The organism is Paraburkholderia sp. J11-2 (assembly GCF_905220185.1).
Lineage (GTDB): Bacteria > Pseudomonadota > Gammaproteobacteria > Burkholderiales > Burkholderiaceae > Paraburkholderia.
Genome location: NZ_CAJMYY010000014.1, coordinates 165,633 through 220,890, shown reverse-complemented (window position 1 = coordinate 220,890; position 55,258 = coordinate 165,633). Strand labels below are relative to the sequence as shown.

62 protein-coding genes and 1 pseudogene (2 of these 63 only partly in view) are annotated in these 55,258 nt (G+C 61.9%); 30 read left to right on the top strand and 33 right to left on the bottom strand.

The features are described 5' to 3' along the window. The 4 genes in view from U5A57_RS21270 to U5A57_RS21255 are tightly spaced (at most 46 nt apart) and all read left to right on the top strand, a layout consistent with a single transcriptional unit that may run on beyond the window. On the top strand, positions 1-634 hold the 3' portion of the coding sequence (locus U5A57_RS21270) for an ATP-binding cassette domain-containing protein (protein WP_321913642.1). The gene continues 197 nt to the left of window position 1, outside the view; 634 of the gene's 831 nt are visible here — the last part of the coding sequence; its start codon lies beyond the left edge, outside the window; the stop codon is at positions 632-634. An 11-nt stretch (positions 635-645) separates the two neighbouring features. Beyond that, entirely contained in the window at positions 646-1,929 is a 1,284-nt protein-coding gene (locus tag U5A57_RS21265) for an ABC transporter permease subunit (protein WP_321913641.1), read from the top strand. A gap of 46 nt (positions 1,930-1,975) precedes the next feature. After that, complete coding sequence (locus tag U5A57_RS21260; RefSeq protein WP_321913640.1) at positions 1,976-2,704, top strand: SDR family oxidoreductase; 729 nt, start codon at positions 1,976-1,978, stop codon at positions 2,702-2,704. A gap of 18 nt (positions 2,705-2,722) precedes the next feature. Next, entirely contained in the window at positions 2,723-4,351 is a 1,629-nt protein-coding gene (locus U5A57_RS21255) for an FGGY-family carbohydrate kinase (RefSeq protein ID WP_321913639.1), read from the top strand. A 16-nt stretch (positions 4,352-4,367) separates the two neighbouring features. Here the strand turns inward: U5A57_RS21255 and U5A57_RS21250 are convergent, their stop codons facing one another. Beyond that, positions 4,368-5,636 (bottom strand): multidrug effflux MFS transporter, encoded by a 1,269-nt coding sequence (locus U5A57_RS21250; RefSeq protein WP_321913638.1) that lies wholly within the window; start codon positions 5,634-5,636, stop codon positions 4,368-4,370. 253 nt (positions 5,637-5,889) lie between these two features. On the opposite strand from U5A57_RS21250, the gene U5A57_RS21245 reads away from it, so the two are divergent. The 3 genes and pseudogenes from U5A57_RS21245 (at position 5,890) to U5A57_RS21235 (ending at position 8,358) form a co-directional block, all read left to right on the top strand. Further along, positions 5,890-6,153: a DUF6723 family protein gene (locus U5A57_RS21245; protein WP_321913637.1), complete on the top strand. Its 264-nt coding sequence runs from the start codon at positions 5,890-5,892 to the stop codon at positions 6,151-6,153. Positions 6,154-6,329: 176 nt separating this feature from the next. Further along, positions 6,330-7,499 (top strand): annotated as a pseudogene (locus U5A57_RS21240) (cysteine desulfurase family protein); the annotation flags it as partial. A 52-nt stretch (positions 7,500-7,551) separates the two neighbouring features. After that, the gene (locus U5A57_RS21235) at positions 7,552-8,358 is read left to right on the top strand and encodes a sulfite exporter TauE/SafE family protein (RefSeq protein ID WP_321913636.1); all 807 of its coding nucleotides are present in this window, start codon (positions 7,552-7,554) and stop codon (positions 8,356-8,358) included. An 18-nt stretch (positions 8,359-8,376) separates the two neighbouring features. Here the strand turns inward: U5A57_RS21235 and gcvA are convergent, their stop codons facing one another. After that, complete coding sequence (gene gcvA / locus U5A57_RS21230; protein ID WP_321913635.1) at positions 8,377-9,285, bottom strand: transcriptional regulator GcvA; 909 nt, start codon at positions 9,283-9,285, stop codon at positions 8,377-8,379. 178 nt (positions 9,286-9,463) lie between these two features. Between gcvA and U5A57_RS21225 the strand changes: the two genes are divergently transcribed. The 3 genes from U5A57_RS21225 to U5A57_RS21215 all read left to right on the top strand — a co-directional run bounded on the left by U5A57_RS21225 (position 9,464) and on the right by U5A57_RS21215 (position 11,830). Then, positions 9,464-10,267 (top strand): hypothetical protein, encoded by an 804-nt coding sequence (locus tag U5A57_RS21225; RefSeq protein WP_321913634.1) that lies wholly within the window; start codon positions 9,464-9,466, stop codon positions 10,265-10,267. A 158-nt stretch (positions 10,268-10,425) separates the two neighbouring features. Next, the gene (locus U5A57_RS21220; RefSeq protein ID WP_321913633.1) at positions 10,426-10,695 is read left to right on the top strand and encodes a MoaD/ThiS family protein; all 270 of its coding nucleotides are present in this window, start codon (positions 10,426-10,428) and stop codon (positions 10,693-10,695) included. 16 nt (positions 10,696-10,711) lie between these two features. Then, on the top strand, positions 10,712-11,830 hold the full coding sequence (locus U5A57_RS21215) for an exo-alpha-sialidase (RefSeq protein WP_321913632.1): 1,119 nt from the start codon (positions 10,712-10,714) through the stop codon (positions 11,828-11,830). Between the two features lie 43 nt (positions 11,831-11,873). Here U5A57_RS21215 and U5A57_RS21210 read toward each other — a convergent pair whose 3' ends face one another. Beyond that, the gene (locus U5A57_RS21210) at positions 11,874-12,791 is read right to left on the bottom strand and encodes a LysR family transcriptional regulator (RefSeq protein WP_321913631.1); all 918 of its coding nucleotides are present in this window, start codon (positions 12,789-12,791) and stop codon (positions 11,874-11,876) included. Between the two features lie 139 nt (positions 12,792-12,930). Between U5A57_RS21210 and U5A57_RS21205 the strand changes: the two genes are divergently transcribed. The 6 genes from U5A57_RS21205 to U5A57_RS21180 all read left to right on the top strand — a co-directional run bounded on the left by U5A57_RS21205 (position 12,931) and on the right by U5A57_RS21180 (position 19,684). Then, positions 12,931-14,220, top strand: coding sequence for an MFS transporter (locus U5A57_RS21205; protein WP_321913630.1), 1,290 nt, complete (start codon positions 12,931-12,933; stop codon positions 14,218-14,220). A gap of 52 nt (positions 14,221-14,272) precedes the next feature. Beyond that, entirely contained in the window at positions 14,273-15,775 is a 1,503-nt protein-coding gene (locus tag U5A57_RS21200; protein WP_321913629.1) for a M81 family metallopeptidase, read from the top strand. Between the two features lie 220 nt (positions 15,776-15,995). Then, complete coding sequence (locus U5A57_RS21195) at positions 15,996-16,316, top strand: DUF4148 domain-containing protein (protein WP_321913628.1); 321 nt, start codon at positions 15,996-15,998, stop codon at positions 16,314-16,316. 134 nt (positions 16,317-16,450) lie between these two features. Further along, positions 16,451-16,852, top strand: coding sequence for a PPC domain-containing DNA-binding protein (locus U5A57_RS21190; RefSeq protein WP_321913627.1), 402 nt, complete (start codon positions 16,451-16,453; stop codon positions 16,850-16,852). A gap of 175 nt (positions 16,853-17,027) precedes the next feature. Further along, positions 17,028-17,471: a hypothetical protein gene (locus U5A57_RS21185; protein WP_321913626.1), complete on the top strand. Its 444-nt coding sequence runs from the start codon at positions 17,028-17,030 to the stop codon at positions 17,469-17,471. 89 nt (positions 17,472-17,560) lie between these two features. Further along, positions 17,561-19,684 carry a phosphocholine-specific phospholipase C gene (locus U5A57_RS21180; RefSeq protein WP_321913625.1) on the top strand — a complete coding sequence of 708 codons (2,124 nt, stop codon included), beginning with the start codon at positions 17,561-17,563 and terminating at the stop codon, positions 19,682-19,684. Positions 19,685-19,766: 82 nt separating this feature from the next. Here U5A57_RS21180 and U5A57_RS21175 read toward each other — a convergent pair whose 3' ends face one another. Next, positions 19,767-20,057 carry a hypothetical protein gene (locus tag U5A57_RS21175; protein WP_321913624.1) on the bottom strand — a complete coding sequence of 97 codons (291 nt, stop codon included), beginning with the start codon at positions 20,055-20,057 and terminating at the stop codon, positions 19,767-19,769. 46 nt (positions 20,058-20,103) lie between these two features. Further along, positions 20,104-20,520 (bottom strand): Spy/CpxP family protein refolding chaperone, encoded by a 417-nt coding sequence (locus U5A57_RS21170; RefSeq protein ID WP_321913623.1) that lies wholly within the window; start codon positions 20,518-20,520, stop codon positions 20,104-20,106. Between the two features lie 228 nt (positions 20,521-20,748). Here U5A57_RS21170 and U5A57_RS21165 point away from each other — a divergent pair, with 228 nt between their 5' ends. Next, entirely contained in the window at positions 20,749-22,125 is a 1,377-nt protein-coding gene (locus tag U5A57_RS21165) for a phospholipase A (protein ID WP_321913622.1), read from the top strand. A gap of 43 nt (positions 22,126-22,168) precedes the next feature. Here the strand turns inward: U5A57_RS21165 and U5A57_RS21160 are convergent, their stop codons facing one another. Next, a complete protein-coding gene (locus U5A57_RS21160) occupies positions 22,169-22,309 on the bottom strand; it encodes a hypothetical protein (protein ID WP_321913621.1) in 141 nt (46 codons plus the stop codon). A gap of 224 nt (positions 22,310-22,533) precedes the next feature. Here U5A57_RS21160 and U5A57_RS21155 point away from each other — a divergent pair, with 224 nt between their 5' ends. Then, the gene (locus U5A57_RS21155; protein WP_321913620.1) at positions 22,534-22,794 is read left to right on the top strand and encodes a DUF2934 domain-containing protein; all 261 of its coding nucleotides are present in this window, start codon (positions 22,534-22,536) and stop codon (positions 22,792-22,794) included. Positions 22,795-22,844: 50 nt separating this feature from the next. Here the strand turns inward: U5A57_RS21155 and U5A57_RS21150 are convergent, their stop codons facing one another. Then, positions 22,845-23,108 carry a hypothetical protein gene (locus U5A57_RS21150; protein WP_321913619.1) on the bottom strand — a complete coding sequence of 88 codons (264 nt, stop codon included), beginning with the start codon at positions 23,106-23,108 and terminating at the stop codon, positions 22,845-22,847. A 274-nt stretch (positions 23,109-23,382) separates the two neighbouring features. On the opposite strand from U5A57_RS21150, the gene U5A57_RS21145 reads away from it, so the two are divergent. Next, positions 23,383-24,171: a hypothetical protein gene (locus U5A57_RS21145; RefSeq protein WP_321913618.1), complete on the top strand. Its 789-nt coding sequence runs from the start codon at positions 23,383-23,385 to the stop codon at positions 24,169-24,171. Between the two features lie 33 nt (positions 24,172-24,204). Here the strand turns inward: U5A57_RS21145 and U5A57_RS21140 are convergent, their stop codons facing one another. From U5A57_RS21140 to U5A57_RS21125, 4 genes are all read right to left on the bottom strand, one after another. Beyond that, positions 24,205-25,875, bottom strand: coding sequence for a tannase/feruloyl esterase family alpha/beta hydrolase (locus tag U5A57_RS21140; protein WP_321913617.1), 1,671 nt, complete (start codon positions 25,873-25,875; stop codon positions 24,205-24,207). Further along, entirely contained in the window at positions 25,872-26,780 is a 909-nt protein-coding gene (gene opgC, locus U5A57_RS21135) for an OpgC domain-containing protein (RefSeq protein WP_415774650.1), read from the bottom strand. The genes U5A57_RS21140 and opgC overlap by 4 nt, the downstream gene beginning before the upstream one ends. Positions 26,781-26,798: 18 nt before the next feature. Further along, entirely contained in the window at positions 26,799-27,275 is a 477-nt protein-coding gene (locus tag U5A57_RS21130) for a VOC family protein (protein ID WP_321913616.1), read from the bottom strand. 77 nt (positions 27,276-27,352) lie between these two features. Beyond that, positions 27,353-28,270, bottom strand: a complete 918-nt coding sequence (locus U5A57_RS21125; RefSeq protein WP_321913662.1) for an AraC family transcriptional regulator — start codon at positions 28,268-28,270, stop codon at positions 27,353-27,355. A gap of 195 nt (positions 28,271-28,465) precedes the next feature. Between U5A57_RS21125 and U5A57_RS21120 the strand changes: the two genes are divergently transcribed. The 4 genes from U5A57_RS21120 to U5A57_RS21105 all read left to right on the top strand — a co-directional run bounded on the left by U5A57_RS21120 (position 28,466) and on the right by U5A57_RS21105 (position 32,703). Continuing rightward, a complete protein-coding gene (locus tag U5A57_RS21120) occupies positions 28,466-29,365 on the top strand; it encodes a DMT family transporter (protein WP_321913615.1) in 900 nt (299 codons plus the stop codon). Positions 29,366-30,242: 877 nt separating this feature from the next. Beyond that, positions 30,243-30,632 carry a hypothetical protein gene (locus tag U5A57_RS21115; protein ID WP_321913614.1) on the top strand — a complete coding sequence of 130 codons (390 nt, stop codon included), beginning with the start codon at positions 30,243-30,245 and terminating at the stop codon, positions 30,630-30,632. A gap of 199 nt (positions 30,633-30,831) precedes the next feature. After that, positions 30,832-31,338, top strand: coding sequence for a DUF2844 domain-containing protein (locus U5A57_RS21110; RefSeq protein ID WP_321913661.1), 507 nt, complete (start codon positions 30,832-30,834; stop codon positions 31,336-31,338). A gap of 21 nt (positions 31,339-31,359) precedes the next feature. Then, complete coding sequence (locus U5A57_RS21105; protein ID WP_321913613.1) at positions 31,360-32,703, top strand: DUF3443 family protein; 1,344 nt, start codon at positions 31,360-31,362, stop codon at positions 32,701-32,703. A 111-nt stretch (positions 32,704-32,814) separates the two neighbouring features. Here the strand turns inward: U5A57_RS21105 and U5A57_RS21100 are convergent, their stop codons facing one another. Next, complete coding sequence (locus tag U5A57_RS21100; protein ID WP_321913612.1) at positions 32,815-33,687, bottom strand: LysR family transcriptional regulator; 873 nt, start codon at positions 33,685-33,687, stop codon at positions 32,815-32,817. Between the two features lie 104 nt (positions 33,688-33,791). Here U5A57_RS21100 and U5A57_RS21095 point away from each other — a divergent pair, with 104 nt between their 5' ends. From U5A57_RS21095 to U5A57_RS21085, 3 genes are all read left to right on the top strand, one after another. After that, a complete protein-coding gene (locus tag U5A57_RS21095; RefSeq protein ID WP_321913611.1) occupies positions 33,792-34,733 on the top strand; it encodes an alkene reductase in 942 nt (313 codons plus the stop codon). Between the two features lie 193 nt (positions 34,734-34,926). Then, positions 34,927-35,196, top strand: a complete 270-nt coding sequence (locus U5A57_RS21090; protein WP_321913610.1) for a hypothetical protein — start codon at positions 34,927-34,929, stop codon at positions 35,194-35,196. Next, the gene (locus U5A57_RS21085) at positions 35,193-35,549 is read left to right on the top strand and encodes a hypothetical protein (protein ID WP_321913609.1); all 357 of its coding nucleotides are present in this window, start codon (positions 35,193-35,195) and stop codon (positions 35,547-35,549) included. The genes U5A57_RS21090 and U5A57_RS21085 overlap by 4 nt, the downstream gene beginning before the upstream one ends. Before the next feature lie 394 nt (positions 35,550-35,943). Here U5A57_RS21085 and U5A57_RS21080 read toward each other — a convergent pair whose 3' ends face one another. From U5A57_RS21080 to U5A57_RS21025, 12 genes are all read right to left on the bottom strand, one after another. Then, entirely contained in the window at positions 35,944-36,666 is a 723-nt protein-coding gene (locus tag U5A57_RS21080) for a hypothetical protein (protein ID WP_321913608.1), read from the bottom strand. Continuing rightward, a complete protein-coding gene (locus tag U5A57_RS21075; protein ID WP_321913607.1) occupies positions 36,663-37,121 on the bottom strand; it encodes a hypothetical protein in 459 nt (152 codons plus the stop codon). The genes U5A57_RS21080 and U5A57_RS21075 overlap by 4 nt, the downstream gene beginning before the upstream one ends. A 13-nt stretch (positions 37,122-37,134) precedes the next feature. Then, entirely contained in the window at positions 37,135-37,440 is a 306-nt protein-coding gene (locus U5A57_RS21070; protein ID WP_321913606.1) for a hypothetical protein, read from the bottom strand. Beyond that, the gene (locus U5A57_RS21065; RefSeq protein ID WP_321913605.1) at positions 37,437-37,679 is read right to left on the bottom strand and encodes a hypothetical protein; all 243 of its coding nucleotides are present in this window, start codon (positions 37,677-37,679) and stop codon (positions 37,437-37,439) included. Before U5A57_RS21065 ends, U5A57_RS21070 begins: the two co-directional genes overlap by 4 nt. 132 nt (positions 37,680-37,811) lie before the next feature. After that, positions 37,812-38,129 (bottom strand): hypothetical protein, encoded by a 318-nt coding sequence (locus U5A57_RS21060; protein ID WP_321913604.1) that lies wholly within the window; start codon positions 38,127-38,129, stop codon positions 37,812-37,814. 39 nt (positions 38,130-38,168) lie between these two features. Continuing rightward, positions 38,169-38,651, bottom strand: a complete 483-nt coding sequence (locus U5A57_RS21055; protein ID WP_321913603.1) for a hypothetical protein — start codon at positions 38,649-38,651, stop codon at positions 38,169-38,171. 2 nt (positions 38,652-38,653) lie between these two features. Then, positions 38,654-40,741 carry a hypothetical protein gene (locus U5A57_RS21050; protein ID WP_321913602.1) on the bottom strand — a complete coding sequence of 696 codons (2,088 nt, stop codon included), beginning with the start codon at positions 40,739-40,741 and terminating at the stop codon, positions 38,654-38,656. Positions 40,742-40,744: 3 nt separating this feature from the next. After that, complete coding sequence (locus tag U5A57_RS21045) at positions 40,745-41,188, bottom strand: hypothetical protein (protein ID WP_321913601.1); 444 nt, start codon at positions 41,186-41,188, stop codon at positions 40,745-40,747. Position 41,189: 1 nt separating this feature from the next. Continuing rightward, entirely contained in the window at positions 41,190-41,648 is a 459-nt protein-coding gene (locus U5A57_RS21040) for a hypothetical protein (protein WP_321913600.1), read from the bottom strand. Then, complete coding sequence (locus tag U5A57_RS21035) at positions 41,648-42,211, bottom strand: hypothetical protein (RefSeq protein ID WP_321913599.1); 564 nt, start codon at positions 42,209-42,211, stop codon at positions 41,648-41,650. The genes U5A57_RS21040 and U5A57_RS21035 overlap by 1 nt, the downstream gene beginning before the upstream one ends. An 81-nt stretch (positions 42,212-42,292) precedes the next feature. Further along, a complete protein-coding gene (locus U5A57_RS21030) occupies positions 42,293-42,778 on the bottom strand; it encodes a glycoside hydrolase family 104 protein (RefSeq protein ID WP_321913598.1) in 486 nt (161 codons plus the stop codon). Positions 42,779-42,814: 36 nt separating this feature from the next. Continuing rightward, positions 42,815-43,150, bottom strand: coding sequence for a hypothetical protein (locus U5A57_RS21025; RefSeq protein WP_321913597.1), 336 nt, complete (start codon positions 43,148-43,150; stop codon positions 42,815-42,817). A 318-nt stretch (positions 43,151-43,468) separates the two neighbouring features. Here U5A57_RS21025 and U5A57_RS21020 point away from each other — a divergent pair, with 318 nt between their 5' ends. Together U5A57_RS21020 and U5A57_RS21015 are read left to right on the top strand one after the other, a co-directional pair. Then, positions 43,469-44,083: a GDSL-type esterase/lipase family protein gene (locus U5A57_RS21020; RefSeq protein WP_321913596.1), complete on the top strand. Its 615-nt coding sequence runs from the start codon at positions 43,469-43,471 to the stop codon at positions 44,081-44,083. 88 nt (positions 44,084-44,171) lie between these two features. Beyond that, positions 44,172-44,297, top strand: coding sequence for a hypothetical protein (locus tag U5A57_RS21015; protein WP_321913595.1), 126 nt, complete (start codon positions 44,172-44,174; stop codon positions 44,295-44,297). On the opposite strand, the gene U5A57_RS21010 is transcribed toward U5A57_RS21015, so the two are convergent. From U5A57_RS21010 to U5A57_RS20985, 6 genes are all read right to left on the bottom strand, one after another. Further along, positions 44,294-45,865 carry a hypothetical protein gene (locus U5A57_RS21010; RefSeq protein WP_321913594.1) on the bottom strand — a complete coding sequence of 524 codons (1,572 nt, stop codon included), beginning with the start codon at positions 45,863-45,865 and terminating at the stop codon, positions 44,294-44,296. The genes U5A57_RS21015 and U5A57_RS21010 overlap by 4 nt on opposite strands. 153 nt (positions 45,866-46,018) lie before the next feature. Next, the gene (locus U5A57_RS21005; protein ID WP_321913593.1) at positions 46,019-47,830 is read right to left on the bottom strand and encodes a hypothetical protein; all 1,812 of its coding nucleotides are present in this window, start codon (positions 47,828-47,830) and stop codon (positions 46,019-46,021) included. 212 nt (positions 47,831-48,042) lie between these two features. Further along, positions 48,043-48,786: a hypothetical protein gene (locus U5A57_RS21000; protein ID WP_321913592.1), complete on the bottom strand. Its 744-nt coding sequence runs from the start codon at positions 48,784-48,786 to the stop codon at positions 48,043-48,045. Positions 48,787-48,792: 6 nt separating this feature from the next. Further along, positions 48,793-49,695 carry a hypothetical protein gene (locus U5A57_RS20995; protein ID WP_321913591.1) on the bottom strand — a complete coding sequence of 301 codons (903 nt, stop codon included), beginning with the start codon at positions 49,693-49,695 and terminating at the stop codon, positions 48,793-48,795. 4 nt (positions 49,696-49,699) lie between these two features. Then, positions 49,700-51,124 (bottom strand): hypothetical protein, encoded by a 1,425-nt coding sequence (locus U5A57_RS20990; RefSeq protein WP_321913590.1) that lies wholly within the window; start codon positions 51,122-51,124, stop codon positions 49,700-49,702. 58 nt (positions 51,125-51,182) lie between these two features. Beyond that, positions 51,183-52,055: a hypothetical protein gene (locus U5A57_RS20985; protein ID WP_321913589.1), complete on the bottom strand. Its 873-nt coding sequence runs from the start codon at positions 52,053-52,055 to the stop codon at positions 51,183-51,185. 412 nt (positions 52,056-52,467) lie between these two features. Here U5A57_RS20985 and U5A57_RS20980 point away from each other — a divergent pair, with 412 nt between their 5' ends. After that, a complete protein-coding gene (locus U5A57_RS20980; protein WP_321913588.1) occupies positions 52,468-53,094 on the top strand; it encodes a hypothetical protein in 627 nt (208 codons plus the stop codon). 97 nt (positions 53,095-53,191) lie between these two features. Beyond that, a complete protein-coding gene (locus U5A57_RS20975) occupies positions 53,192-53,524 on the top strand; it encodes a hypothetical protein (protein ID WP_321913587.1) in 333 nt (110 codons plus the stop codon). Here U5A57_RS20975 and U5A57_RS20970 read toward each other — a convergent pair. The 3 genes in view from U5A57_RS20970 to U5A57_RS41700 are tightly spaced (each overlapping or abutting the next) and all read right to left on the bottom strand, a layout consistent with a single transcriptional unit that may run on beyond the window. Continuing rightward, positions 53,521-54,204, bottom strand: a complete 684-nt coding sequence (locus U5A57_RS20970) for a hypothetical protein (RefSeq protein WP_321913586.1) — start codon at positions 54,202-54,204, stop codon at positions 53,521-53,523. The genes U5A57_RS20975 and U5A57_RS20970 overlap by 4 nt on opposite strands. Next, positions 54,197-55,159 carry a hypothetical protein gene (locus U5A57_RS20965; RefSeq protein ID WP_321913585.1) on the bottom strand — a complete coding sequence of 321 codons (963 nt, stop codon included), beginning with the start codon at positions 55,157-55,159 and terminating at the stop codon, positions 54,197-54,199. Before U5A57_RS20965 ends, U5A57_RS20970 begins: the two co-directional genes overlap by 8 nt. Beyond that, positions 55,160-55,258, bottom strand: partial view of a phage baseplate plug protein gene (locus tag U5A57_RS41700; RefSeq protein ID WP_415774649.1) — the final stretch only. It continues 180 nt past the right edge of the window; the window shows 99 of its 279 coding nt (coding positions 181-279); the start codon falls outside the window, past its right edge; its stop codon occupies positions 55,160-55,162.

The window sequence follows — 55,258 nt, the reverse complement described above, 5'->3', positions numbered from 1 at the left end:
GAAGATTCTTGCGGGCGTGCACCAGCCGAGCGCCGGGACGATCACGTTCCGCGGCCAGCCGGTGAATCTGTCCGATCCGGGCACGGCGCTCGATCTGGGCATCGCGACGGTGTTCCAGGACCTCGCGCTGTGCGAGAACCTCGACGTCGTGGCGAACATCTTCCTTGGCCGCGAGTTGAGCCCGTACCGGCTCGACGAGGTCACGATGGAAGTGAAGGCCTGGACGCTGCTCAACGAGCTTTCGGCGCGCATTCCCAGCGTGCGCGACGTGGTCGCCTCGCTCTCGGGCGGCCAGCGCCAGACGGTGGCGATCGCACGCTCGCTGCTGCTCGACCCGAAGCTCATCATGCTCGACGAGCCCACCGCCGCACTCGGCGTGGCGCAGACGGCCGAGGTGCTGAACCTGATCGAGCGCGTGCGCGACCGCGGGCACGCGGTCATCATGATCAGCCACAACATGGAAGACGTGCGCGCGGTGGCGGACCGCATTGTCGTGCTGCGTCTGGGCCGCAACAACGGGATCTTCTATCCCGACTCGTCCAATGCCGAACTCGTGGCGGCGATCACCGGCGCAACGGAAAACGCGGTGTCGCGCCGCGCCGGCCGCCGCCAGGCGCAACAGGACGTCCAATGAAAGGAACGATCATGAGCAAGACTATCCATGGCGCTCCGCAGCCTGAAAGCAACGACGCCTCCAAGCCCGCCACCTTGCTCGACCGCAGCGACGTGCGCGTGAAGCATGCGAGCGGCATCGGCGAAAGCGTTTCGGCCTTCGTCGATCGCGTGCGTTCGGGCGACCTGGGGTCGCTGCCGGTCATCGCAGGGCTCGTCATCATCTGGACGGTGTTCACGAGCCTGAACCCGGTGTTTCTCTCCGCCGACAACCTCGTGAACATGCTGTTCGACTGCTCGACGGTCGGCGTGATTTCGCTGGGCATCGTCTGCGTGTTGATGCTCGGGCAGATCGATCTCTCGGTCGGTTCGATGAGCGGCTTCGCTTCGGCGCTCGTCGGCACGCTGTGGGTCAACGACGGCTGGCCGGTGCTGCTCGCCATCGTCGCCGCCATTGCGGTGGGCGCGGTGATCGGCGCGCTGTATGCGCTGCTGCTGAACTGGATCGGCATGCCCAGTTTCGTTTCCACGCTTGCGGGCCTGCTCGCCATTCTCGGCATGCAGCTCTACGTGCTCGGTTCGACGGGTTCGATCAATTTGCCCTACGGCTCGACGATGGTGAATTTCGGACAGCTGATGGTCATTCCGCCAATCGTCTCGCATGGGATCGCGTTGCTGCCGGGTATCGTGCTCCTGCTGCTCGGCATGCGCACGCGCACGCGCCGCCATGCGGCCAGGCTCTCCGCACCGTCGATGGCAAGCCTGCTCGTACGTGCGGTGGCGCTGACCGTGTTCCTCGAAATCGTCGTGGCCTATCTGAACCGCGGGCGCGGCGTGCCGCTGATGTTCGGCCTCTTTCTCGGGCTCGCGGTCGTCATGCAATACGCGCTCACGCGCACGCGCTGGGGCCGCTCGATGCATGCCGTGGGCGGCAATCATGAGGCTGCCAGGCGTGCGGGTATCAAGGTCGGCGCGATCTATACGAGCGCTTTCGTGCTGTGCGCGAGCCTCGCCGCCATTGGCGGCGTGCTGACTGCGGCGCGCCTCGCCTCGGCGAGCCAGCAGGCCGGCACAGGCGACGTGAACCTCAACGCCATCGCGGCAGCCGTGATCGGCGGCACGAGCCTGTTCGGCGGGCGCGGCAGCGCATGGTCGGCAGTGCTTGGCATTATCGTGATCCAGTCGATTGCGAGCGGCCTCACGCTGCTGAACCTGTCGTCGTCGCTGCGCTTCATGATTACCGGCGCTGTGCTGGCCATTGCGGTGATCGTCGACTCGCTCGCCCGCCAGTCGCGCGTTTCGCATGGCCGCGCTTAAGGCCGCACTTAGGGCGCTGGAACTCGACTCAAGGAGAAAGTCACCCATGTCTGAATCGATCAAGGGAAAGGTCGCCGCCATTACGGGCGCGGCGTCCGGCATCGGCTTCGCGTGTGCGCGCGCGTTCGTGGAGGAAGGCGCGAAAGTCGTGCTGATCGACCGTGCGCAGGACCGGCTCGCGAAATGTTGCGCGGAGCTGGGCCCCAATGCGCTACCGCTCGCGATGGATCTGCTCAACCCGGCGGACTATGCGGGCATGTTGCCCAGAATTCTCGATCTCGCAGGCGGGCTCGACATCTTTCACGCCAATGCGGGCGCCTATATCGGCGGCGAGGTGGCGAACGGCAATCCCGACGAGTGGGACCGCATGCTCAACCTGAACATCAACGCCGCGTTTCGCTCCGTGCATGCGGTGCTGCCGCACATGATCGCGCAGAAGTCAGGCGATATCATTTTCACGAGTTCGGTGGCGGGTGTCGTGCCGGTGGTGTGGGAGCCCATTTATACGGCTTCGAAGTTCGCGGTGCAGGCCTTCGCGCATACCGTGCGCCGCCAGGTCGCGAAGCACGGCGTGCGCGTGGGTGCGGTGCTGCCGGGCCCCGTGGTCACGGCGTTGCTAGACGACTGGCCCAAGGCGAAGATGGACGAAGCGCTGGCCCAAGGCAGTCTCATGCAGCCGAAGGAAGTGGCCGATTCCGTGGTATTCATGCTCACGCGGCCGCGCAATGTCACCATTCGCGACCTCGTGATCCTGCCTAACAGTGTCGATCTGTAAATCCACAGTCAACGAGCCATGACTTCAAATCAGCAGGCTGGCGGCGCGCGCCATACCGTCGGCGTCGATGTGGGCACGGGCAGCGCCCGCGCCGGTATTTTCGATTCCACCGGACGCATGGTGGCGTCGGCAAAACACGACATCACCGTGTTTCATGAGAGCGGCGCGATTGTCGAGCAATCGAGCACGCAGATCTGGAACGCCGTGTGCCATGCCGTGAAGGAAGCGCTGGCGCAGGCCGCGATCTCGCCGGACCGGATCGCCGGCATCGGCTTCGACGCCACCTGTTCGCTCGTCGTGCTGGGCGAGGGCGGCCAGCCGCTGCCCGTCGGGCCGTCTGAAGTGGCGGAGCGCGACATCATCGTATGGATGGATCATCGTGCCGTGGAGCAGGCCGAGCGCATCAACGCCACGGGCCACGACGTGCTGCGCTTCGTGGGCGGCAAGATCTCGCCCGAGATGGAAACGCCCAAGCTGCTGTGGCTGCTCGAAAACCGGCCGAAGGTGTTTGCCGCCGCCTGGCAGTTCTTCGACCTGACCGACTTCCTCACGTGGCGCGCCACGGGCGACCTGGCGCGCTCCACCTGTACCGTCACCTGCAAGTGGACCTATCTCGCCCACGAGCAGCGCTGGGACGAGAGTTACTTCCGCACCGTGGGCCTGGGCGTACTCGCCGACGAAGGCTTCGCGCGCATCGGTCAGACGATCGTCGAGCCGGGCACGCCGCTTGGCAACGGGCTCACGCCGCAGGCCGCCGCGCAGCTCGGCCTGCGCGCGGGCACGCCGGTGGCGACCGGCGTGATCGACGCGCACGCGGGCGGCATCGGCACGGTGGGCGCGCAAGGGCAGCCCGAGGCGTGCCTCGCGTACGTGTTCGGCACCTCGTCATGCACGATGACGACCACGCGCGACCCCGTGTTCGTGCCGGGTGTGTGGGGCCCGTACTACTCGGCGATGGTGCCCGAGGCCTGGCTCAACGAGGGTGGGCAGTCGGTGGCGGGCGCGGCGATCGAGCGCCTCCTCACGCTGCATCCGCTTGGCACGGAAGCCGCGAGCCGCGCGGCGAGCGAGGGCCAGTCGCTGCCGACGATGCTCGCCGCTCTGGCGGCCCAGGCTTCGGACGGCCTCTCCGGCGCGGTGCGCCTCGCGCACGATCAGGGCCTGCACGTCGTGCCGGAATTTCTCGGCAACCGCGCGCCGTTTGCCGATCCGCACGCGCGGGCGGTCATCGCGGGACTCGGCATGGAGACGGACATGGAGAGCCTGGTCGCGCTCTATGTCGCGGGCATTTGCAGCATCGGCTATGGGCTGCGGCAGATTATCGAGGTGCAGGCCCAGGCGGGCGCGCCGATCGAGCAGGTCGTGATCAGCGGCGGCGCGGGGAGGCTTGACCTCGTGCGCCAATTGCTTGCGGACGCAACGGGTAAGCCGGTGCTCGCCACCCACGCGGACGAGCCCGTATTGCTGGGCGCAGCGATGCTGGGCGCCGTGGCAGGCGGCTTATACGAAAACGCGCGCGAGGCGATGGCCGCGATGTCGCAGATCAGCAAGGTCTACGGACCGGCCACGGGCGAGATCGCAGCGCTGCACGAGGCGCGTTACCGCGCCTTCACGCAGTTGCAGGAGGTGGCGCGCGCGATCAGGTAGTCGCGGCGGCAGCGGTTCAGGCCGCCTCGCCGCTGCGCTGCGCGAGCGCGGCAGCGGCCGCCTGACTCTGTGCGAGGTGGCGCAGCAGCTTCGTCACCATCAATACAACGGTGAACGCGAGCACCACGAAGAACACCGCGAGCGGCGTGAGCACGTGCACCGACACAAAGCCGGCCAGCCCCATCATCGCCGAGGAAACGAGCAGCAGCGCGCAGCCCAGAATCGCGCTCGTCAAACCCGCAATGTGCGGGAACAGCGAATTGCCCTTCGCCATCAGCGTGGGGTACATCGCCCCCGCGCACAGACCCATCACGAGCACAGGAATGGCGAGCGTCCACACGCGCAGGCCCACCGTGAGCGCGAGCACGAGCATGACGATCGACGCCCCAGCCATCACCCGCGCGCCAATGCGCAGCCGTTGTTCCGGAGTGGGCAGGCGCGGGCCGTGCACCCGGTTCGAGAGGCCGCCGAGGAAATACATCAAGCCAATGCCGAGCGCGAGGTAGCCGAAGAACGTAGGCGGCTTGTGCAGCGTGTTCTGCACCATGAACGGCCCGACGATGTTGAACACCAGCAAGATGCTGTAGCACAGGCCCTGGGCGAGAAAGCAGCTCTGGAACACGGGGCTCGCGAGCACCTTGCCCGCGTTCGCGATGAGCGTGCGCGGCTCCAGATGCACCGGCTGCCGCAAGGTCTCGCGAAAGCGCCACAAGAGCGCCCACATCACCAGCGAATAGACGAGCAGGAACACGAGGCACGACTTCCAGCCGAACAATTCCTGCAAGTGCGCGCCGATCACGGGCGCGACGATCGGTGCGAGCCCCCAGGTGATCGACATATAGGTGAACGCGTGCATGAGCGCGGTGCCCACGAACGTGTCGGTGATGATCGCCTTGGCGAGCAGGTTGGTGGCGGCAATGCCGAAGCCCTGCAGGCAGCGTGCGAGCACGAACGTTTCCAGGTTCGGCGCGGCGAGCGAAAGCAGGCAGCCGATCGTGTAGACGACGAGGCCGAAGCCCAGCACGGGTTTGCGTCCGAGGGCGTCGGAGATCGGCCCGAAGATGAGCTGGCCGAGCGCGTACGCCGCCATATAGACCGACACGCTCGACTGGATCGCTTGCGGCGAGGTCGCGAAGTAGCGGGCCATGGCCGGCAGCGCGGGCACATAAATGTCGATGGCAAGCTGTCCCGCGGAGGCGAACAGGCAGATCAGGAACAGCAGGAAGCGCGGCGAGTTCGCCGGGCGTGCGGCGATGGCTGGACGTTCGGGCAGATCGTGAGTCATGACAGCGTGAAAAGGGCGGATTGCGGTGCGGCGGCGCGGGGGCGTTCGAGCAAAGCATGTTCCAACAGCGCGTTCGAATCACGAACGCAGCGTCCGGCGCGGCGGCGTAGGCGCGTATTGTGCCCGTTATCGCCGATTTCCGTGCAACGCCGCATCGAGGGGGCGCAGCAGGCGCGCGACGGCAGTGGCGTGCCGGGCGCGGCGTTTGCTGGATCTCCGCCTATCTCGCACTGAATATTCGCGGAGTGCCGACATGCCAGAGAAAAGGCCGAATCCGGCCATGCGCCGCCCGACCACTGCGCAAGACTACGAAGTCTTCTGCGGCGAGCAGATCGACGGCGCGGGCCGCTACTACGGATTGCTGCGGATTCGCCGCAAGACCGATGGGCGGCTTATTTATCCGTTCGACGGCTGCCCGCGTCCGGGGCCCTGCGCGACGGGTCCGCTGGCGCGGCAACAGGCGCTCACGCTCGCAGACGAGCTGATCCGCGCGGACATCGCAACACCCGAAGAGTGACGAGGCCTTACGCCCACAAAGCTGCTTGGCCGGGGCGTGCCGAGAATTTCATTTCGCGAAAGACTCATGGCGTAGAAATGAATACTCCTCGCTTTGGAGAATCCGCTTAATTTTGGAATCATTTTTTAGTGCCCGACGCGTAGCATTTTCGAAATTCCGTTGTGCGAGAAACGAAAATGAGCGAGAAGGGCGATTTGCATTACTTTGACTATGCCGCGACCACCCCGGCGGACCCGCGGGTGATCGAGGCGATGTTCGGCTGTCTGGGTATGGAAGGCGATTTCGGCAATCCGGCGTCCAGCTCGCATGGCGCGGGACAGCGGGCGCGGCGGCTCGTCGAGCAGGCGCGCAAGGACGTGGCGGCGCTGATCGGCGCCGATGCCGAAGAGATCGTCTGGACTTCCGGCGCGACCGAGTCGAACAATCTCGCGCTCAAGGGCTATGCGGATCGCGCGACGCAAAAGCGCCACCTCATCACGAGCCAGCTCGAGCACAAGGCCATTCTCGACACAATGACGAGCCTCGAAGCGCGCGGCATGGCCGTCACGCGCCTCGCACCGAATGCGCACGGCGAGATCACGGCCGAAGCCGTGGCCGCTGCGCTGACGCCCGACACCGGGCTTGTCTCGCTCATGCTGGTCAACAACGAACTGGGCACGCTCACCGACGTCGCGGCGATTGCGCGCGTGGTGCATGCCGCGGGCGCACTGCTGCACGTCGATGCGGCGCAGGCGCTCGGCAAGACGCCCATCGACGTGAAAGCGATGGGCATCGACCTGCTCTCGATGTCGGCGCACAAGGTGTATGGGCCGAAGGGCATTGGCGCCATCTACGTGAGCCGCGAGGCGTTCGAGCGCATCGCGCCGCAAATGCACGGCGGCGGTCACGAGCGCGGTTTGCGCTCGGGAACGCTCGCCACACACCAGATCGTCGGCATGGGCGTGGCGTGTGTGATTGCGCGCGAGGCGCTGCAAGCGGACAGCGAGCGCATTGCCGCGCTCGGCGAGCGTCTTTTGGCCGAAGTGCTCGCGCTGCCGGGCGTCACGCTCAATGCGGCGCGCGCGAAGCGCATTCCGCACACACTGAGCCTCACGATCGATCTGCCGGGCTTCTTCCCCTTTCTGCTGACCGGCGACCTCGCGATCTCCTCGACCTCGGCCTGCAACTCGGCTGCGGGCACGCCTTCGCATGTGCTCACGGCCATCGGGGTGGGCGAGGAAGCGGCGAACCGCACGGTGCGTTTGAGCTTCGGGCGCTTTACGAAGCCGGAAGACGTCGACTTCGCGGTGGACTGCATTCGCCGCGCGGTGGCGCCGTGCCTGCCGGCCGCGGTGACCGAGGCGACCGAAGCGACCGCTTGACCTTGCCGTTCAACGTCACGCTGACCATCGACCCGCGATGATCGTTTCACTCATTCTCGGCGCCATGATCGGCGCGCTGCTGGGACTCACGGGCGCCGGCGGCGGCATTCTCGCCGTGCCGGCCATCGTGGTGGGCATGGGCTGGCCCATGCAGCAGGCCACGCCGGTCGCCTTGATCGCCGTGGCGAGCAGCGCGGGAATCGGCGCGCTCGAAGCGTTCAGAAAGCGCCTCGTGCGCTATCGCGCGGCGTTCTGCATGGCGCTGGCGGGCGTGCCGACCACGTGGCTCGGCGTGCGCCTCGCGCAAGCCATGCCGCAACGCCTGCTGCTCGCGCTCTTCGCCGGCGTGATGCTGTTCGTGGCCGTGCGGCTGCTGCGCCAAACCATCGGGAAAAAGCGCGCGCTGCAGGAAGCATCGCCGCTTTGCGTGGGTCGCATCAATCCCGACACGGGCCGCCTCGTCTGGTCGAGAACCACAGCGCTTGCGCTCGCCTCGACCGGCGCGTTGACGGGCCTGATGACGGGGCTGCTCGGCGTGGGCGGCGGCTTCATCATCGTGCCCATGCTGCGCAAGCTCACCAACATCTCCATGCACGGCATCGTTGCGACGTCGCTGATGGTCATCGCGCTCGTGGGCTCCGGCGGTGTGGTGGCCACAGTGCTGCACGGCGTGCCGCTGCGGCTCGACCTCACGCTCTGGTTCAGCGTCGCGACCGTCGCGGGCATGATGCTGGGCCGTCACGTTTCGCATCGCGTCTCGGCGCGCCATACGCAGATGGGTTTTGCCGCCATCCTCGTGTGCGTGGCGTGCGGCATGCTCGCCAAGGTGGCGCTCGGCTACTGACCGGAGCGCTGTTTGGCTTTAGCCAGCCTCAGCCAGGAAGATCGAGATTTCGTCGGCGAGCCAGTCGCGCACGGCGCGCACTTTGGGATCGTCGCGGCTGCCAATGCGATAGACGAGGTCATGGCCGCGCTCGGACTCGAGACGCAACTGCGGAAACGGCGCGACCAGGCGACCCGCCGCAATGTCGTCCGCCACGATCACGCTGCGCCCGAGCGCCACGCCTTCGCCGCGTATCGCCGCTTCGATGGCGAGACTCCCATGGCTGTACGCCGTGCCGCGATCGCTGCGCACGCCGCTCAAGCCTGCCAGCGCCAGCCATTGTTCCCAGTTCGCGAGCATGCCGCCTTCGTGCAGCAAGGTGCAGCGCGCGAGGCTTTCAACCGAGGCCATGCCGCCCATCTTCGCCCGATAATCAGCACTGCAAACTGGCGTCACGGTCTCGTCGAGAATACGCTCGGCCAGCACGCGCGGGTAGCGCCCGCTGCCGTAGCGAATCGCGACATCGACGTCCGAGTCGTTGAGATCGACGTATTTGTCGGTCACGTCGAGGTGCACGTCCAGTTCCGGATGGCGGGCCTTGAGGCGATGGAGGCGCGGCGCGAGCCAGCGGTTCGCGAAGGACACGCTGGCGTTGATCTTCAGGCGCGTGACGCTGTCGTGCGTGCGCAGGCGCTCGGACTCCTTGGTCAATTCAGCGAGCGCGTGGTTCACGGCCAGCAGGAATTCGGCGCCCGCCTCGGTCAGAACGATGCGCCGCGTGAGGCGCTGGAACAGCGCCACGCCCAGATGGCTTTCGAGCGTCTTGATGTGGCGGCTCACGGCGCCATGCGTGACGTGCAGTTCCTGCGCCGCCAGCGTCATGCTGAGCAGCCGCCCGGTGGCTTCGAAAGCGCGCAGGGTTTGCAGCGGGGGAAGTCGGTCGAACATGGAGCGGGATGCGTGCGGTATGTGTGAGTTTTGCTCACGCATTATATGACGACAAATGGTTTGTCAGCCACGTTGGCGCCCTTCAATATGGGCGCAAAGCCGCCGGACGTAAGCGAACTCGTGCTACCCCGGCCGCGCATTCCTGAAGGTTGGCATTCTCCGCTTTGCGTCGCTCATCATGGATCTTCTGCTTTTCAAGCTCGTCGTTACGCCGTTGTTGCTGTTGGCCGCCAGTCTTGCCGCTCGCCGCTGGGGCGAAGCGGTTGGCGGGTTGCTCGTGGGGCTGCCGCTCACCTCGGGGCCGGTTTCGGTTTTTCTCGCGCTGGAGCACGGACCGGCGTTTGCGGCGCAAGCGACGTCGGGCTCGCTCGTCGCAACGGCTGCTCAGGCGGCGTTCTGCGTTGCCTATTGCAAGGTTGCCGCGCGCGGGTGGAAGGTGGCCCTCGCGGCGGGCGGCGCGACGTTTGCCCTCGTGGCCCTCGTGCTGCAATGGAGCGAACTGCCGGCCCACGGTCTTTATCTCTTCGCCATTCTGGCCATTGCGCTTGCGCTGAACCTCATCCCCAACAAGCCGGCAAGAACCGCGCGGCTCACGCCGCCGTGGTGGGATTTGCCTTCGCGCATGATGCTCATTGCCGGTCTCGTGGTGAGCGTGACGCTGATCGCGCCTTACGTCGGCCCCGAGGCGAGCGGCGTGCTCGCGTCGCTGCCGTTCATGGCGATCATCCTCGCCGTGTTCGCGCACCGCATGATCGGCCATGAAGCGGCGCAGCAACTGATGCGCGGCATGACCACGGGACTGCTGGGCTTCGCCTCGTTCTTCTTCGTGCTGAGCCTCTCGCTCACGCACTGGAACCTGCTGGCCGCCTACGGCACTGCGATTCTTTGCGTGCTCACGATCCAGGCGATTTCCCTGTATCGCATGCGCTTGCCGGCACCTTGCCTGCACGCCAAATCCAAACCGGAAGGCAGCGCGCCGTAACGACGGGTATTGCAACCGGCGGGCTCGGGCGCGTGTGCTGCGCTGCATCGCGGGAAAGGGGCTTCGGGCGACGGCAACGGCAACGCCTCGAAGCTCATGGCGGATGACCTACACTACAGAACCAGCGGACGCGGCCACTTCCGCGCCGCCGGCCCGCCATGGCGCACCTCTTCTTCGCAGCTTCCATTCAGCGGCACGTCGCGACGCCCGAGCGCGAGATCGACGCGCGCACGCTGCGCGAAGCGTTCGATGCCGTGTTTGCCGAACAGCCGCGATTGCGCGGCTATATCCTCGACGATCAGGGCGCGCTGCGAAAGCATCTGGCGGTGTTCGTGGACGGCGTGCGGCTACGCGATCGCGAGCATCTGAGCGATGTGCTTGGCGATGCGAGTCGGGTGTATGTCGTGCAGGCGCTGTCGGGTGGATGACCAGAGGGCACGCGAGATGAGCGATCGATTGCTAGTCGCAACCCGCAAGGGGCTGTTCGTTATGCAAGCCGATGGAGAGGGCGGCTGGACAATCGGCGAACCCGAGTTCTTCGGCGAGCCGGTGAGCATGGCGATGCGCGACGCGCGCGACGGGTCGCTCTATGCCGCGCTCAATCTCGGCCACTTCGGCGTGAAACTGCATCGCAGGCGCGCGGGCAGGGCGGACTGGGAGGAGTGCGCGGTGCCCGTCTATCCGCCCCAGCCTGCCGGGGACATTCAGGTCAACGAACCAGACGCATTGGGGCGTTTGCCCGCGCCGTGGTCGCTGCAACAGATCTGGTCGCTCGAGCCCGGCGGCGCGGACGAGCCTGGCGTGCTGTGGGCGGGCACGATACCGGGCGGCCTGTTCCGTTCCGCCGACGGCGGCGACACCTGGGAACTGAACCGCCCGTTATGGGACCGCCCGGAGCGGCGCGAATGGGCGGGCGGCGGCTACGACGCGCCGGGCATCCACTCGGTCATGGTCGATCCGCGCGACAGCCAGCACGTCACGGTGGGCGTGTCGTGTGGCGGCGTCTGGCAAACGGGCGATGGCGGCGCGACCTGGCGCCTCACCGCCGAGGGCATGGAAGCCGACTACATGCCGCCCGAACGCCGCGGCGAGCCCAACGCGCAGGACCCGCACCGTGTGGTGCAATGCGCGGCGAATCCGGACGTGCTGTGGACGCAGCATCACTGCGCGATCTTCCGCTCGACCGATGGCGCGGCGCACTGGCGGCGTATCGAAGCGCAGCCGTCGAGCTTCGGCTTCGCGGTCGTGGTGCATCCGCGCGAGCCCGACACGGCGTGGTTCGTGCCGGCTCAAAAAGACCAGTATCGCGTTCCCGTAGATGGCCAGTTCGTCGTGACGCGCACGCGCGATGGCGGGCGCACGTTCGAACAATTCTCGAGCGGGCTGCCGGCTGCGCCCGCGTACGACATCGTGTACCGGCATGGGCTCGACATCGACGACTCCGGCGAGCGGCTTGCGATGGGGTCGACCACGGGCGCGCTATGGACTTCGGACGACGGCGGCGAACACTGGCGGCTCGTTTCGGCGCACTTGCCGCCGGTGTATTGCGTGCGGTTTGGGTGAGGGCGCGGGGCCGCGAGCATAACGGGGCCGACGTGGGCTCGCTCTACGCCGCCGCCTGAAACATCGTCATCCGTCGCAGGATCCACTCAAGCAACTCATGCGCGGCCGCTACCAGCGGCCGCCCCGACTTCACGAGCACGCGCGCTTTCGTGCCTTGAAAGAGCGCATGATCGATCGGCAAGGTCACGAGCTCGCCCGCTTCGATCTCGCGCGAGGCGGCGAACTCGCCAATCAGCGTCGCGAAATTTTCGGCGGCGACAAAACGCTTGAGGGCGGTAAGCGAATTCGTGGTGAGCGTCGCGCGTATCTCGACGTTCTCCGCGAATGCCAGCATTTTCGCGAGATGCCCGATGCCGAACGTGCTGGGCATCAATGCGAGCGGCCACGCCAGCAGGTCGTCGATCGTGACGGGTGTGCCGCGCAGCGCGAGCGGATGGTCGCGGCGCACGAGCAACACGACGGGCTGCGCCGAACTCGCGCGATATTCGATGCGCTCATGCGGCGGCGGGTTGAAGGCAAGCCCGATATGCGCACGGCTTTCAGCAACCTCGCCCAGCACGTCGTCCACGGGCAGCATCGTGAGGCTCACATCGAGCTTCGGATAGCGCGCGCAGAACGGCGTGATGACCTCGGCAACGAGCGCATCCACGTAGCCTTCGCTCACGGCCAGATCCACGCGGCCTTGCTGGAGCCCGCGCAACGCGTGCAACTGGTCCTCGAACTTCTCCTGCTGCGCGCGATAGCCGCGCCAGAACTCCAGCAGATGCGCCGCCGCCTCGGTGGGCTTCACGCCGCGCGCCTGGCGCTCGAACAGTTGCGCGCCCAGTTCGTCCTCCAGCAGCTTGATTTGCCGCGTGATGACCGAGGGCGAGGTGTTCAGGCTGTCCGCGGCGCCGCGGATCGTGCCGTGCGTGAGCACCTCGTGGAAATAACGTAGCCGCTGCTGATTGATCTCGCGCATCGCGCCCTCGTTCGCATAGGTAAAGTAAGGGGACTGTTGCCTGAAAAAGAACGATGTGTGAACTTTGTTGCTCTTGCTGGCGAATTATGCCCTGGCCAGGATGGTATTGCGCACGACGCCCACCACCAGGAGACAGGACATGGCCGCCATTCTTCCCCGCCCGAGAAGCCTTGACGCTTCCGCGCTCTACAGCAGGATCAACGCGCGATTGCTGCCGTTTCTGCTGATCTGCTACTTGTTTGCTTACCTCGACCGCGTGAACGTCGGATTCGCAAAGCTGCAGATGCAGACCGACCTCGGCTTCTCCGATGCCGCCTATGGCGTGGGTGCGGGCATTTTCTTCATCGGATATGTGCTGTTCGAATTGCCGAGCAACCTGTTGCTGCCCAAAATCGGCGCGCGCAAGACCTTCGGGCGCATTCTCGTGCTGTGGGGCATCACGTCGGCGTGCATGCTGTTCGTGCGCAGCGTTCCCGCGTTCTACGCCATGCGCTTTTTGCTAGGCGTGTTCGAGGCCGGTTTCGCGCCGGGCATGATCTTCTATCTTTCGCGCTGGTATGGTCCCTCGCGCATGGCGCGCGCCATTGCGATGGTGTTCCTCGCCGGTCCGATTGGCGGCATTGTCGGCGGGCCCGTTTCGGCGGCCATCATGAGTACGCTGGCGGGGAAGGCGGGGCTCGCAGGCTGGCAATGGATGTTTCTCGTGGAAGGCTTGCCGTGCATCGTGCTCGGCATTGCGACCTTCCTCTATCTGCCCGACCGCCCGGCCGACGCCGCCTGGCTGAGCGACGACGAAAAGCGCCAGATCGAGGCCGATGTCGGCGCGCCCGAGGCGCACGCGACTTCGTTTAGAAGCGTGCTGCGCGATCGCAAGGTCTATGTGCTGGCATTCGCGTACTTCTGCATCATTGCGTCGATTTACGCCATCAGCTTCTGGCTGCCCGCCATTCTCAAGGCGCAAGGCGTGAGCAATCTGATCACGCTGGGCTGGTACACGTCCATCCCGTATGTCGCGGCGGCGGTGGGCATGCTCTATATGGGCCGCCGTTCCGACCGGCTCGGCGAGCGGCGTTTTCACTGCGCGGTGCCCGCAGCGGCCGCCGCGCTGCTGTTTGCGCTGTGCGCGGCCACCGGCAATCATCTGGCGCCCACGCTTGCGCTGCTCACGCTCGTGACGATGGCGCTGTGGATGGCCTACACGGTCTTTTGGGCGATTCCGCCCGAGTACATCAAGGGGCCGGCTGCTGCGGGCGGCATTGCGCTCATCAACACCATCGGGCTTTCCGGCGGATTCTGGGGGCCTGCGGCGATCGGCTGGATCAAGACGGCGGCGGGCAGTTTGCAGCCAGCGCTGCTCGCCATGGCGGGCGTGTCGCTCGTCGGCGCGCTGCTGATCTTTTCCGTCCGGCTCGCGAGCGCGAAGCACTGAACGCACGTAGCCGGTTTGCTAAGTCATCCTATGCAACTGAGGTAAAGGAAAAATGAAGATTCTCATCGCGGGCTTCCAGCACGAAACCAATACGTTCGCCCCAACGAAAGCCAGCTATCAAAGTTTCGTTCAGGGGGAGGGCTTTCCACCGCTCACGCGCGGCGCCGACGTGCTCTCGCTGCGCGACGTAAACGTGCCCGCTGGCGGCTTCATCCAGGCGGCGGAAGCGGCGGGCCACACGCTCATGCCGGTCATCTGGGCGGGGGCAAGCGCCTCCGCACACGTGACCGAAGAGGCATTCGAGCGCATTGCCGGCGAAATCGTCGATGCCGTGCGGCGCGGCGGCTTCGACGCGATCTATCTCGACCTGCACGGCGCGATGGTCACCGAGCATCTGGACGACGGCGAAGGCGCGCTGCTCGCGCGTGTGCGGGCCGTCGTGGGTAGCGACCTGCCCTTGGTGGTCTCGCTCGATCTGCACGCCAACGTGACCGAGCAGATGTTCACGCACGCCGACGCCATGGTCGCGTATCGCACCTATCCGCACGTCGACATGGCCGAAACCGGCGCGCGCGCCGCGCACATCCTCATGCGCCTCGTGGCGCAACCCGAGCGCAGGCTCAAGCGCTACGTGCGCCGCATTCCGTTCCTGATTCCCGTGAACGGCATGTGCACGCTCGCGGAGCCGGCGCGCGGCACGTATGCGCATCTCGCGCAGCTGGAGGACGATTCGGTCGTATCGCTTTCGTTCGCGCCGGGTTTTCCGGCCTCCGATTTCCCCGAATGCGGCGCGGCCGTGTGGGGTTACGGCTTCGACGAAGCCGCCGTGGTGACGGCGGTGAACACGCTGGCTTCGGCCATCGTGGCGCAGGAGCGAGACTGGGAAGTGCGCTTTCTCGACCCCGATGCCGCCGTGCGCGAAGCCATGCGTCTGGCCGAGCACGCCACGCAGCCGGTCGTCATCGCCGACACGCAGGACAACCCGGGCGTGGGCGGCGACTCGAACACCATGGGCCTCGTGCGTGCGCTGCTGCGCCAGGGCGCGCGCGACGCGGCCGTAGGCCTGATCTGGGACCCGCAGGCGGCGGCCAAGGCGCACGAGGCGGGCGTGGGCGCGACGATCGAACTGGCGCTCGCGGGAGGCACGGGCGTGCCCGGCGACGCGCCGCTCGCCGGGCGCTTCGTCGTGGAGCATCTCGCCGATGGGCGGGTGCGCTTCGACGGCCCGATGATGAACGGCATGTGGACCGAGATCGGGCCGGTGGCGTGCCTGCGCATCGACGGCGTGAGGATCGCGGTCAGCTCGGTGAAGATGCAGATATTCGACCGTAATCTGTATCGCGCGGCGGGTATCGAGCCGGAGCGTATGAAGATTCTCGTCAACAAGAGTTCGGTCCACTATCGCGCCGATTTCGACGCCATCGCCTCCGCGCATCTCGTGGCGAAGGCGCCTGGCCCCATGGCGGCCGACCCTGCCGATTTGCCGTGGCAGCGCATCGATACGCGCTTGCGTCTGCGCCCGAACGGCGTGTCGCTGAGCGAGATGCGGGAGTAGGGCGGCATAACGGCGGGGTTTTCGTATCGTTGTGTATCCACCGCGGCAATGGACAAGGAGGATTGCAAAAGCAGGGGTTCGTGGAAACAAGCGGGATACATGCGGGCGTTCAAATACACCCATGCCAGTCAGCGACGTCGCCAGGCAGACATCGAAAAGACTGGACGCACGCGCCACGCGAACGTGGACCGAACCAACTCATTGCTTACAGGTGGATACCATGAAACTCATCAAGTCGCTGATCGTTGCCGCTGTGGTCGCTGTTCCCGTTGTCTCCTTCGCGCAGTCGGCCGAGCCGCTCACGCGCGCTCAGGTCCGCGCCGAACTGGTGCAACTCGAAAAGGCGGGCTATAACCCGGCCGCCGACTACAACGACTATCCGCAGCACATCGAGGCGGCCGAAGCGAAGGTGAGTGCGCAGAACGGCGCGGTGGCATCGGCGTTCGGCGGCGTGGCGAATGGTTCGTCGGCAGCGGGTGCGGCTGTGGCTTCGGCGCCTCACGACATTCCCGGCCTGGGTCCGATCTACGCGCATCAGTGATCGGCGATTGAAGGTGCGAGTGCAAATGCGGCCCGCTTTGAGCGGGCCGTTGCACATCATGCGACTTGCCTCATTCGCTGACCCGGCCTAACCTGTGCCGAATGCGACAAACTGGCGGCAACCCCGAGCCCAGCATGCAAATCCATCCCGTACGGCTGTCTCCCGGCGACGATCTGCGCGCCGCGATCGAAGGCCTGCTAAGCCAGCACGCCTCGCATGCGGCGTTCGTCATCCAGGGCATCGGCAGCTTGAGCGTCGCGCAGTTGCGATTCGCTGGGATCGAAACGCCGACCGAATTGCGCGGCGACCTCGAAATCCTCACGCTCGCGGGCTCCGTATCGCCCGATGGCGCGCATCTGCACATGTCCGTATCCGACGCGCAAGGCCGCGTGTTCGGTGGCCACGTCGCGCACGGCTGCACGATACGCACCACGGCCGAACTGCTGCTGGTGCTGTTGCCCGGCCACCGCTTCTCGCGCGAACTCGATTCGTCGACCGGATACGCGGAACTGCAGATCCGCAACGCGCGAGACTAATCCGCCTGCGCCGCCATTCGAGCGGCCTCACGCACCGTCACAAAACTTAAAAGCGGCTTCGCTATGCTTCGGCGTTGCCTTGCCGCTGCCTGCGCTGTTGCGTGAGTGATGCGCGAGGCCCCGCTCGGGCCGCTCCTCGAGCCGTTGTTGTGCCTCTATCTGGACGGAGACTTCGATGACGGTCGAATCCGCGCCGGCGCGCTTGCTTTTGCCAGGCGCGTCGCGCAAACGTTTGAGCCTGCCCGCTGCATTCACCACAATGCGTGCGCCCGCCATGCTGCTTGCATGCGCAGCTGCGCTCGCGACGCTAAGCGCATGCAGCGCACGCGATAGCGACACGCGCGCCGCGCTCACTGCGAACGCCGCACGCGAACTCGCGCAAGCGCAGCCAGGCAGCCATTCGCAAAGCCCGCAGCTTGCCAACGCATTCACGCTGGCGTCGGACGCGCCTGCAGCGAATCTCCCGGATAGTGCAAACCATGCGGCAAACGCAGGCGTAGCCTTGCCCGCGAACGCCGTACGTTCGCCGGCCAGGCCACCCGCTGGCGGGAGCGCGCAAGACGAGCAGTCTGCGCAAATCGAACCGCTTGTCACACCTGTCATTCACACCGCCGATTGACGTACCCGGCCGCGCGGCCTTGCCGCCTGCCGCCCGTCAAGGCGGCGTGCCGTGCGTGCCTTTCTCAACCTGAAGATGGAAACCACAAGATGACATCGAGAAGCCGCCGTGACTTTCTCCGCACCGCCGCGATGAGCGCCGGTTCGGCCACCGCCCTGACGATGCTGCCGCAGGGCATCCGCAACGCGCTCGCGATTCCCGCGAACAATCGCACGGGGAGCCTCCGCGATGTCGAGCACATCGTGATCCTCATGCAGGAGAACCGTTCGTTCGACCATTACTTCGGCACGCTGCGCGGGGTGCGCGGCTTCGGCGACACGCGCACGATCACGCTGCCCACCGGCAAGCCTGTATGGAACCAGCCGCTCGCAGCCGGTGCGGGCGAAGTGCTGCCGTTCCATCCCACGGCGGCCAACCTGGGCCTGCAGTTCATCCAGGATCTGCCGCACGACTGGACCACGACGCACGCGGCCTGGAACGGCGGCCGCTACGACCAGTGGGTGCCCGCCAAGGGCACGACGACGATGGCGTACCTCACGCGCGACGACATCCCGTTTCACTACCAGCTCGCCGACGCCTTCACGATTTGCGACGCGTACCACTGCTCGACGATGACCGCGACCGACCCGAACCGCTACTACATGTGGACCGGCTGGGTGGGCAACGACGGCAGCGGCGGCGGCCCGGTGATCGACAACGCGGAAGCGGGCTATGGCTGGTCCACGTATCCCGAAGTGCTGCAAAGCGCGGGGATTACGTGGAAGATCTATCAGGACGTGGGCGAAGGCCTCGACGCCAAGGGCTCATGGGGCTGGACGGGCGACAACGCGTACATCGGCAATTACGGCGACAACTCGCTGCTGTACTTCCATCAGTACCAGAACGCACAGCCCGGCAATCCGCTGTATGACCGCGCCCGCACGGGCACGAACGTGCTCGCCGGCGGCGGCTATTTCGATGTGCTGAAGCAGGACGTGGCGAACAACGCACTGCCGCAGGTCTCGTGGATCGTTGCGCCCGAAGCGTATTCGGAACATCCGAACTGGCCCGCGAACTACGGCGCGTGGTACGTCGACCAGGTGCTGCAGATTCTCACGTCGAACCCGGACCTGTGGAGCAAGACCGTGCTGCTCGTGAACTACGACGAGAACGACGGCTTCTTCGATCACCTCGCGCCTCCGTTTCCGCCGGCTTCGAGCGCGAACGGCCTCTCGACCGTCGACACCACTAACGAAATTTTTCCGGGCAGCAGCAAGTACGCCTCGGGGCCGTATGGCCTCGGGCCGCGCGTGCCGATGCTCGTGGTCTCGCCGTGGTCGCGCGGCGGCTGGGTGTGCTCGGAAACGTTCGACCATACCTCTGTGATCCGCTTCATCGAGAAGCGCTTCGGTCTGCATCACGATCTGCGCGAGCCGAATATCACGCCGTGGCGCCGCGCCGTGTGCGGCGACCTCACGTCGGCATTCAACTTCGCCACGCCTAACGCGGCGATTCCCGCGCTGCCTTCCACGACGGGCTATGCCCCGCCCGACAAGCTGCGTCACCCCGACTACGTGCCGGTCCCGCCGGTCGTGGGCAGCGTGCCGAAGCAGGAGGCGGGCGTGCGCAACGCGCGCGCGCTGCCGTATGAGTTGTTCGTGCGCCTCGATGCGAACGCCGGCTCGGGCGACGTTGCGGCGCGCTTCGTCAATTCGGGCCGTGCCGGCGCGGTATTTCTCGTCTATACGGCGGGCAGCACCGACGCGCCGCGCACCTATACGGTCGAAGCGGGCAAGCATCTGGAGGACAAGTTCGCGATTGGCGCGAGCGGCGCGTACGACTTCAGCGTGCATGGACCGAACGGCTTTCTGCGCCGCTTCGCGGGCACGCAGGTCAAGCCGGGCGGGTTGGGCTGGCTGGGCGGCAAAGAAACGGCGCGCCCCGAAGTGTCCGAGGGCTACGATGTGGCGAACGGCAACCTGCAACTGCGCCTGGAAAACAAGGGCGGCGCGCGTTGCCAGTTCACGATCGTCAACGCGTATGACCCGGGTGCGAAGATCCAACGCACCGTGCCCGGCGGCGACACCGAGCCGCTCTATCTCGACCTGCGCAACGCGTACGGCTGGTACGACCTGACGATTACGGTCGATAGCGATGCGACCTTCGTGCGCCGCATTGCGGGCCACGTCGAAACGGGGCGCCCGAGCTATAGCGATCCCGCGCTCGGCGCCTGATGCAGGCTTGAGACGCAAGTTGAGCCACGGCTATCGCTAGCCGTGGTTTTTTTGTTTACCGAAAATTACTGCACGTCCGCCTCTAGCGCCAGCGCGGCGGCGGCGGTCCCCAGCCCGGATGCCGGACGTGTCTCGGGCCCCTGAAATGCGGGGGATGGTGCCACGGAGAAAAGCCGTGGCGCGAATACACGACCGGCGGCGGCCACATGGGCGCGGGATGCATGAAGACAACGGGCGGCGGCGGCGCGTAGAACGCCCCCGGAATACCGATGCCCACGCCCACATTGACGTTCACGCGCGCCTGTGCGGTTTGCATCGCGCACAGCGTTGGCGCGATACAAAGGAATGCAAACTTCAACACACGGAGTTTCATCGTCGATCCTCCGTCGCGAGCGCGCATTGCCGGCGCTCGCGGCTGGTTATTTCGTGTGCGCTTGCTCGGGTCGGAAAGCGGCGTCCGCAAGCTTCTTCTGCGCATCGGGCATGTCCGCGTATAGCGCCGAGAAGGCATCGAGCATCGCCTTGCTGCCATCGGCATTCGCCTGGGCGATCTCATTCCACGATTGAAGGTTCTCCACCGCGGTTTGCTGCTGCGCGTTATCGTGCCGCTGCTGGATTAGATCGTCGACCGTTTTGGCGTTATTACGCATGACGTCGGCCACTTTCGCCCACTTGTCCTCTTCGGCGGGAGTAATCTTCAGTTCGGCATGCAATTCTTTCACGCGGTCGTCGACGGTTTCAGTGTGATGCTGATGCGACGATGCAGCCGGAGCGCTGGCCTGCGCCCAGCATGTGGAAGCGCCGAGCAGGGCTAGTGCAAGCAGGACAGGTTTCATTGTCAGTCCTCGCAAAAAGCGTTCGCTGGTCATTGCCGGCGACCCGGAACGAACCTTTTCGATCATAGCAGCGCAGGCAAACAATTCAATTTTGGCGGCCTGTCTGTAACACAAGGGAATAGGGCACGATTCCCGAAAGCACCACGCTTCACTCGTAGAACAGCATCGACTGGATTCGCTGCGCGGCGAATCGTTCTGCCGATACAAGGAGGCAACGTGGCGAATCGAATGGCAATTTGCAGGGAATCCGCTTTCCGTTCCGTACAGCGCGTCCGGCAGCCATGGGGAAGGCTGGGGTGCCTCGCGCTGGCCGCGGCCACGCTCGCGGGCTATGTGCCGGCGAGCCACGCCGCTGTGTCCATCACGCGGCCGCCGCGCGAAGCCAGGTCCGACGAGCCGCTCGTGGTGACGATCGTCTATACCGGCGATGCGCCCTCCGGCACCTCGGTCGACGTGCCGCGCACGTTGAGCATTGCGCTCACCAATGGCGAGCAATTGCCGCGAGCGGTGCTGCTCACGCGCGATGCTGGCGCGCCCGAGCACGTGCGGCTCGCAGCCGGCGAAATGAAGGCGGTGAGCTATAGCGCGCCGTGGCCCGAGTGGGCGCGCGGCGCCGTGAGAGTGGACGTGCCAGGCGTGGACGTGTCGCCTTCGGTCGTTATTCTCACGCGCAAGCCGCGCGAGGCCACGGCGAATGCGGCCGCACCGGCACCAGCATCGGCACCGGCGGCGCCAGCGACGGCAGCGGTTGCGCCCGCATCGACCCCGCTCGCCATCGTGCCAGCCGAAGGGCCGATGGCGGGCAACGCGTCGCTCGCCTCGCAAATGCCGCCCTCCACAGTGAAGCCTTCGAATTCGCTCGTGCCCGATCTGACCACCATGATCTTGGGCCGCTTCTCGTTTTACCAGCCGAACTATTTCGCGGACGGCTTTGCCTCCAACGACTCGGATCTCGCGAAATTCCAGGTCAGCTTCAAATTCCGCTTTGTACTGCCGGATGACCCGCGCTCGCGAGGTTTCGTCGACAACCTTTATTTCGCGTATACGCAAACCTCACTGTGGGACATCAACGAGTATTCCGCGCCGTTCCGCGATACGAGCTACATGCCAGCGCTGTTCTATTACCTCGAGGACACCGGGTGGCGGTCGAAATGGTTCACCCGCATGGGGATCGAAGTGGGCTACGAGCACGATTCGAACGGCGAAGACGGACCGGAGTCGCGCGGCCTCGATTATTTCTACCTGAAGCCGATCTGGGACTTCGGCGATATCAATGCGAACCACCTGACCATCGCGCCGAAGATCTATGGGTACACGCACATCGCAGGGGAAAACTCGAATATTGCCGACTATCGCGGCTACGTCGACTTGCTGATCAAGTACGGCAGCCCGGATGGCTGGCAACTCGCCACTACGCTGAGAAAGGGCACGAAATCGTGGTACGGCAGCGTCGATGCGCAATTCACATACCCGCTTGCCAAGCTGTTCGGCAATGCCTGGGGCGGGTACTTCTGGATCGGCTATTTCAACGGCTATGGCGAGGATCTTCTCGATTACAACCAGCACCGCTGGGCTGCGCGCATGGGTTTCGCCCTGTCGCGTTGAGTGAACGTGCGGATGTTATGAAACGCCTGCCATCGTGCGTGGCTCAGTCAATGGACTGACCCACGACGAACCGGTGGCCTTCCGGCTTGGCCACGGTGCATTCGCGCATCCTGTACGGTCGGTCGCCCGGCGGCTGCAGGCCGATGGCCTCTTTCTGCGCGATTTCTTCGTGCTGCGCGTTCACGTCGTCGACTTCCAGATAGCCGAAATAGCTGTGATCGCCCGTCGCGCCGTAGCGTGCTCGTGCCGGTCATGAACGATCTTCCTCAACAGGGATTCGACGATGGTGGCGTGAGTATGATGCACGCAACGGGCACTGTGTTTGCTCGTTGCACAGGCAGCGCGCCAATCGCAGCCGGGGCTAGCCGGTTGCGACGCCGCTCGTGCGCGCACATCGGAGGAACGACCATGAATGACGAACGGGAAGAGCGCATCCGCAAACGCGCCTATCAACTTTGGCAAGACGACGGCGCGCCCGAAGGACGGGCGGACGAATACTGGAGCCGCGCAGAGAAACAGATCGCCGCCGAATACGATGTTGAAGGAGACAGGCCAAATAACGCCAGCGATCAGGCCGGCAAGCGCCGGCTTGCCGGTGAACCTCTGCAGGAAAGCGACAGCTTGCCGCCGAACGAACTGGCGCGGGACAAGCGGCGCGGCGGAGTGTGAAAAACGCGAGTGCGCCGCGCTTCAGGCCATCGTGGCGGTCTGTTCACGCATCAATGATGCGTGAACAGATCGTTGCGATCTTCGTGTGACATGAGTGCGGCATGGCGCGAGGTTTGCGCGAGAGAGGCGTTCGAGGTGCCTGAACTTTCCGTGCCGTAGCCGGAGTCGTCGGTGCGTTGCGTGTTGGCGTGCTGCGGAGCGGTCTGTTGCTGGATCTGCGGGCGTTGTATCGGATAGTCGCCACCCTGTGCGAAGGCGACGGGGGACAGGACAACGCCGAGCGAGAGAATGGCGGAAGCAATGGCAAGTTTCATGATGCTGACTCCAGACGGTAAAAAAAGATTTGGATTACTGAAGAATGGACGGAATTTTCAAAACCCGTTTGTGCAACCGCTCATTCAACATTGCGCCGTCCGATTATCACGACGCATGCCAGCAGACTACGCAGCGAACCTTAGAACTTGCTTATGCGCAAGCCATGGTGCGCGCCTTGCGCATATTGAGTCGTAGTTAAGGCTTAGTTAAGCAACGGCAGCATATAGTCCGAGGCTATATCGTTCCGCCCCTCATGCGGCGCAAGGAGTATTCATGTCTACCGTCACTCGAAGTTTCGTCGAAGAAGCGCTCAGCAAGGTTCCCGCCGTGACATTCGGCTTCTGGATCATCAAGATTGCTTGCACCACGCTCGGCGAAACCGGCGGCGACTGGGTGACGATGTCGCTGAATCTGGGCTACCTGGCCGGCACGCTGATTTTCTTCGCGTGCTTCGTCGTGCTGGTGTCGGCGCAGATCCGCGCACAGCGCTTCTATCCGTGGCTCTATTGGGCGACCATCGTCGCCACGACCACGCTCGGCACGACGCTCGCCGACTTCTGCGACCGTTCGCTCGGCGTGGGCTATCCCGGCGGCGTGTCGATCATTCTGCTGCTGCTCGTGGCGAGCCTCGCGATCTGGTATCGCGTAGAAGGCTCCGTGTCGATCGAGAGCGTCGCGACGCCGCGCGTCGAGTGGTTTTACTGGATTACGATCCTGTTTTCGCAAACGCTCGGCACGGCGCTGGGCGACTGGGTGGCGGGCGAGGACCGTGGCGGCCTCGGTGTGGGCTACGAAGTCGGCGCCGCGATCTTTGGCGCGAGCCTCGTGATCGTGGGCCTGATGTGGTTGTGGCCGCGCGTTTCGCGCACGGCGCTCTTCTGGTTCGCGTTCGTGCTCACGCGTCCGCTCGGCGCGACGCTGGGCGACCTGCTCGACAAGCCGCTAGCCGATGGCGGCCTGCAGTTCAGCCGGCTTTATGCATCCGTGCTGCTGATGATCTTTATCGTCGGCTGCATCGTGGTGCTGCCGCAACGTGCCGCGCGCCGGGAGCAGAACGCGTAGTGTGGGCCGTTGTGCGCCGTTGCGTGTTTCTCGCTACGGCATCACGCACGTGAAATTGGCCGCGAGATTCGCGTCGCCCTTGCCTAAATAGCGCGGGAATGCCGGGTAACGGCACAGTGGCCGCGTGCGGCCGTTCGTGGCTTGCGCAATGTCGGTCGCGAACAGCGTTTCCGGCGCGCTGCCGTGCGTGACCCAGTCGTCGAGCGCGCCGAGCAGATCCACCGAGGGAATGAACGCGCCATTGCCGTGCTGGTAACCCGGCACCATGTAGAGGCGCATGAAACTGTCCACGCGCGCTTCGCCGTAACGCCCGATCAACGCCTGGTAATACGCGATCGTCTGGTTCGGGCTGATTACCTCGTCGGCGAGTCCCTGCAAGGTGATGAGTTTGCCGCCGCGCGCGAGGTAGCGCGAGACGTCCGGATTCATCGCGCCGATCGTGGCCGACAGCGTGAAAAGCTGTTCCCGGTAGCGGCCGGGATGCATCACGTCGAAATTCGTCGCATCGAACGTCGGGTCGTGCGTGATGAAATACTTGAGGTACGCGTCGCCCTGCGCGTACAGGTAGCCATTGGTGACGAACCCCGGTTGAGGCAACCGCTGCGGCGAATGCGCGAGGCCCAGCATGCTCGTGAAGCGCGTACCCTGGAAGACGTTGTAGCCGCGATAGCTGTCCGCCCCCCAGGCCAGCGCATAGGGCAGGCGCAGGCCGTCGCGCAGGCTCTCCAGCGTCGCGACCTGTGGCGGCGTGAGGCAGTCGTCTGCAGCGGCATGCTGGCGATCTGGCTGGTCCTGCGAGGAGCAACGCAGCGCGTCGATGATCTCGGGCTCTTTCTCGCGGCAACTCTCGACGTCGCTGACGAGGCCGTCCGCAGCGCCGTCGAGTGCATCGCACGCCTGCATCACGCGCGCGTACACGTGCTCCAGCAGTTGCGGCGAAAGATAGCCGCCCGGCGTGCGGTATTCGTGCTGGCCGACCACAACGCCTGTCAAGCGCACGCCCGAAAAGTTCAGTGCGGGCGAATTTGCGATCACGCCGTCGTAGTCGTCGGGATAGCGCTGGATCACGGTGTAGCCTTCGCGGCCGCCTGTCGAGCCGCCTGCGAAATACATGTGTTCCGGCGGCCGCCCGTAGCCGAGCGTGATCAGTGCGAGCGCAACGTCATGCGCCTTCTTCAAATGCGCGTAACCAAAGTTGGTCACGGCTTCTTCAAGCAGTCCGAAGTTCGCTTCCGACGACGTGCCGTTGTGGCCGGAGTCGTCGCCGAAGGTCGCATAGCCGCGCGCGAGCGGCGCGCGCTCCGGCGAGAAGGGCATCGGGCCGGTTCCCGTCACCACGACGCCGCTGTAGCCGCCACCGCCGAACTGCAGCGCGCGGCCGTTCCAGCGGCTCGGCAGGTTCACTTCGAAGCGGATGTCCGGCGTGCCGGCGCTCTGGGCGCGTATCACGCCGGTCAAGCGGCAGAAGTCGCCGTTGAGATTGCCCGTGGCGGTCGCGGGGATCATCGCGGCGCTTTGCACGAGCGCACCGTTGGTGGGCAAGCCGATGCTCGCGGCCGGCAACAGCGCGCCGGCAAGGTCGACGCAATGCAGCGGCAGCGCAGGCGTGTGCTGGGCGAAAGCGTGAGCGCTGGCGATGAGCGTGAGCGTGGCGACGGCGATCGCCTTGAGGGATTCGAGTGCGCGCTTGCCCCGTCGCATCATCCGCAGCGGGCTCCGTTGACCCTCGCGCGGACCTTCTCCTTCTGGCGGCCGAGCGTGCCGCACCAAGCCTTGGCGAGCATGAGCATTGCGCCGATCGAGACAATGTCGCCGGCCAGTGCGGCGCCGAGTGCCGCCACGCCGTGCAGCGCGTGCGGCGTGGCGGTGTCGACGATCACCGGGATCAGCGTGCCGCCGACGAAGCACACGAGCCCCGTGCGGCTCACGGTCACGACGGCGGGCAAGCGCGCGGCGATCCGAGCGACGGTCCCGCGATGAACGAAATACGCCGCCACCATGGCAATGCCGATAAAGTTGACGACGCGCGCGAAGGCGAGATGCTGTTTCATGTCTCCTGGCATCGGTTGAACCAGAACGAACCATTTAACCGCCGCGAACAGCGCCACGGCGGCGAACGCGAATCGCACCGGCCAGCGTGCGGTTTCCGAGGTCTTGAAAGCGGGCGGAACCGGGTGCAGCCGGCAGAGCATGCCGAATACGAACATCAACTGCCACGCAAACGGGTCGAACGGCCAGTTCGCGAACGTGCTCGCGCCGATGAGCGCGGCGAGCAGCGGCGCGAAGGCCCAGAGCAGCAAGCTGCAGACCAGCGTGCAGAGCGGCGCGCGGCGGGCGAAGGGCACCGCAGCGGGCACGCACAGCGCAAATATGACATACATCGGCAGCACGCTCGACAGCCAGGGCTGGCGCGCGAGCAACACGACGTGCAATGTCTCGCGCACGGGATGCGAGGCGAACGACGCCCAGCCGCTCAAATCGGCGGTGGCAGGATTCAGGTGCAACAGCGCGAGTAGCGCGCCAGAAACGAGCGTGAGCAGGGCGGTCAGCAGATAGGCACGGTAGATTTCCCAGCTGCGCCGCAGGAAGCGCCCTTGCGCCGCGCTCACGCCACGGTGCGCGGCCGCTTACTTCGCGGCAGCGGCGCGCTCGATCGCGGCGATGTCGATCTTGCGCATTTGCATCATCGCCTCCATGGCGCGCTTGCCGGCCTCGCGATCGGCGCCGAAGACGCATTCGAGCAGGCGCTTTGGCGTGATCTGCCATGAAAACCCCCAGCGGTCCTTGCACCAGCCGCAGTCCGATTCCTCGCCGCCGTTGCCGACAATGGCGTTCCAGTAGCGGTCGGTTTCTTCCTGGCTATGGGTCTCGACCATGAAACTCACCGCTTGATTCGCCTGGAAGTTGGGGCCGCCGTTCAGCCCCACGAAGCGCCGGCCGAGCACCGTGAATTCGACTATCAGCTCAGCCCCCGCGCCAATGCCCGGTATGGGGGAAACATGCGCCGCTTCGACATGGCTGTCCGGAAACGTCGCGGCGTAGAATTGCGCCGCTTCGCGCGCTCTGCCTTCATCGAACCACAGACAAGTCACAAGCTCCGCCATCACGCTCTCCTTCGGGAAATGCGCCTCGTTGCAGGCGCGCACCGATCATTGTGACAAAGCCTCGGCGGCGCGGGTGACTACTTCAGGAATGCTTGACGATAGACGTTCGGCGCGGCGCTGAACGCGTCGCGAAAGCGATGGCTGAAGTGGCTCGCGTTCGCGTACCCGCACTGCGCTGCGATCTGGGCGAGCGGCAGCGCGGTCGTGCGCAACAGCAGGCGGGCGCGTTCGAGGCGCTGAGCCGCAATCCATGCATGCGGCGGTTGCCCGAACGAGGCGCGGAACATGCGCGCGAGATGGTATTCGGAGAGGCACGCCACATCGGCCAGTGCGCCGAGCGTGAGTGTCTCGCCTAAATGGGCTTCGATATAGTCGCGCAGGCGTCGCCTCGTCGACACGGCGAGACCGCCCTTGAGGGCCGCGCCCGGACGCCGCACGCCCTGACTGCGCAGCAGCAGGCTCAGCACGTCGTGCGCCGTTTCGTTGCTGCGCAGGAGTCCCTCCGGATCGGCCCAGTCCTCGTTGGCGAGCGCCTGGCAGAGAACGGCGATCCGCTCGTCTTCGAAATACGTGCGGTCGGCCAGCGTGAGTTCGCGCGGTTCCTGGTCGAGTTCGCGCGCCGCCCGCCGTGTGAAGTGATCGGGCAGGAAATACAGATGCATGAAATGCATGTGGCCGCGCACCCACCAGCGCGATTCATGGTCGCCGGGAAGCGCGCAGAGCCGGCTTGGCGCGCCATACACGCCGGGCAGTTTCTGCCGCTCGGTGCGGTAGCCGCCGTCGAGATAGCACGACAGCGTGTGATGGCCCGGCCGATCGTAGACGGTCTCGGCCTCGCGCGTTTCCCGGGTCCAGACAGCGGCCGCAAACTGGTCGCCGAGCCAGGCAAAGCGCTCCAGCGTCGCATTGGCCGCGCTCAGCGTGCGGCACACCGAGTGCAGGCCAAAGGGCGTCTCAGTGGGCGAGGGCGTGGGAAGCGACACCTGGGCGTTCATGGTCGGGGCGGCGGCTTGCAAGTCGGTAATCGGGGCGTCGAAGCGGGTTGTCGAGATGGGTTTTCAAAGTATACTCGCGCGCCCCGCTGACTACCGGCCACGGCAGGGCGCAGGCAAGAAATGCGCAATCCTGGACAAGTCCGCGCCGCGCGTGTGCGCCATAGTCGGGGCATCGACTCGATGTTCTTTCCGGCTATGAATCTTCTACTCTACGTACTGACCGTCCTGATCTGGGGCACCACCTGGATCGCGATCAAGTGGCAGCTTGGCGTGGTGCCCGCGCCCGTTTCGATCGCCTGGCGTTTCGGGCTCGCGGCGCTCCTCGTGTTCGCGCTGCTGGCCGCGATGCGCCGCCCGATTTGGCCGCCGCGCGCGGCATGGCGCTATCTCGTCGCCCAGGGGCTGGCGCTTTTCTGCCTCAATTTCCTGTGCTTTTACTATGCCGAGAGCGTCGTGCCGAGCGGGCTCGTCGCCGTGGTGTTCTCGACCGCGCCGCTCCTGAATTCGATCAACGGGCGCATCTTCCTGGGCCGGCCGCTGCAACCCACGGCCGTGGGCGGGGCTGCACTTGGCCTGATCGGGATCGTGTGCCTCTTTCTGCAGCAGATGGCCGGCCATATCGGCGATCAGACGGTATGGCTTGGCCTCGCGGTGGCGTTTCTCGGCACGCTGTGTTTTTCCACGGGCAATTTGCTGTCGAGCCGCATGCAGTCGATGGGGCTCAACCCGCTCGTGACGAATGGCTGGGCCATGCTGATCGGCACCGCGGTGCTCGTGGCCGGCAGCGCCGTGGCCGGATTGCCGTTCAAGCTCGAACTGGATGCGCGCTACCTCGGCGCGCTGGCCTGGCTCGTCGTGGCAGGGTCGGTGATCGGTTTCACGGCCTATCTGACGCTGGTTGGCCGGATCGGTCCCGAGCGCGCGGCGTATTGCACGGTCTTGTTCCCGATCGTGGCGCTGGCGGTTTCGACGGTCTACGAGGGATACCGCTGGTCCTTGCTCGCCGTTGTCGGCCTTTTGCTGGTTGTCTCGGGCAACCTCGTTGCCTTCGACCTGACGCGGCGCCTGTTCACGCGGCGCGTGGCGGTATCGTGAGCGGCTTCAGCGGTCGTGGCTAGCCCTCACGGCCCTCGCGTAGCGCCGGTACAGCCAGGCGAAACACGGCGCGGCAAGATAGAGTGAGCTGAAGGTGGCGAGTGCGTTGGCAGTCGTACCGAACAGTGTCAAGCAGTACGAATCATATGGCATGCGTGATGAGGAGCGTAAATACGGCGCGCTCCATCCATGCGAACACGCCCAGCGGGACATAGGTGAAAAGCCTGGCCGCAGCATGCTGTTGGGGCGCAGAGCGTTCACGACGAACGTCGACAGCCACGCGTAGAGCACAAAGTGATCGACTCCATTCGAACCGCTTGCGCGCGTTGAGTGCCGCGCGCGCCTCGACCCGCCAGCCGGTCGTTTATGTGTTTTGCATCATCCAGCACTAGCCCGAGCGGCCGCGTCGGTCGTGACGAGGCGCGCTCAGCGCGCACTTGACTTAATCAACTGAATATCGAATGCCTTCATTTTTATTACAAAAAGGCGGCCGGCATAAATTCAGTAATTGCACTAAAGATTCATCTGAAGGTTGCCGATACCCTCGGATGAGCAGATAAATACGAATGCAAACGAGCGGCGTGCCAGCCGCTTTCGGGGTTACCGCGTCCGCCCGCGCCAGCGGGGATCGAAACGAATGCAAAGCCGATGGCCTGTCTACGTGTGCAGCACACGCCTGCGCGCGCCGTTCTCCCTCCTGGCGAGCGCGCTCCCCACAGCGCTGTTCAGTTTCGCCGCGGCAATCAAGCCCGATGGCACGGCCACGACTCCAGCGGGTGGATAAGGGTATGGCATGGCAGACACTGCGAAATCCGTCCAGCGCGTCGCGTGATCTGCGCCGGGGACAACGACAAGACAAAGACGGGAGAGGCCAGTAATGAAGGTTCACGCTAGTGCGCTCACGCTGCTGCATTGGCTCGCGCAGCGCGAAAGCGCGTCGGTCAGCGAAATGACCGCGTCGGGCTTGATGAGTTCGCGCGAAGCCTCCGATGTCGTTCGCTACGCCATGCGCAACGGCGCCGCCGAGCGCATCAATACCGGCGCGAGTGCGCGGGGATCGGCGCGCTACCGGTCGACCGGCGTGCCTCTGCCGGAGCCACGGACGTCGCCGGCCGGCGCATCGTTCGAGGGCTTGTTGAGTGCATGGGGAATCACCCAGCAGCCCCCCGAGCTTCCCGCGGTGCGTACGCGCGTGTATCAGATCGAAGATAACGGTCAGGACACTCGCGGCGCGAATCGCCTCGCCAAACAAAAGCTCAATGATTGAAAGTCGCTGAGTGCGATCTGGAAAGAAGACAAATCAATACACCGTGCGGCGGACCGCATGGACCGCGTGGCCTTCCCGTTTGTCCCCGGGGTACTTCGCGTGAAGTGAAGTCCGCTTTTCACCGTTGACGTTCGCAAGAATGGCAACGGCAAACCTGCGCCGAAGAGCGCGATAAAACCAACCATAAAAAGGTTCTCTCCTGATGTCGAATCAGATCATGCGCGCCGCGCTTTGCGCGGCGTTCAGCTGCGCCGCGCTGAGTGCGGCGGCGCCTGCCGCTGCGGCACTCGGCGGCACGCCCACGCCTGCACCGGCGGGGGCTGTCTCCAGTTCGTTCAATCCGGCCGTCGTCCATGCGGCATCGGGCGTGGCCAGCACCGCGAGCGCCGCCTCGTACACGGTGACGCAAACCACGTTCGCCACCGGCACGGTCGTGCGTGAGTACATCTCGGCGGCGGGAACGGTATTTGGCATCGCCTGGAGCGGGCCGATCATGCCGAACCTCTCCGCGCTGCTCGGTACGTACTTCACGGACTATGACGGCGCGCGCGTCGCGCAGCGCACGGCCAATCCGGGCCGTGGTCCGCTGAGTATCGAGCTTCCGGGTCTGGTCGTCCATTCGGGCGGCCATCCGGGTGCGTTCTCGGGGCAGGCCTACCTGCCGCAATCGTTGCCGGCTGGCGTGAGCGCCACCGACATCCAATAACGAACGAGAACGAGGCGAACCATGTTGAGTATCAATGGCAAAACTGCCCGAATGCTGGCTGCATTCGGCTTGGCGGCGTTTGTCGCGCTCGTCGCGGGGTGTGGCGGCGGTGGCGGATCGAGCAATGCCACTTCGAACACGTCGACCAGTAGCGGTGGGAGCACCGGCGGCACGGGGAGCACCAATGGCACCGCGGTCCTCACTGCGGGCACTCCGGTATCGAGCTTGCCCGCGACGCTGGCGACCAACCAGGTTGCGGTGACCGTGGCGGCGGGCGTGAAAAACGCGCCGAACATTCCGACGGTCAGCGTCACGATCTGCGAACACGGCACGAGCACTTGCCAAACGATCGACAACGTCCAGGTCGATACGGGGTCGTGGGGGCTGCGGGTCACGCTGGATGCGCTGAACAGCAACATGCAGACCGCGTTGCCGGTCGAGACGGCGAGCGGCAAATCGGTTGCCGAGTGCTTCGGTTTCGAAGACGGCAACGCCTGGGGCTCCGTTCGCACGGCGGATGTCACGATCGGCGGTGAAACGGCAACGAGCGTGCCCATCCACGTGATGGGCGACCTGCCGCAGTCGGCAGCGGGCGGCACGAACAACGGCTGCTCGGTCGGCTCGCTCAACGACACGTCGTCGTCAATCGCCGCTCACGGCATTCTCGGCATCGGCCCGGCGAAGTACGACTGCGGCAGCGGTTGCGCGACGACGCCGAACGGCGTCTACTACGGCTGCACGGGGTCGGGCAGTTCGACGAGCTGCACGGACCTGGCGGTAGCGGTCGGGCAGCAAGTGACGAATCCGGTCCGGATGTTCACTACCGACAACACCGGCGTGATCTTGAACATGCCGGCGGTAACGTCGTCGGGATCGACGAACGCGATGGGGTTCCTGACCTTCGGCATTGGCACGCAATCGAACAATGCGTTGCCGACTTCCGGCATTCAGAAGCTCACAACCGACCACTATGGCAACGTGCAAAGTGCTTCGCTGAGCGGTACGAGCGTAACAGGGGCATTCTTCGATACAGGCTCGAACGGGCTGTTCTTCCCCGACAGCGCGTTGACCTCGACGTTGTGCACGCGCGCGATCGGCTTCTACTGCCCCACGACGACGGTCTCGCGCACGCCTAGCGTCACCGGGTTCAACGGCACCACTGTTTCGCCTGCGCTTAGCATCGCCAATGCGCTGAACCTGTTCCTGGACGGTGGCTTCGCCTACTCGAACGTCGGCGGGATCATGACGGGCGTGAGCTTCGACTTCGGCATGCCGTTCTTCTATGGCCGCACGGTGTACGTCAACTACGATCCGAACACCGACGGCAATTCAGGCGTCGCAACGTCGGCCTACGTCGCGTTCTAACGCGTAGCGCCGTATCTGCCACGCATCTGCGAGCGGCCTCACCGCCGCTCGCGGATGTTTCAGAGGCATTGCGGGCCCGCTCGGCCTGCTTCATACCTCCACTGCGGCTGGCTAACGCGCCAGCCGCTCCCGAAGAAACTCGATGAAGCGCTGCGTCTTCGCGGGCAGCAGACGCGTTTCCGTCATCGCGTAGACCGGCGTGGGCGCGCCATGCCACTGCGGCAAAATCCGCCGCAACGTCCCACTGGCCACTTCGTCTGCGACGATTTCCTCCGGCAACAGCACGATGCCCATATCGAGGGTGGCAAGACGGCGGATCATCCCGACGCTGTTGAGCGTGAACCGTCCACCCACTGCAACCGTGGCCGTGCGCTTTGCGTCATGCAAGGTCCACGTGCCTGTCTTCAGGATTCCCAGGCATTCGTGCTGCTCCAGATCAAGCGGTTTGACTGGTTCGCCCGCGCGTTCGAGATAGCCCGGCGAGGCATACAGGTAAGGCGTGAGCGACGCCAGCAGACGCGCAACGAGTTGCGAGCTTTCGGACTCCCCCATGCGGATTGCCACGTCGAACGGGTCGCTCACCAGATCGACACGCCGCGGATTCAGTTCGAAATCGAACGTGATGGCGGGGTACAGAGCGGCGAATTCGGCGATCAAGGGTGCGAGGTAGGTGACGGCGAAATCGACCGGAAACGAGGCCCGCAGCACGCCGCTGGGCTGCGCGACCATGTCGCCCAGGTGCTCGTGCGCGAGGCGCGCTTCATCGACAATGCGCTTGCAGCGCTCGAAGTAGACCTGGCCCGCTTCGGTCAATTCGATCTTGCGCGTCGTGCGGTGCAAGAGGCGCAGGCCGATGGCTTTTTCCAGGCCGCTGATGCGGCGCGAGAGCGTGGAGTTCGGCATGCCCGTCGCCTCGGCGGCACTGCGAAACCCCTTGGCTTTGACGACCTCCACGAACAAGGCCATGTCGTTCAGTAGCTCCACCCTGAGTGCTCCATTTGTGGATCAATGTAATCCAAATTACCATATTTATCCCAATCGTGAAGCAGGCGATGATGCTCGCATCCAAACCACTCGAGGTGATCATCATGAGCAAGCTTTTCGATTCCGTGCGCGTTGGGCGCTACACGCTGTCAAACCGCCTGGTCATGGCGCCCATGACGCGTTCGCGCGCGCAGGCCGACGGCACGCCCGGCGAACTGGCTGCCGAGTATTACGCACAGCGCGCGAGCGTTGGATTGATCGTGAGTGAAGGCACACAGCCTTCGGAAGACGGGCAGGGCTACCTCACCACCCCTGGCATTTATCACGACGCCCATACAGCCGGGTGGAAAAAGGTCACCTCGGCTGTCCATGCGCGAGGCGGCCATCTCTTCATTCAGTTGATGCACGCCGGCCGCATGTCGCATCCCGACAATACGCGGCATCATCGCGTGGGCGTCGCGCCTTCGGCAATCGCGCCGGGCACGGCCATGTTCACGGCGAGCGGCATGCAGGACATTCCTGTACCGCGTGCCCTGAGTACCACGGAAATCCGCCAGACGGTGCAGGACTTCCGCGCTGCGGCCCGCCGCGCGGTCGACGCCGGCGCCGACGGCGTCGAAATCCACGGTGCGAACGCTTATCTGGTTCAGCAGTTCTTCGCGCCGAGCGCCAATACGCGCACCGACGAATACGGCGGCTCGATTGAAAACCGGGCCCGTTTTGCGCTCGAGGTCGTGGCCGCCATTGCCGCGGAAATCGGCGCGGACCGCACGGCTATCCGGCTCTCGCCTGGCACGACCCTGTGGGGCATCGACGAAGGCCCGCAGGGCCCCGATCTCAACCGCTATCTGGTCGCCGAACTCGACAAGCTGGGTCTCGCTTATCTGCACATCGCGCATCAGGGCGACGAAGCGTTGCTGGCGGACATTCGCAAGCTGTGGAAGGGCACGTTGATCGTGAACCGGGCTGGCCGCCCGCGCGAGCAGATCGGCGCCGATGTAGCCAGTGGGCTCGCGGATCTGGAGTCCGCCAGAACTTTGCACTGACCGCCGCCTGAAAGGAAGGCGCAGCAACTGTTTGGAAGGATTCTGGCGGCTCTGATATTTCCGCAAATATCGATCATTTCCGCAAAAGTTCGACGGAGGCGGTTGGGTGCGGTGATTGGCGGCGATAAACGCCGCGAAAAATGCGGCGAATAATCGGCTACACTACTGTACAAAATAACAGTGGTCTAAGCCGATGAATCCCGTTTACGAATGGTTTTTGGAAAGATCCGCGATCCTTCAATTCGACGGCCAGATGATCCAAGCCGACGCCGACTACTGCGCCTACGCGCTCACCGCAGCCTATTGCGAGCGGACGGGGCAGAGCATGCCGAACGAGGGCTATCTCGGCAGGCTAAGGCCGCCTGATAGGCTCGTGTGGGATGACGCTATGTGCTCGATTCGCGTGGTTAAACCGAGGCCGGATTGGGTGATATGGACAAGCAACGACAAGGAGGGAGTGTGAAACGCGAAATCCGGAAACTCTTTGAGCGCGTGGCCCGGGCGAATGGCCTAAACACTCGCGGTCGACGAGCATACAAGCGACGGTTCTATCGCGACTACCAACAGACGTTGGTACAAGCACAGCAAGCCATTGAACCGTTCGCCGGCAGGGAATACAACAAGCAAACGATGCTTGACCTCATGGCATCGCTCGGCGCGGTCGGCCCAGATGCGCCGCCTCCGTATCTGATTTCGTTCGACGAGAACCGAGTGGAGCGCACAATGAGCTTCCAGATTACGTTTCGATCTGGGGGCGAACCGGTTGAGTTGAGGGATGCGGTGGTTGACGCGCAGCCGATGGCGACGGAGGGATGATGGACGACAGGCAACCGTTAGCATGGCTAGAAGGGCGCCCGATCTACATCGGCGACATTCTCTATAGCCTTGACGGCACGAAGCTTAAGGCATCCACAACTGGCCATCGCGATTTCCCAATGGCAATGATTGATCTGGCGACGGTGCGCGAGAACACATGGAGCCAGTGGCTAACCGATACGCATTGGAAAGGCCAGCAAGTGCTTTTCTGGAGCGTGGATGACATACCAGCGCTGCGAGATCAAACACTGTACAGCCGACTTAAGGCGCAGATTGATGCGAGGAAGGAAAGAAAGAATCGGACGCGTCGCGCAGTGCGAGCTAAAAGAGGGGTGCGATAGGCTGAGTTAACAGCCTATCGGTTGTATTGCGTGTTTACAGCTTGTATTGCGTATTACGCAGTGGTGACGGCCGCCGCCACGGCATCAAGTCTCGCTTGATATCGATCGATGTCGTGATCGGCAAAGACCCAGCCATTCGGCCATTGCGGGCCTGGGATCATCTGATACGCACCGGTGCCATCCTTGAGCCACACGTGATCGATCGGCGGACGGGCTTGCCAGCGAGCATCGAACCAAGGCCAACTTGCCCACCCATCGCCGCCCGAGAGCACGCAAACCATCCTCGCCACGACATCAGCATGTGCAGCAAAGAAGTCTGCGCCGATGAACTTTGGCGCGGCGAAGGAATGGATCACGCCGAGGCGCGATGCCTCGATGAAGGCCGGAGAAGCTTGCGAACGGCTTCCACCAAGTGAGTGCCCGCTAACGTGAATCACGTCGCCATCAGGCACCGTTGCATGCACCCAATCCCACATCTTTTGCATGCCTTCAACGACGCCCTGCGTGATCGTGCCGCCGCCGATCGAAACCGGCTCAAGCGACACATCCGCAAAGATGTCCATCAGTTTCAGGGCTGAAGCTCTCGTCCCGGAAATGCTGAGATGAGTGTTGCCCTGATCGTCGGCAGACAGAACAGCCTGGTGGGAACTGTTTTGGAACTGTCCGATGAAGGTGTCGCCGAGCGCTTCAAAGGCTGATTCCGCCTGGTCCTGCGGGATGATGTAAGCGGCATTCGCACGCCGACAAGCGAGAGCCGCCGCAGCCCAGTCAATCATTGCGACGCCGCCACCGGAGCACTAGCCGCAACTGCTCCAGAAGCGGCAGTGGCCGTAGCAGCAGGCACAAGCGGAACCGCCACATTGACCGCCAAAACAAACACATCAACAGCCGTATTCGCATCATTCTTGAACTGTTGCGAGGCGCTCGACGAATTCACGATTGCCTTCACAGCCGGAGCCATGGCGTTCGTGAGGTTCAGGAGATTCGCGGTCGTCACAGTTGCGCCAGCCGCACACACCTTGTTGAAGTCAGGCGTGACAGTGTTGGTGAACGTGTTGAGCGCACCACCCGTCAGCATGCCGTCTGCCTTCATGATGTCGAAGGCGGCATTGCCATCGGTACAGACGAGCGAGACGGCTTGCGGGAACGTGAGAGTCGGAGCGGTGCCGCCGCACGCGGAGAGAGCGAGCGCGGCCGCACCCGCCAGGACTACGGCGAATTTGCGAAGCATGGGATTCCTCGGATTAAGGCGCTACCTTAAGAACGGCGGCAGCGGTATTGGAGACTGCGCCAGCGATTGCGCCGACAGCAGCGGTATTGGCCTGAATAGGGGCTGTGGCTCCAACCCCCTGCTCAGCAAAGTCCAGCGTGTAGCCATCAGCCGTTTTCTGGACGTGGACGGTTACGCTCGAGATGTCTTTGGAGTTTTCGATGGTCGCGGCGCAGCACAGAACCTGCTTCGACGCTTCGTCGTAAAACGGGCGAATGTCGTATGCCGCCTGACCCGCGCACCCACTCAGGCATAAAGCCAGAAGGGCGGCGCGGATCATTTGACTTGGGTCGGCAGGACTACGGGTGCGGCATCTGCTGCCGCCTTGGCGGCCTTTTCTGCGGCACGAGCCGGAGCCGTGCTGACGTGATACAGGCCAAGCGCCGTCAGGCCGATCTTCAGGTTTTCAACGTAGTCCGTTGCGGGCACGCGGCCCGTAAAGACTAGGTAGGACCAGGCGGCAAACAGGACTGCGCCGACCAGCATCTTCTGCACGGTCGGAGAGATATTGGTGTCCATGGGAGACTCCAAAAAGTAAGCCGCCCGGAGGCGGCTATTTCAAACGATGGAACACGAACCCAGAGGGGCGCGGAATCGAAACCGGCACTGTCTTACTGCGGCAGAGCCAGCGGAACCACCGCAGCGCGCCCATTACTGGCTCAACGCGACCGTCAGGGTGGTCACATTCGGGATCGCAACCGAAATGTCCGCTTCGACGGTGATCGTGTTGGACGTGAAGACCGGGCCGAACAGCTTGCCAGTAGCGTCAACGGATTGAGCCGTGGCCGAGAGCGAGCCTGCGTTCACGGCAAAGACAGCGCTCCACGGTGCAGCGGTCACGACTTGCGGCGCGACAGTGGCATCCGAAGGCGTGATCTTGAAGCCTGCGAACGAAGTACCAGCAGCGGCTTGAACCGAGACGGTGGGCGTGGTCGGATCGATTGCAATTTCAATTACTACGTTGGGCATGCTTGCTCCAGAAAGTGGTGAACCCCGTACTGGTCTAGCTTATTGTTCGTGGTGGATGACTTCGACGCTCGAGAACTGGTAGCCCTCGCGGGCGTACTTCTGCGCTATCCACAGGGGAAAGGGCATCGTATGCAGGCCCTCATCCTTGCCAATGTGATGAGCCTTGCAGAGCAACATGCCGTTCACGGTCATGTCGTCTACGAACTGGGTCCAGTCAGTGAAGTTGTTCCAGTCGAAGGCTTGGATATGAGCGCCCCAGTAGCCCGATTGCGCATCGGCCTTGAAGCGGTCCCAATCGATCATTTCAGCCATCGACCGCTCGATTGGATGGTGATGAGCTTCGAGCGGGTGTCCGGTTTCTTCTGCAGTGCCGTTGCAGATGAAGCAGCGACCGCCCTCGCGCTCGATCAATTGCTTTCGCGTGCGAGTGAAGAGGGCCGTAGTGGTGCGAGGGTCATGGCCCGGGATATTCACTTCGACCGTTAGCGTCTCTTTCTCTGCGTGAATTTGTTCTACTGTCATGGTCATTGACTCCGCATCGGAAGGACTGCTTCCAGCGTGAGGGTCTTGTTAGGATTGCTGGTCGTGACGGTTGCGGAGATGAGGTATTGCGAGGCGAACTGACCTGCGCTTGCGACCGCCTGGACTGCGCAGCCACTAGCCACCGTGACACCGTTGATGAGCGTGACCGCCTGCGAATTGATGATTCCGTTCGCGAGGGTGAGCGACGGCGGATTGTCCGAGCCGATCTGGGTCGAAACGACGATGCTTGGTGTGCCGGTGAGCGTTTCGCCGGTTGCAAGCAAGAGCGTCGCGTCTAGCGTGATGACCCAAACCTCCAGCGGTCCCTTCTGCGACAGAACAGGAATAGTGGTAAGCGTTGGCATGATCTTGACGTAGAAGGCACGAAGCGGCGCCTTGGCCCAGTACAGCCTGGCTGGGGCTTGCGCGTAAAATGGCCTGGGTGTTGCGCGGGCATAATACGAGGCGTTGATCGGATAAGCCGGCGCGCCGAATGTGACGGTGACACTTGACGACAGATGGCCCAGCAACCCGGATGCAACTGCCGTGTACGGCGGAACCACTGAGATCGACGTCGACAGCGCGCCGAGCGATGCGCCGGCAATAGCTGATTGCGACCGCGCAAACGATGCCGCGCTTTGCAGTGCTCCTAGCGTTGGCGAGCCGACTGCCTGGCTACTGCTCGATGCGATGATCTGCGTCGATAAGGACAGCGCAGAGGCCGCCGTTGCGCTTCTCGTCTGGTTCGCGATTCCCGAGCTAGTGAGCGCTCCAAGTGAGCCCGAAATCGTGGCCAGGTCGGCTGCAATATCGAGAACGATGATCGAACTCGACAGGGCGCCGAGCGCCGAACTAGCAACTGCATTCGAACTCTGCGTGACCGATGCCAACGAAAACAGGGACAGCGACGACGAGGCAGAAGCAGCTCGCAATTGCGTCGTCTGACCAGACGAGGCAAGTGAACCTAGCGCGGATGAGATGACCGCCGCGCCTGGCGTTTGCTCGATCGCAGTAATGCTGGTCGACAGCGCGCCGAGCGTGCTTGAACCGCTTGCGCCCTGAGATTGCGACGCACTTGCCGATGTCGATAGCGACAGCGAGCTCGAAGCCGATACCGTCTGGGATTGCGTCGAGACGCAAGACGACGATATGCCGCCAAGCGTCGATGCAGCAACCGCGATAGCAGTGATGGCCGCCGTTGCTTGGGTCGCAAGACTGCCGAGTGACGAAGATGTCGTTGCCGAATTTGCAAGGCTGGCCGAAGCGCTGGAAATAAGCGCGCCCAGCCCGCTCGTCGCCGCGGCAGAACTGGACTGCGTGCCGCCCGCAGCCGTTGCCAACGCGCCCAGCGTGCCTGCGATCGTCGCAGCGTCTGTGGTGACGCTCGCCGGCATCGCAATGCCGAGTTTGGCGGGCTGGAACAGCGAGAAGATCGCTTGCGGCGTTCCTAGCGCGCCAACTTCGCCAGCAGTCAGCGCCCGGTTGAATGCCAGCGCGCCCAGCACATTCCCGGTGTACGAGAATCCGCCACCGTTATAGTCCATCACGCACAGCGTGGCGGTTGTTCCGGTTGATGGACCGCTTGATACCGTGCCAGCAGCAACCCCATTGAAGTATGCGGTGTAGCCTGTGGTCGTATAGACGCCAACGATCACATACAGTGCACTGGCAGTCGCCGCAACGAACGTGTCAGTCTGGCTATTACTGACGGCAACGCCTTCGCCAGTGTTGTAGCCCATCCACGGCGTATCGCTCGACGTGAATGAACCTTCGAGCGAACACGCTACCAACGTCCCGCTCAGAGTAGCGGGCAGACGCGTAACGCAGATCAGCGTGTACGGCGCTGATGTGATGACGGCATTCTTTCTGCCGTCGAGGCGCATCGTCCCCTTGAACGCCTGGCCAAGCGGGTCAATCGTGCGGGCTAGCGTTCCTGACGCGACTGAATACGTTGATGCGTCAGCCGGAAGAATGTAATCGGCGAGCCCGGCAAGGAGGGGATTGGACCGATCGAGGTTGACGGGCTGATTCGGTGCGCGGCCTTGACTAGCATCGGGCCAGAGCCAGCTTGAGAGGTCTGGCGCGCCCATTGATTATGTCCCTGGTGACCACGGCATCGCGGTAAGTGTGTAGCCCGAGACTATCGATTGTCCCGTCGCATTGTTGTAGAGCCAGAAATCTTGGTCGTAGGTAAGTGGCACCGCATTCCATGAAAAGATGAATGCCTTCACGGTGTTGCTTGCCTGCGGCAATGGTCCAGCGGTATAAATCTGCGCACCCAATAGCGTTGTGGCAGGCGTAAATCCCTGGTTGCCGCTGAAATCTCGCGGTACCTGAACCAACTGAATTGAGCCGGCGACTGGCGCTGTCCCGTACGTGAATGAGAGGCGGAAATCCGCCATCAGATAGTTGGCGCCGAGCGCGCTCAATTGGATGCGCATCACGTCCGCGCTATTGCTATACGCAGCAGACGCGATTGCATTCGCTCCGGTCACAGTGATGACACTGCCGGAGTCCCTAACAAGCGGTGTGGCCACGTTACGCCCCGTTGAGAATGTTGCTGACCTGATCTACGCTGATCGTCAGCGGGACCACGGCAAGATTGAGCAGTGCCGTCGCTGTTGCCTGGCTGATCGTGTTAGCCGGGATCGTGACCGCGCCAAGCGTGCCGCCCGATACCAGCGTATTGACGATGCCGATCGATGTTGCGGAGCCAACGTCGAAGTTGCCAGAATTGAGCAGCGACAAGCCCCATTTGATCGCGGAGACGGTCGACGATAGCGAGTCCATCGCGTCGAGAAACGCAGCCCCGCTCACGGCCCCCAAGGCATCAAGGACAGACCCGGCGCCAATGCGCTTTGAGACGACTTGCGTCAGGCCAAAAGACAGGCTCGCCGCGAGACCGGCATCATCACGATTTCCGGCCAGCGTGATTTCAGCAGACGTCAGCGAGCGCCCAGCCAACGCCTGCAATTCCGCTTGCTGGTTAGCGTCCATTACACCGCCGGCATCTTCATCGTTTGCGAGCACGAGACCGGCACGGCAAGCTGGATGGCCGGATTCGAGATCAGCACGTCAAAAAGCTGGCCCGCACCGACGTAAGTCCACGTCACGGTGCCATCGCTAAACGTCGTCGTGCCGCTCGGCGCGGTCGTGCTGGACGTTCCGGCAGTAGTCACCTTGTACGTATTGCCGCTCGAGAGGCAGTACTGTCCGAGCACAGCAGCTTGTGACGCGATCCAGTTCGAGCCCACGGTCAGATCGGCGATAACAGTCGTGCCATTCGACTCGTATGCGCGGCAAAACGTAGATGTGCCCGCTGCGGTCGGCGTGTAAGAACCTGCCGTGAAACTGCCCGTCGCCTGCATGTTCGGCGAAGAAAACGAGGGCGTACCGAAAGCGGTCGAACTGTACGTCGCTGTGCAGAGTGTCGTGTTGCCACTCAAGGCGGTTTCAGGCGTAGCCGGCTGCGTGCCCGAGAGAAAGACGAGCGTGCCGGAATTGAGCAGCGCGCAGTATGCGGACAAGGCAGCGCTCACGCCGGTCTGAGAAGCGTTCATGCGGTCTCCAGAAATGGGAAAAGCCGCGCTAGGCGGCTATGCGTGTGGCGAATAAAATCGATTTATTACTGTGGCGAATACTCAGGCAAGAGCACCACCAGCAGCGGTGTAGTAACCCTGCAATGCCGAGATTGCGTTCTGGTGCTGTCCGTAGTCGTTGCCCGGCAGCGATGCCCAGATCCTCGAACACAGCGCCACCGCATGCGCAAAATTCCCTGCGTCGATGTCAGCCAGTGCATTGCACTCGCGGATCTGCTGAAGCGCGATCTTGTCTTGCGAGAGCGGGCCGAAGTCGGGCAGGTTGAGCATCTTCTGGTAGCTAACCCAATAGCGGTATAGCAACTGATACCGGCCCGCCGCGGTCGAGTTGAGCGCGCGATTCAGGATGTCTGGATGGGCTGCGAAGCTCGAAAAGGTCAGCGGGTTGGCTGGCGTCGAGCCAACGAGCACGTTGTAGCCGTTGTTCGTCTTGGCTAGCAGCGCAGGACCAATCTCGGACGCCGCAATCATGTCAAGGAAAGCCGGGCGGTTTGCTCCACCGGCCTGCTGTGCGGTAATGACTGGCATGCCGCCTCCAAAAGAAAACCCGCCGCAGCGGGTCTGTTACAGCAACTTGATCAGCTTGAATGCCGATTCGATCCATGGCGGTACAGCACCATGGTCTGCGTAGTAGATGAGTGCGTAGAGAAACAGGCCCGGGATGCCAACGGGAAGCATCACGTGCTTCAACAGAAACCGCCATGCCGCGGCCAACCGACAGAAAAAGCGCACCGTCGCGATGCCGTCTTTCCACGCCTCGCGCATGAATGCCGTGTCTTCGGCAACCTTCTTTGTCAGCGTTGTGTTTTCCTGAATCGCTGCGTCCTGGGCATTGAGTCGGTCGACGACATGGAGTCGAAACTCTTCGTCGGGCATGGAGATCATCTTGTCGGCTTCCAATGGGTGCCCCGGAAAATGGAAAAGCCACCCGGAGGTGGCTTGGTCGTGTTGTTAATCTAAGAGGAAACTAAAATGCGAAACTTGTTTATCGCAGGGCTTATTACGTCCCTGCTTTGTGCGTGCGGTGGCGGATCTAACCCGGTAAAGCAGGCATCTTCGAATTCCGCCTCGGGCGGTCAGATTGCTGTCCCAGCATCCAGTCCGGTTGCGGCATCCTCGCCAGCAGCTAGTGATCCGGCATCATCTACGCCGTCCGCAGCGTCGGACTCGACCGCTAGCGCTCCGACTGCTGCTAGTGCGCCAGCATCAACTCCAGTCGTGAGGATCGCCGTGTTTGGCGATGACCAGATGGCTGGGATTGCGATCGGTCAGTACGGGATGCCTACTCTCGTCACTCCAAACGAACCAGCACAACTTCAAGCGCTTCTGCAGAAGCAGTTCAACGATACGGGCATCACGGTCCAGAACATTTCTTCTGGCGGTACCTCGAGCAGCCTGCAGAACGAATTGGACGGGATGGATGGGCTCGGCGACGGACAACCACAACGCATGCTGGCATCTGGCGCCTCAATCGTGATCGAAGAGCATGCGGTCAACGATGCCCTTGGCGGCGAGACAGTTGCCGAGTATTCTGCCTATCTAGGGCAATGGATCCAAGATGCACAGGCGGCGGGACTTCAGCCGGTTTTGGAGGAACCGGGGCCCGTTTGCGACGGAAGTCATCCGCAGCTTCCCGCGTATGTCGCAGCCATGGATGCCGTGGCTGCGACATACAACGTCCCCTTGATTCAGCAATACACCATCATCTTAGCTATCGACGGGTGGCAAACTCATATGATTGGATGTACTGTGCCAGACAGTTACCTGGACAGCGTCAGGGCCGCACAAGAGCAGGCCATTATTTCGGCATTCGTCCCCGTAATCTGGCGATGATAGGGCGATATCATAGATCGGCCGAGATGATCTGCTATATTGCTCGTTCAAGGCGACGCCGACGCTTGGCATAATCGAAAGGTGATATATGGGCATCAACTGGCAAGGAATGTGGGATCTAGTAGGCTTTCCGTTCGCTGTCGTCGCGGTAATTGCGGTTTCCGGCGTCTGGATCTGCCTCGGCGTCAAGAAGCTGACGCACGGCAAGCACTAATGAACTGCGGGCGCACCGAGCGGGCAGAACTTTCCTCCCAGATACGCGAACGCCTGCGTACTCTCCCCAACCCGCGAGAATCCGATCCATCCAGTGTCCAAAGGCGCGCCTGGGACCACCTTGCGCACATCTTCCCGCGGTAGTCCTGATACCCCATAGCCGACCGTCTTGCCGTCCTGCGTGATCAGCACGAGCACGTCTCCGGACTGATACTTGTCGGCCACCACCCACCCAGTAGCCCGATAGGCAACCTCATCCTTCGGATTCGTGTCGAACGTGCCACGGCAGAGCGACGGATCGATGCGAGACGGATCAAACTGGACCAATCCAGCATCGTGGAGCCATCCCTTAGACCAAGGACCTATCTGGTAGGCGTTCGCGTCTGTTGCCAATTGCGCGAACAGGTCATGTAGCGGGGCCGGGTAGATCACGGCGTCATAGCCCGGATGGTCGATGCCGATCTTCTGCCCAAGCAATGCTAGCTTCCGGGAGAAGAGGCCAGAGTTATCACTTCGTATTGCGGCAAGCTGCGTAGTCGCAAGTGCCAACAGGGCCACTGTCGACATACCTATAACAGCGGTGCGCCAGCGCGAGGATCGAGCGATGTCGAACATGAGCAGCGCTAGAGCCGCGTATCCCATTAGCGTTGGCGTCGTGTAGCGGCTCGCTGTAGCTGAATCCAGGCCAAGCATCCATCGGCTGTGCGAGGCAGCCAATGCGGACGCGACCGTGAAGCCGTAGCAGGCGATCAGAAATGACCGGTACGGAGTCACTTGCCTGGTGAAGAAGAGATACAGGATGGATGCTGCACCTACCGACAAAAGAGCGATCCCAATGAGTGCCGTTATGAGCAGGTTACTACCGTGCACCCAAAAAAATGGGTTACCCACGAAAATTGCAAAGTACTTTAGGGGCGCGAACGACACCGCCGAGCCTGATGCCGGCGGCAACACGTACGGCGTGTAGTGCCAGAAGTAGACCGCGGACGCCACGATCCCGCCCGCGATCATGATGAAGCATTCTTTCAAAGGTCGACGGAAGAGGAAAAGCTGGATCGCGGCGACGAAGAAGGAACTGAAGCCATTGCCCATGCTGACGGTCGAGAGAGCGCAGAACAGAAGCGCCGGCCACATGTGAAGTACACGACGTTCGGCACGGGCTAGTTGCCTGAATGCGAGGAACGCAAACAGGTTGACGGCGATGCACTGGCTCTCGAAACCCCATGTCATGTTTTCGTTCTGTACCCACGAGAACATAAGGGCCCCGACCACAGATGCGCGCCATACCCGGTTGTCATCACCAGCAGACCACATCGTCCAGCCGGTGAGAGCGAGTAACGCCATATTGCAGAACACCGTGAAGATGTTCACGCCGCCGAAGACCCAATAGTCGAGCAGGAACAGCAGCCGTGAGAATACGATGCGGTGTTCGTTATGCTGCGCCCACAGCGCGCCCCAATCTCCTTCCCGAATTTTCACGTACAGGCCGATCGAGCCATTCCACTGATCCCAGAACGGAATGGGAGAATAAAATCTCCAAACACCATAAAATGTAGTGATGATGACCATCACAGCACAAAGGAACATCACAATAGTGAGGCCAAGGATTGGACTGTGATGCTGTATTGCCGCACTATTGTGTGTACTTGGTTCTGTTGCGCAACTGCTCATGGGGCATACCTGGATGGGTGAGTCGCCCAAGTATGCCACATGGTAGTTACATTAAGGAGTTGCTGCTGTACCAATACAGTTGGCGCTACCGGTAGGTGGGCACACGGAAGTCCCTCCGTTTGCGCTATTCAGCACGTTGCTGGTGTTGCTGACATAGTTATTTGATTGAACGTTGATATAATTCGAACTGGACAAGAGATCAATCCCCGCTGTCAACTGAGCGAAGATGTTCCCAGTAATTATGCCTGGTATCGTGCTAGATCCAGAGATTTCAATCCCAATTGTTCCTGTGGCTGGAGAACTATATAGTTGGAAAACATTTCCAGCGACAATCGCACCATTAACCTTCTGCAAAAGCACGCCAGTCGGATTGGATGAGTAACCGCTCGCAGCAGGGATTAGGAAATAATTTCCATGAATTATCAGTCCGCCAACGCCTATTTCATCTAAAATCCCAAAAGAATAGCAATTAAATTGAGAATTTGTTACAACCAGTTCATCCTGTTGGACATTCGGGTTAACAACCTCGATCCCAATAGCATCCCCCGTGAAGTTGCTAGATGTTACGGCAAGGCCCTGTACGTACTCATTATAGATAATCCCGGCATTCCCAAGAAGATTGAAGGTATCTCCATGGAGATTGATGGCGAGAGCTTGCGCACCCGAGCTGCCAGTAAGATTAATTCCAACCCCATTTGTTCCGGCTGCCCCATAGAAGGTACTGTCGTAGATATTTACGTTACTGACGCCAGCTATATGAAGTCCGGTATTCCAGAAGTCGCTCCAGCTAGTGGCATTTCCGGTGAAATCCGAGCCGGCAAATACGAGATTCTTGACGGTCGTATTGAGAAAATTACCTGGCGCTGAGGTATTACTATAAGTTTGGTTCAGAGTTAACCCAGATCCAACGTTTGCTGATCCGGTAATAAATGACATATCCTGTATCAGGGCAGAATTTCTTAGCCCGACAAAGTTTATTGTCATCCCGCCTCCACCTGCCCATTGAAGTGCGGTAAGTCCTGGCCCTGCGCCAATAATCGTTATATTGGCGCTTGCACTAGGCAGTGTGTAGGACGCGTTCCCACCAAATGCATAGTTCCCTGGCGGAAAGTAAACACATGCTTGACCGCTTGGGCCGAGAGCCGCGGTTGTAGCGAATGCCGTTCTATTATCGCCGCCGCCAGTGTTGTTGCCGCCGTTGTCCATGATCGATGGACATGGCGAGTGGTTGGCAACGAAGGCCGTGGTCGAGATCTGCGAGCCGTTCGAGCCAACCGCAGCAGTCGGGGCGAGTGGCGTGCCCGCAAGAGTCGGAGATGTGGCGAGTACCGGGCCACCAGAACCCGTCACAGCATTTGCGAGACCGGCGGCCACGCCGGTACCGAGGCCGCTGATGCCCGTCGCAACTGGAAGGCCAGTTGCATTAGTCAACGTAGCGGACGATGGTGTGCCGAGCGCCGGAGTAACGAGTGTCGCAGAATTGGAAAATACCACCGAACCCGTGCCGGTAGAGGTCGTGACGCCTGTGCCGCCCTGACCCACAGAGAGGGGCGTCGTGAGACCACTGAGCGACGTAATGTTGCTATTCGCCCCCGACATTGCGCCGGACGAATTATTCAGCAGAGTGCCGCTAGTCGGCAGTGTGATGTTGGTCGCCCCCGTCGTCGTGAACGTGAGCGCGTTAGCGCCCGAGGTCACTAGATTGCCGCCAAGCGTAATCGTGCTCGAGTTGGCAACGCCAGTCCCGCCACTTGATGCGCTGAGCGGGTTCTGGAGCGTCAGGCTACTGAACGTCGGCGAAGGATAAGTCTGGGCGAACGCCATCGCCGGCACGAGAAGTGCCGTCAAAAGGATTTTTGTCATATGGTCTTTTACGAGATGGAAACTACGCCAGAATTGTTCCAGGGTAGGCCGGCAGTGGTGGGCTTGGTCGTTGGCAGACTAGAGAAGATAAACTGGAGGAACTGAGATAGCGGCATCGTGCATTTGGCGAGCAATCCGCTTTGAGTTTGCCAAATTGTGACCAACTCGCCCCCATTCAACGGCTGAGGCGCCCCGTAGATTTCATTCATTTATCAATATCCAAGAGCAAACCACGTGAACGACAACGACTGATTGAATGTCGTAAAATTTAAGACGTCAAATACGGCAGTGCAGCCAGTTTTGCTATAATTGTGTGCATTTGAAGCTGGATTGCCGCCGCCCACGGAATTTGCGCCGCCTAATGCATTTGCGCTTGCATAGACGCAAGCATTCGAGAATGGCTGACTGAATGTCACTGTGGCGGATGTGGTATTCCCTCCCGAAGCTGGCGCGGTACCACTTCCCCATTGAAGAATGAATGTGATAGGACTGCCGGCGGCAAAGGCCGGAATTTCCAGATACCCCGGGACACCAAGGGACATCAGGAATTGGCCAAGCGCAACGGCTTCCCCCGCTGCAACTGCATTCGCCACGGCGACTGGACTAGTGAAGCCGTTATTCCCGGTCCATGTGTTCGCCTCCGCAAGCTGCCCGAATGAAGCCTGCTGACCCGCAGTCGGCGGACTGAAAGCATAATCTCCAGTCAACCACGCCAAAGCAGCGGTGCCTTCTTGTGCGCGCAGGACGGTTAGGGTTGCGCCCGTTCTTGCGGTGGCGTAGACAACTTCAAAATTCTGCCTCGTGGCTGCATCATTTAGTGTTATGACAAGAACGGAACCTGATGGGATAGTTGTTGGCAGATTGGCGGTGCTGGCAAGCGTGATTGTCGTTGCGCTGGTCGAAACAGCCCCGGCCAGTGTCGTATTGACGTTATTCGCGAAAATGAAGGTTGTCATTGCGAGTTAGCCGGCAGAAATACATATCAGCCCCGAGTTATTCCAGAGCTGATTCAGATTGTGTGGATTTGAAGTTGGCAGACCGCCGCCACCAAGAGAGAGCAGACCGGCCGCAGTGATGGACCCGAAATAGACGGGAGATCCTGCGCCAGATCCTCCGGGTGTAACAGCCACAGTGCCGCCGTTGTACCAGACGGCTCCAGCTGAAAGTCCCACAGAACTGGTTGGATAGTTCAGTGGCGCCGTCATCCATAGCACGCCACCATCGTTGTAAAAGCTGATGTTGACGAAACTGAAGTTGTACTGGAATGGGACCGAGACCAATCTCGCATTCACCAATTCCTGGAGCGCGGTGAAAACCGAGTCATCGAACGAGGTAATGGTGAACGTGTTCCCCGAGACAGAGATCGATGGCGGGTCATTGAGAACCTCATAGTCCGATCCGTTTGCACCATTTATGAATCGGTTAACACGATTCTTCAGCCACCCCATAGTGAACATCTGCCCGTCACCGCGGTACAGATTCCACGTCATCATTCGCTTGTAGATGTCGTCCGATGCAAGCGAAGATGCTCCCGAAGACGTAAAACTTGAGCCGTCATACGGGGCCATCGTGTTGTATGGGATCGAGTTATAGCCGGCCGTTACGAAGCTGGTTTGGTTCGAGAGAACTGGGCGCGGTATTCCATACACACCATTGCCGATCCAGTCGAGCAGAGGTCCGGTAACGTTCGGCGATGTATAGAGGCCGAGCGGGGTATTGTTGAACCAATCCGTATACCCTTGCGTTATCGAATTGAACGACGTGACAAACGCTTGCAGGTCTTGATCGTCGCTGTATTCCCAATATAAATAGCTCGGAATGCATTGCTGCAGCGGCAGAGTCGAGAATGATTCGATCTGTCCCATATCGTCAGCCTTGCGTTACCGTGATTGCCGTCGCCGAAGCGGAGAAAAATGATTCAGGATCGCTCGGAATGATGCTTGTGCCGGCGGTAGGGCTAGCCGTCACGCCATTGATCGTCACAACGAACTGCAGCGTCGTTATGTTGCTCGGCTCAATGACGGAGGCCACCGCGTTCTGGAACACGGCCGTCATCTCCAGTTCATTGAGAGGCTGACCTACATACACTGAATTCACATATGACTGAAGTGCAGGAGCAGCCAATTGGGCTACGGTCGTGCCGCTTGTAAAACTCGGCAACGTCGTATTCCACGTTACAGCGGCAGTGACAACCTGAGCCGGAGGATTGACGAACGTTATCGAATACGTGTCCGGATTCTGGAAAAGTGAGACCGAGACGTTTCGAGGATTCGGCGTCAGCGTCGCTCCGCTTGTGTACGCCCCGAATCCCGATCCGTTGGTAGTAGTCGTGATAGTCGTCGCCGTGACCGATGCGATGGTATAGGTCAGGTTGTACGCGCTCGGCGTTGCACCGCTCACCGTGACGGGCTGGCCCGAGATGTACCCATGATTTAGATTTGTGGTGATGACAACCGGGTTCGCCGCGGTCATGCCAGTGATGGCAAGTTGCGAGCCTTGTAGCGTTGCAATATCGGGTACACCTTGCAGAATGGCGTTCGCCACAGAATAAGCATCACCACCGCCACAAACTACTTGCCACCCACCCGACACCGAATTAATGGATACCAAGCGTTGTTGGACTCCAGTGATGGCATACAAAAGAGACTTCAGATAGGAAGGCGTGCCGGTCGAAGCCACGATCCCGGCTGTCATGACCTGTGAGCGGTAATCCTGAACAGATTGCGCCGAAGTAGCGGGAGTGCCCGCTTCGGGGTTATTCACCGCAACCGAATAAGCGCTCGGAATTGAGGTGATGGTCTGGTTGACAGTATTCGCCGGTATGGCGAACGTGCCACTATTTGTCGAGACAGCATAGAGCAGAGGGCTAGTGCCGCCGGTCTGGATTACGCCGCCATCCTGGAGTGCGTACTGGTTCGAACCATCGCTAACAACGAATCCAGGTTGGAACACATAGCCAGCGGGGCCCGAGAACTGGACATAGACATTCCCGTTCGCCCCAACGCCTTGGGCTATACCGAACTGTGCGCCGAGTTGTGCCAGAATGAAGGCATTCGCGCCATAGGGCGTAACACTGTTGATGGCATCGACTCGAGCCTGATCAATCGCGACTAGTGCGCCAGTGTCGGTCGATGCGATATCCTCGATCAAACTGCCTGGTAGATTGGCCGTGTAGTCGGGATTAGTCGCTGCGACGCCATTGATCAATGCGGTGCGCAGCGCGAGTGGCGTGCTGGGCACCGGTCCCGATGCCGTCATGACCAGCGGGATGGAGGTCGAGCTTGAAGTGGCCATTTACGAGCGGCAATAAAAAAGCCCGCTCGCGGCGGGCTCGTATTTAAGATAGGAGACGTTACTGCGCTACGCGGACGTTGTAAGTAGTGGCGGTAGGTGTGCCAGCTACGATCGCGCAGACATTTACAGTCACGGTCCCGGCGGCGCTGACATAACCCTCCCAGACGTATCCTGCCCCAGGAGTCGCAACTGGCGATACTGCGACAGCCATGCTGGTCGTTGCGCCACTTACCGCTACGGTTCCGGTAGCACACGCACCAGCAGCGAGTGAGCTTCCGCCAATGCTTGATGTGGTCCCAGTCAGATTTCCGAGTACCGTCGTTCCTTTGACCGTTATGCCATCGGCGAAGGCGACGATGCCGGTGGAGTTTGAAACTGAGATTGGTTGGTCGGTGTTGACACCACTTACGTAACGTACGAGCTGGAGAAGTCCACTCGAACTGATGAGCCTCCAATCCCAGAATGGCGACCCTGATCCATAGAGGTAGTAATCGGAATGGCCCGTCCCCGATGAATCATTGACCTGGATTTGCGCATTGGCATTGTTAATGACAACATTGCCCGTGAACGTTGCGCCCGTTAGCGAAGCGCTACTCCCGTAGCATGTGAACCCCGTCCCGCTCGTCCACTGCAGCGCGTTGTTCGCCGAACTGCAACTTGGCATCGCGAATGCAGTTGGACTTGCGCTCGCTGAAGTCGCATTGGCGAGAACGGTATTAGCGGCGACCGGCGAGAGACTGCCGATGGTCAATCCATTTGTTACAGTCAACGTCGGTACAGTCAAAGGACCGGTGAGAGCGCCGCCAGCAAGGGGGAGATATAGTGCGAACTGATTGTTAAGCTGTTGCGCCGTCAGGATCTGCCCGGTCGTGAACTGGGCGTCCGATACCGAGGCGACGAAAAGCAGCGAGAGCAGAAGGAAGCGCTTCATCCGAGTGTCGACGTACCGAGAATGAAAGTATTATTCAACTGCGGGGCAACGACCGACGAATCGACATAGGGTGTCAAGATGGCGCCACTATGGCAGACTGCGGTAACGTTGTAGACCGGCGGGAATGATCCCTGTGCGCGAGTCAGCGTCAGGGATGCAAAATACGACGAGAACTGAGTCTGCGTTTGTGAAACGTAATAATCAGGCATGACCTGGGTCATGATGGTCTGATATTGCGGAATTCCAAAGTTGGCGAAAAATGGGCTCTCTCCCAGGTTCAACTTAAGGCATTGGGCTAGAGTTGTAAGCCAGACACTGTCGTTGAAACCGTTTGCGTCAGTCTGGATGACTACCCACGTCTTCGTGCCATCCTCGTTATTTACCCGGGCATATGTGCGCATATTTTTGAACCATGAATCCAGCCAGTTTCTTTACCCCAGCGAATCTCAGCGCGGCGTCGTTCGATTACCTGCTGCTGGCGATATTCCTTCGTAGCCGGTCTGAGGCGCTGCCTTGGGCGCTTGAGATTGCCGAACGCGCCACATTATTCTCTCAGCGCGATCTAGAGTCGTTGCGCGTCTATGTTGCAGGGTTCTCGCCAGATGCCGTGGGAGGAGCACAGGCAATGCAGTTGATCCACTACATCCGTGGCTGGAAAGGGACGCACTTCTATGTGAAAGGCCGCATGATCATCGGCGAGATGGTGCAGGCATACCATCTGGAAAGCGTCATAAGGTGTTTTGTCGAATCATGCGCCGTCCGAGACCATCGGGCGCACTGTTTCCGCCTCATCGATAGTCCGTATTTCCCAGTCGCGCCGCGGCGCATGTATGAGCACATTCACCCGGAGTTCAAGCACATCACGCCTCTTCCAGAGCGGGGAATCTACCAATTCCCATGCGCATATATGCTCGACTGGTTTGAGGCTCAGCGAGACCATCCGGCATCTATCAGAGATCAGATACAAGCGGCTGGCATCGGCAAGTGCTGCGATGTTTGTCCGCGGTTCAATCCAGATAACTTCGAGAGACGCACATGATTGAAGGTTTCAAGAAGACCGTGATTTCCTTCCTGATCACACTTGCCGTTTTATTCGCTCTAGTGATGCTGTTCGCCATCGCCACAGGGGGACTTTGATGAAGGCGTTACTTCTTGCGCTGTTACTTCCGATCGCCGCCCATGCCGCCGATCTGACTGGCATCCCACAAAACTGCCAAGCGCCACTTGCGCATGATCTTGAGATGGCGAACATCCCCTATTTGCTTGACTTGGGGCCGAACGCCGCTCACATCACAAAAATAGATGCACTCCCAAGTTCCGATGCATTTCAATATGCGCCGAATCGATACAAGATTGTTTGCTCAGTTACCGTTCACTGGAGCAACGGCAACGTCGACCTGGGATACGTGTTCAGTGCATGGGAAGACCAATACGGCAGCATCCGAGGATCGTACGGACGATCGTATTAACCAGTCATCGTGCCCGTATTGCCCGATCCAGTCTGTACGCCCGGGTGATAATGCTCATTCACAGCGCCATTCGGCAAGATGACGTCGGGAGCCTGAATCGGGAGTGTCGAGACGGCTTCGGCCCCGCCCCACGTGAATGTTTGCCCGCCTACAGTCAACGTAATGCCAGCAGCATTCACAGTTAGCGTCGTTGTCCCGAATGTGATCGTCGTCCCGCTATCGTTCGTCACGATTGACGATGTTGTCCCTGTTGTCGTGCGAATGATTGCGCCATTTGGGCCCTGAATCTGAGCCGCATTCTGGTCGATTGGACCCGAGTTTGCGTTGCTCACCGGCACAAATACAAGCGCGCTCAGATTGCCACGCTGCAGCATTGAGGCGACTCCGCCGCCCAGGCCGGAGACGCCTCCAAGATACACGTCCGCCGGCATGGTGACGCCCTTATCGCCGACTTGCGTGGGCATCCGGATCCACGGACTTTCCGCCTTTGGGATCGTAATCTGCGGCAAATTCCAAGGTGCGGCGTTCACTTCAAAAGCGACTGTGACGATCGCCCCGGATACTGCAGTCACTCTGCACGGAAGCGCGCGTCCGAGGCTCTTGATTGCTTGCTGGGCGCGCGTTACGGCAAGCTGGTTCGTGGTCTTTTGTAGCCACAGCTTTCCGTAGTTATCATCCATTTGCTTGAGTCACGCAGTTGATGATCGTGGACCACTGCGCCGCATCTGCGGAACGGTAGTTGCCGATCTGGCGAAGTTCCTGAACCACGAAATTATTCTGGAAAGTCGTTTGATACTTGATGGTCGACGGGTATGCAGCCTGCGTGGTCGTTACGAGACCTGGTTGATTCTGCATGCCTTGCGGCATTGCGATGATGCCGCCGACCTGAAGATCCGCCCGTGCTACTGTTTTCACCTGGATCGCATTGACACCAATCCATGTGGGCTGCCCAATCAGATCTGTGAAAGCTATCTGAACAGGCGAGGGTACATATGATCCGTCATAAACGATCAGCTTACCGGCCTGAATGCTGATCTGAACCCGATCATCGAAGATGCCTTCGGTGATGTCGCCAACGAGTTGCGCCAGTTCATCCAATGTCCCGCAGACGTGGATCTCGTCATGATTCTGCACCAGATCATTACTGATGTTCATCGATACCTGCATCGATGGATAGGCGACGGAGAACGTCTGCTGCAGGGCTATCGATAGCTGAGTTCCGGCGGTCCAGTTCAGAACGATGTTGCCTGGCGTGTCATTCGTGTAGCTCCCCGGGATGATGACGAAATCCAGCGTCTGATTGACACCTTCCCAATTGCCAAATGACTGGAATATCAGACCCTTCAGGATCGTGCCTGCCTGCGCTGGATTAACCAGTGGAAGTCCGGCGCTCATGCCGGCTTTTAGCTCGAGCGTCATGCCGGCGAACTGTTGAGCCTGCGTCAGATCTTGCAGGGCAATCCCGTAGACCGTGACTGTAGACGCTCCTGTTGGTGTTCCATAGGGTCCTACCAACGCATCGTATTCAATCTGCGCTGCTGCAGGATTGTAGATTCCGTTCGGATGGGATGACCAGGTACGAACTGGCGTCGACGCTCCCTGCGGCGTCACTGAGAGTTCGTAATAGCGTGCCATCTAGGGGGTGATCTCAAAGTTTCCGGTGTCTGCCCTGTACAGCAGAGTCGATGTCTGGAAGATGCCGAGCGCGAGATAGATATTTGAATCGAGGGGCGA

Coding starts and splice junctions, on each gene's coding strand:
- U5A57_RS21265 (WP_321913641.1), top strand. CDS start 646: ATGAGCAAGACTATCCATGGCGCTCCGCAGCCTGAAAGCAACGACGCC.
- U5A57_RS21260 (WP_321913640.1), top strand. CDS start 1,976: ATGTCTGAATCGATCAAGGGAAAGGTCGCCGCCATTACGGGCGCGGCG.
- U5A57_RS21255 (WP_321913639.1), top strand. CDS start 2,723: ATGACTTCAAATCAGCAGGCTGGCGGCGCGCGCCATACCGTCGGCGTC.
- U5A57_RS21250 (WP_321913638.1), bottom strand. CDS start 5,636: ATGACTCACGATCTGCCCGAACGTCCAGCCATCGCCGCACGCCCGGCG.
- U5A57_RS21245 (WP_321913637.1), top strand. CDS start 5,890: ATGCCAGAGAAAAGGCCGAATCCGGCCATGCGCCGCCCGACCACTGCG.
- U5A57_RS21235 (WP_321913636.1), top strand. CDS start 7,552: ATGATCGTTTCACTCATTCTCGGCGCCATGATCGGCGCGCTGCTGGGA.
- gcvA (WP_321913635.1), bottom strand. CDS start 9,285: ATGTTCGACCGACTTCCCCCGCTGCAAACCCTGCGCGCTTTCGAAGCC.
- U5A57_RS21225 (WP_321913634.1), top strand. CDS start 9,464: ATGGATCTTCTGCTTTTCAAGCTCGTCGTTACGCCGTTGTTGCTGTTG.
- U5A57_RS21220 (WP_321913633.1), top strand. CDS start 10,426: ATGGCGCACCTCTTCTTCGCAGCTTCCATTCAGCGGCACGTCGCGACG.
- U5A57_RS21215 (WP_321913632.1), top strand. CDS start 10,712: ATGAGCGATCGATTGCTAGTCGCAACCCGCAAGGGGCTGTTCGTTATG.
- U5A57_RS21210 (WP_321913631.1), bottom strand. CDS start 12,791: ATGCGCGAGATCAATCAGCAGCGGCTACGTTATTTCCACGAGGTGCTC.
- U5A57_RS21205 (WP_321913630.1), top strand. CDS start 12,931: ATGGCCGCCATTCTTCCCCGCCCGAGAAGCCTTGACGCTTCCGCGCTC.
- U5A57_RS21200 (WP_321913629.1), top strand. CDS start 14,273: ATGAAGATTCTCATCGCGGGCTTCCAGCACGAAACCAATACGTTCGCC.
- U5A57_RS21195 (WP_321913628.1), top strand. CDS start 15,996: ATGAAACTCATCAAGTCGCTGATCGTTGCCGCTGTGGTCGCTGTTCCC.
- U5A57_RS21190 (WP_321913627.1), top strand. CDS start 16,451: ATGCAAATCCATCCCGTACGGCTGTCTCCCGGCGACGATCTGCGCGCC.
- U5A57_RS21185 (WP_321913626.1), top strand. CDS start 17,028: ATGACGGTCGAATCCGCGCCGGCGCGCTTGCTTTTGCCAGGCGCGTCG.
- U5A57_RS21180 (WP_321913625.1), top strand. CDS start 17,561: ATGACATCGAGAAGCCGCCGTGACTTTCTCCGCACCGCCGCGATGAGC.
- U5A57_RS21175 (WP_321913624.1), bottom strand. CDS start 20,057: ATGAAACTCCGTGTGTTGAAGTTTGCATTCCTTTGTATCGCGCCAACG.
- U5A57_RS21170 (WP_321913623.1), bottom strand. CDS start 20,520: ATGAAACCTGTCCTGCTTGCACTAGCCCTGCTCGGCGCTTCCACATGC.
- U5A57_RS21165 (WP_321913622.1), top strand. CDS start 20,749: ATGGCAATTTGCAGGGAATCCGCTTTCCGTTCCGTACAGCGCGTCCGG.
- U5A57_RS21155 (WP_321913620.1), top strand. CDS start 22,534: ATGAATGACGAACGGGAAGAGCGCATCCGCAAACGCGCCTATCAACTT.
- U5A57_RS21150 (WP_321913619.1), bottom strand. CDS start 23,108: ATGAAACTTGCCATTGCTTCCGCCATTCTCTCGCTCGGCGTTGTCCTG.
- U5A57_RS21145 (WP_321913618.1), top strand. CDS start 23,383: ATGTCTACCGTCACTCGAAGTTTCGTCGAAGAAGCGCTCAGCAAGGTT.
- U5A57_RS21140 (WP_321913617.1), bottom strand. CDS start 25,875: ATGATGCGACGGGGCAAGCGCGCACTCGAATCCCTCAAGGCGATCGCC.
- U5A57_RS21130 (WP_321913616.1), bottom strand. CDS start 27,275: ATGGCGGAGCTTGTGACTTGTCTGTGGTTCGATGAAGGCAGAGCGCGC.
- U5A57_RS21125 (WP_321913662.1), bottom strand. CDS start 28,270: ATGAACGCCCAGGTGTCGCTTCCCACGCCCTCGCCCACTGAGACGCCC.
- U5A57_RS21120 (WP_321913615.1), top strand. CDS start 28,466: ATGAATCTTCTACTCTACGTACTGACCGTCCTGATCTGGGGCACCACC.
- U5A57_RS21115 (WP_321913614.1), top strand. CDS start 30,243: ATGAAGGTTCACGCTAGTGCGCTCACGCTGCTGCATTGGCTCGCGCAG.
- U5A57_RS21105 (WP_321913613.1), top strand. CDS start 31,360: ATGTTGAGTATCAATGGCAAAACTGCCCGAATGCTGGCTGCATTCGGC.
- U5A57_RS21095 (WP_321913611.1), top strand. CDS start 33,792: ATGAGCAAGCTTTTCGATTCCGTGCGCGTTGGGCGCTACACGCTGTCA.
- U5A57_RS21090 (WP_321913610.1), top strand. CDS start 34,927: ATGAATCCCGTTTACGAATGGTTTTTGGAAAGATCCGCGATCCTTCAA.
- U5A57_RS21080 (WP_321913608.1), bottom strand. CDS start 36,666: ATGATTGACTGGGCTGCGGCGGCTCTCGCTTGTCGGCGTGCGAATGCC.
- U5A57_RS21075 (WP_321913607.1), bottom strand. CDS start 37,121: ATGCTTCGCAAATTCGCCGTAGTCCTGGCGGGTGCGGCCGCGCTCGCT.
- U5A57_RS21070 (WP_321913606.1), bottom strand. CDS start 37,440: ATGATCCGCGCCGCCCTTCTGGCTTTATGCCTGAGTGGGTGCGCGGGT.
- U5A57_RS21065 (WP_321913605.1), bottom strand. CDS start 37,679: ATGGACACCAATATCTCTCCGACCGTGCAGAAGATGCTGGTCGGCGCA.
- U5A57_RS21060 (WP_321913604.1), bottom strand. CDS start 38,129: ATGCCCAACGTAGTAATTGAAATTGCAATCGATCCGACCACGCCCACC.
- U5A57_RS21055 (WP_321913603.1), bottom strand. CDS start 38,651: ATGACAGTAGAACAAATTCACGCAGAGAAAGAGACGCTAACGGTCGAA.
- U5A57_RS21050 (WP_321913602.1), bottom strand. CDS start 40,741: ATGGGCGCGCCAGACCTCTCAAGCTGGCTCTGGCCCGATGCTAGTCAA.
- U5A57_RS21040 (WP_321913600.1), bottom strand. CDS start 41,648: ATGGACGCTAACCAGCAAGCGGAATTGCAGGCGTTGGCTGGGCGCTCG.
- U5A57_RS21035 (WP_321913599.1), bottom strand. CDS start 42,211: ATGAACGCTTCTCAGACCGGCGTGAGCGCTGCCTTGTCCGCATACTGC.
- U5A57_RS21030 (WP_321913598.1), bottom strand. CDS start 42,778: ATGCCAGTCATTACCGCACAGCAGGCCGGTGGAGCAAACCGCCCGGCT.
- U5A57_RS21015 (WP_321913595.1), top strand. CDS start 44,172: ATGGGCATCAACTGGCAAGGAATGTGGGATCTAGTAGGCTTTCCGTTC.
- U5A57_RS21010 (WP_321913594.1), bottom strand. CDS start 45,865: ATGGTCATCATCACTACATTTTATGGTGTTTGGAGATTTTATTCTCCC.
- U5A57_RS21005 (WP_321913593.1), bottom strand. CDS start 47,830: ATGACAAAAATCCTTTTGACGGCACTTCTCGTGCCGGCGATGGCGTTC.
- U5A57_RS21000 (WP_321913592.1), bottom strand. CDS start 48,786: ATGACAACCTTCATTTTCGCGAATAACGTCAATACGACACTGGCCGGG.
- U5A57_RS20995 (WP_321913591.1), bottom strand. CDS start 49,695: ATGGGACAGATCGAATCATTCTCGACTCTGCCGCTGCAGCAATGCATT.
- U5A57_RS20990 (WP_321913590.1), bottom strand. CDS start 51,124: ATGGCCACTTCAAGCTCGACCTCCATCCCGCTGGTCATGACGGCATCG.
- U5A57_RS20985 (WP_321913589.1), bottom strand. CDS start 52,055: ATGAAGCGCTTCCTTCTGCTCTCGCTGCTTTTCGTCGCCTCGGTATCG.
- U5A57_RS20980 (WP_321913588.1), top strand. CDS start 52,468: ATGAATCCAGCCAGTTTCTTTACCCCAGCGAATCTCAGCGCGGCGTCG.
- U5A57_RS20975 (WP_321913587.1), top strand. CDS start 53,192: ATGAAGGCGTTACTTCTTGCGCTGTTACTTCCGATCGCCGCCCATGCC.
- U5A57_RS20970 (WP_321913586.1), bottom strand. CDS start 54,204: ATGGATGATAACTACGGAAAGCTGTGGCTACAAAAGACCACGAACCAG.
- U5A57_RS20965 (WP_321913585.1), bottom strand. CDS start 55,159: ATGGCACGCTATTACGAACTCTCAGTGACGCCGCAGGGAGCGTCGACG.